Origin of the sequence: Cupriavidus sp. GA3-3 (assembly GCF_000389805.1) — a bacterium.
Taxonomy (GTDB): domain Bacteria; phylum Pseudomonadota; class Gammaproteobacteria; order Burkholderiales; family Burkholderiaceae; genus Cupriavidus; species Cupriavidus necator_D.
This window is the reverse complement of record NZ_KB944504.1, coordinates 1-56,446: the sequence shown is the minus strand read 5'-3', so window position 1 is coordinate 56,446 and position 56,446 is coordinate 1. Positions and strand designations below refer to the sequence as shown.

Annotated in this window: 55 protein-coding genes (1 of these 55 cut by a window edge); 38 read left to right on the top strand and 17 right to left on the bottom strand. The window is 67.2% G+C overall.

Annotated elements, in window-relative coordinates:
* The 15 genes from poxR to dmpG all read left to right on the top strand — a co-directional run.
* On the top strand, positions 1-1,351 hold the 3' portion of the coding sequence (gene poxR, locus C265_RS28765) for a phenol degradation transcriptional regulator PoxR (RefSeq protein WP_010810422.1). Its footprint begins 377 nt before the window's first position; 1,351 of the gene's 1,728 nt are visible here — the last part of the coding sequence; the start codon falls outside the window, past its left edge; the stop codon is at positions 1,349-1,351.
* A gap of 502 nt (positions 1,352-1,853) precedes the next feature.
* Positions 1,854-2,078, top strand: coding sequence for a phenol hydroxylase subunit (locus C265_RS28760; protein WP_010810421.1), 225 nt, complete (start codon positions 1,854-1,856; stop codon positions 2,076-2,078).
* A 50-nt stretch (positions 2,079-2,128) separates the two neighbouring features.
* Positions 2,129-3,124: an aromatic/alkene monooxygenase hydroxylase subunit beta gene (locus C265_RS28755; RefSeq protein ID WP_010810420.1), complete on the top strand. Its 996-nt coding sequence runs from the start codon at positions 2,129-2,131 to the stop codon at positions 3,122-3,124.
* 32 nt (positions 3,125-3,156) lie between these two features.
* Positions 3,157-3,438 (top strand): MmoB/DmpM family protein, encoded by a 282-nt coding sequence (locus C265_RS28750; RefSeq protein WP_010810419.1) that lies wholly within the window; start codon positions 3,157-3,159, stop codon positions 3,436-3,438.
* Positions 3,439-3,473: 35 nt separating this feature from the next.
* Positions 3,474-4,994, top strand: a complete 1,521-nt coding sequence (locus tag C265_RS28745) for an aromatic/alkene/methane monooxygenase hydroxylase/oxygenase subunit alpha (protein ID WP_010810418.1) — start codon at positions 3,474-3,476, stop codon at positions 4,992-4,994.
* Between the two features lie 32 nt (positions 4,995-5,026).
* On the top strand, positions 5,027-5,386 hold the full coding sequence (locus C265_RS28740; protein ID WP_010810417.1) for a phenol hydroxylase subunit P4: 360 nt from the start codon (positions 5,027-5,029) through the stop codon (positions 5,384-5,386).
* Between the two features lie 37 nt (positions 5,387-5,423).
* Positions 5,424-6,491 (top strand): NADH:ubiquinone reductase (Na(+)-transporting) subunit F, encoded by a 1,068-nt coding sequence (locus C265_RS28735; RefSeq protein WP_010810416.1) that lies wholly within the window; start codon positions 5,424-5,426, stop codon positions 6,489-6,491.
* Positions 6,492-6,502: 11 nt separating this feature from the next.
* Positions 6,503-6,826: a 2Fe-2S iron-sulfur cluster binding domain-containing protein gene (locus tag C265_RS28730; protein ID WP_010810415.1), complete on the top strand. Its 324-nt coding sequence runs from the start codon at positions 6,503-6,505 to the stop codon at positions 6,824-6,826.
* Between the two features lie 71 nt (positions 6,827-6,897).
* Positions 6,898-7,833, top strand: coding sequence for a catechol 2,3-dioxygenase (locus C265_RS28725; protein WP_010810414.1), 936 nt, complete (start codon positions 6,898-6,900; stop codon positions 7,831-7,833).
* A gap of 116 nt (positions 7,834-7,949) precedes the next feature.
* Positions 7,950-9,404: a 2-hydroxymuconic semialdehyde dehydrogenase gene (locus C265_RS28720; RefSeq protein ID WP_010810413.1), complete on the top strand. Its 1,455-nt coding sequence runs from the start codon at positions 7,950-7,952 to the stop codon at positions 9,402-9,404.
* A 9-nt stretch (positions 9,405-9,413) separates the two neighbouring features.
* Positions 9,414-10,196, top strand: coding sequence for a 2-oxopent-4-enoate hydratase (gene dmpE / locus C265_RS28715; RefSeq protein ID WP_010810412.1), 783 nt, complete (start codon positions 9,414-9,416; stop codon positions 10,194-10,196).
* Positions 10,197-10,232: 36 nt separating this feature from the next.
* Complete coding sequence (dmpH, locus tag C265_RS28710) at positions 10,233-11,021, top strand: 2-oxo-3-hexenedioate decarboxylase (RefSeq protein WP_010810411.1); 789 nt, start codon at positions 10,233-10,235, stop codon at positions 11,019-11,021.
* The gene (locus tag C265_RS28705) at positions 11,018-11,236 is read left to right on the top strand and encodes a 2-hydroxymuconate tautomerase (protein ID WP_255266301.1); all 219 of its coding nucleotides are present in this window, start codon (positions 11,018-11,020) and stop codon (positions 11,234-11,236) included. The genes dmpH and C265_RS28705 overlap by 4 nt, the downstream gene beginning before the upstream one ends.
* A 24-nt stretch (positions 11,237-11,260) precedes the next feature.
* Complete coding sequence (locus C265_RS28700; RefSeq protein WP_010810409.1) at positions 11,261-12,205, top strand: acetaldehyde dehydrogenase (acetylating); 945 nt, start codon at positions 11,261-11,263, stop codon at positions 12,203-12,205.
* Positions 12,206-12,222: 17 nt separating this feature from the next.
* Positions 12,223-13,287, top strand: a complete 1,065-nt coding sequence (gene dmpG, locus C265_RS28695; protein WP_010810408.1) for a 4-hydroxy-2-oxovalerate aldolase — start codon at positions 12,223-12,225, stop codon at positions 13,285-13,287.
* A 111-nt stretch (positions 13,288-13,398) separates the two neighbouring features.
* Here the strand turns inward: dmpG and C265_RS28690 are convergent, their stop codons facing one another.
* Positions 13,399-14,850: a serine hydrolase gene (locus C265_RS28690; protein ID WP_010810407.1), complete on the bottom strand. Its 1,452-nt coding sequence runs from the start codon at positions 14,848-14,850 to the stop codon at positions 13,399-13,401.
* Positions 14,851-15,186: 336 nt separating this feature from the next.
* Between C265_RS28690 and C265_RS28685 the strand changes: the two genes are divergently transcribed.
* Both C265_RS28685 and C265_RS28680 read left to right on the top strand, forming a co-directional pair.
* On the top strand, positions 15,187-16,152 hold the full coding sequence (locus tag C265_RS28685; RefSeq protein ID WP_010810406.1) for a threo-3-hydroxy-L-aspartate ammonia-lyase: 966 nt from the start codon (positions 15,187-15,189) through the stop codon (positions 16,150-16,152).
* Positions 16,153-16,227: 75 nt separating this feature from the next.
* The gene (locus C265_RS28680; protein ID WP_010810405.1) at positions 16,228-17,457 is read left to right on the top strand and encodes an RtcB family protein; all 1,230 of its coding nucleotides are present in this window, start codon (positions 16,228-16,230) and stop codon (positions 17,455-17,457) included.
* Positions 17,458-17,547: 90 nt separating this feature from the next.
* Here C265_RS28680 and C265_RS28675 read toward each other — a convergent pair whose 3' ends face one another.
* From C265_RS28675 to phnN, 3 genes are all read right to left on the bottom strand, one after another.
* Positions 17,548-18,273, bottom strand: coding sequence for a hypothetical protein (locus C265_RS28675; RefSeq protein WP_010810404.1), 726 nt, complete (start codon positions 18,271-18,273; stop codon positions 17,548-17,550).
* A 511-nt stretch (positions 18,274-18,784) separates the two neighbouring features.
* Positions 18,785-19,777 carry a tripartite tricarboxylate transporter substrate binding protein gene (locus C265_RS28670; protein ID WP_010810403.1) on the bottom strand — a complete coding sequence of 331 codons (993 nt, stop codon included), beginning with the start codon at positions 19,775-19,777 and terminating at the stop codon, positions 18,785-18,787.
* A gap of 43 nt (positions 19,778-19,820) precedes the next feature.
* Positions 19,821-21,626, bottom strand: coding sequence for a phosphonate metabolism protein/1,5-bisphosphokinase (PRPP-forming) PhnN (phnN, locus tag C265_RS28665; protein ID WP_010810402.1), 1,806 nt, complete (start codon positions 21,624-21,626; stop codon positions 19,821-19,823).
* Between the two features lie 354 nt (positions 21,627-21,980).
* Between phnN and C265_RS28660 the strand changes: the two genes are divergently transcribed.
* Positions 21,981-22,526, top strand: a complete 546-nt coding sequence (locus C265_RS28660) for a MarR family winged helix-turn-helix transcriptional regulator (RefSeq protein ID WP_010810401.1) — start codon at positions 21,981-21,983, stop codon at positions 22,524-22,526.
* Positions 22,527-22,627: 101 nt separating this feature from the next.
* On the opposite strand, the gene nadC is transcribed toward C265_RS28660, so the two are convergent.
* The 8 genes from nadC to fliL form a co-directional block, all read right to left on the bottom strand.
* Entirely contained in the window at positions 22,628-23,461 is an 834-nt protein-coding gene (gene nadC, locus C265_RS28655) for a carboxylating nicotinate-nucleotide diphosphorylase (RefSeq protein ID WP_010810400.1), read from the bottom strand.
* 123 nt (positions 23,462-23,584) lie between these two features.
* On the bottom strand, positions 23,585-24,370 hold the full coding sequence (fliR, locus tag C265_RS28650) for a flagellar biosynthetic protein FliR (protein ID WP_010810399.1): 786 nt from the start codon (positions 24,368-24,370) through the stop codon (positions 23,585-23,587).
* A 28-nt stretch (positions 24,371-24,398) separates the two neighbouring features.
* Positions 24,399-24,668, bottom strand: a complete 270-nt coding sequence (gene fliQ / locus C265_RS28645) for a flagellar biosynthesis protein FliQ (protein WP_010810398.1) — start codon at positions 24,666-24,668, stop codon at positions 24,399-24,401.
* A gap of 40 nt (positions 24,669-24,708) precedes the next feature.
* Positions 24,709-25,428: a flagellar type III secretion system pore protein FliP gene (gene fliP / locus C265_RS28640; protein ID WP_136227900.1), complete on the bottom strand. Its 720-nt coding sequence runs from the start codon at positions 25,426-25,428 to the stop codon at positions 24,709-24,711.
* A gap of 62 nt (positions 25,429-25,490) precedes the next feature.
* Positions 25,491-25,946 carry a flagellar biosynthetic protein FliO gene (gene fliO / locus C265_RS28635; protein WP_010810396.1) on the bottom strand — a complete coding sequence of 152 codons (456 nt, stop codon included), beginning with the start codon at positions 25,944-25,946 and terminating at the stop codon, positions 25,491-25,493.
* Positions 25,943-26,392 (bottom strand): flagellar motor switch protein FliN, encoded by a 450-nt coding sequence (gene fliN, locus C265_RS28630; RefSeq protein WP_010810395.1) that lies wholly within the window; start codon positions 26,390-26,392, stop codon positions 25,943-25,945. The genes fliO and fliN overlap by 4 nt, the downstream gene beginning before the upstream one ends.
* Complete coding sequence (gene fliM / locus C265_RS28625) at positions 26,385-27,404, bottom strand: flagellar motor switch protein FliM (protein WP_010810394.1); 1,020 nt, start codon at positions 27,402-27,404, stop codon at positions 26,385-26,387. The genes fliN and fliM overlap by 8 nt, the downstream gene beginning before the upstream one ends.
* Positions 27,405-27,463: 59 nt before the next feature.
* Positions 27,464-27,946 carry a flagellar basal body-associated protein FliL gene (gene fliL, locus C265_RS28620; protein ID WP_010810393.1) on the bottom strand — a complete coding sequence of 161 codons (483 nt, stop codon included), beginning with the start codon at positions 27,944-27,946 and terminating at the stop codon, positions 27,464-27,466.
* A gap of 442 nt (positions 27,947-28,388) precedes the next feature.
* Between fliL and acnB the strand changes: the two genes are divergently transcribed.
* Positions 28,389-30,980 carry a bifunctional aconitate hydratase 2/2-methylisocitrate dehydratase gene (gene acnB / locus C265_RS28615; protein ID WP_010810392.1) on the top strand — a complete coding sequence of 864 codons (2,592 nt, stop codon included), beginning with the start codon at positions 28,389-28,391 and terminating at the stop codon, positions 30,978-30,980.
* Positions 30,981-31,085: 105 nt separating this feature from the next.
* Here acnB and C265_RS28610 read toward each other — a convergent pair whose 3' ends face one another.
* A complete protein-coding gene (locus C265_RS28610; protein WP_010810391.1) occupies positions 31,086-31,745 on the bottom strand; it encodes a response regulator transcription factor in 660 nt (219 codons plus the stop codon).
* A 224-nt stretch (positions 31,746-31,969) separates the two neighbouring features.
* On the opposite strand from C265_RS28610, the gene C265_RS28605 reads away from it, so the two are divergent.
* The 6 genes from C265_RS28605 to C265_RS28580 all read left to right on the top strand — a co-directional run bounded on the left by C265_RS28605 (position 31,970) and on the right by C265_RS28580 (position 38,533).
* A complete protein-coding gene (locus C265_RS28605) occupies positions 31,970-33,775 on the top strand; it encodes a hybrid sensor histidine kinase/response regulator (RefSeq protein ID WP_052181697.1) in 1,806 nt (601 codons plus the stop codon).
* Between the two features lie 101 nt (positions 33,776-33,876).
* Entirely contained in the window at positions 33,877-34,581 is a 705-nt protein-coding gene (locus C265_RS28600; protein ID WP_010810389.1) for a glutathione S-transferase N-terminal domain-containing protein, read from the top strand.
* A 141-nt stretch (positions 34,582-34,722) separates the two neighbouring features.
* Positions 34,723-36,054: a sorbosone dehydrogenase family protein gene (locus tag C265_RS28595; protein ID WP_010810388.1), complete on the top strand. Its 1,332-nt coding sequence runs from the start codon at positions 34,723-34,725 to the stop codon at positions 36,052-36,054.
* Between the two features lie 77 nt (positions 36,055-36,131).
* Positions 36,132-36,971, top strand: coding sequence for an EamA family transporter (locus tag C265_RS28590; protein WP_010810387.1), 840 nt, complete (start codon positions 36,132-36,134; stop codon positions 36,969-36,971).
* A gap of 142 nt (positions 36,972-37,113) precedes the next feature.
* Positions 37,114-37,938 (top strand): class I SAM-dependent methyltransferase, encoded by an 825-nt coding sequence (locus C265_RS28585; RefSeq protein WP_010810386.1) that lies wholly within the window; start codon positions 37,114-37,116, stop codon positions 37,936-37,938.
* Positions 37,939-38,170: 232 nt separating this feature from the next.
* Positions 38,171-38,533, top strand: a complete 363-nt coding sequence (locus tag C265_RS28580; RefSeq protein ID WP_010810385.1) for a hypothetical protein — start codon at positions 38,171-38,173, stop codon at positions 38,531-38,533.
* A 127-nt stretch (positions 38,534-38,660) separates the two neighbouring features.
* On the opposite strand, the gene C265_RS28575 is transcribed toward C265_RS28580, so the two are convergent.
* A complete protein-coding gene (locus C265_RS28575; protein ID WP_010810384.1) occupies positions 38,661-39,071 on the bottom strand; it encodes a type II toxin-antitoxin system VapC family toxin in 411 nt (136 codons plus the stop codon).
* Positions 39,071-39,319 carry a type II toxin-antitoxin system VapB family antitoxin gene (gene vapB, locus C265_RS28570; RefSeq protein WP_011616683.1) on the bottom strand — a complete coding sequence of 83 codons (249 nt, stop codon included), beginning with the start codon at positions 39,317-39,319 and terminating at the stop codon, positions 39,071-39,073. Before vapB ends, C265_RS28575 begins: the two co-directional genes overlap by 1 nt.
* A 124-nt stretch (positions 39,320-39,443) precedes the next feature.
* On the opposite strand from vapB, the gene C265_RS28565 reads away from it, so the two are divergent.
* Positions 39,444-40,304, top strand: coding sequence for a LysR family transcriptional regulator (locus tag C265_RS28565; RefSeq protein ID WP_010810382.1), 861 nt, complete (start codon positions 39,444-39,446; stop codon positions 40,302-40,304).
* Between the two features lie 10 nt (positions 40,305-40,314).
* Here C265_RS28565 and C265_RS28560 read toward each other — a convergent pair whose 3' ends face one another.
* A complete protein-coding gene (locus C265_RS28560; protein WP_010810381.1) occupies positions 40,315-40,563 on the bottom strand; it encodes a hypothetical protein in 249 nt (82 codons plus the stop codon).
* Positions 40,564-40,796: 233 nt separating this feature from the next.
* On the opposite strand from C265_RS28560, the gene C265_RS28555 reads away from it, so the two are divergent.
* The 7 genes from C265_RS28555 (at position 40,797) to C265_RS28525 (ending at position 50,944) form a co-directional block, all read left to right on the top strand.
* Positions 40,797-41,954, top strand: coding sequence for an acyl-CoA dehydrogenase family protein (locus C265_RS28555; protein ID WP_010810380.1), 1,158 nt, complete (start codon positions 40,797-40,799; stop codon positions 41,952-41,954).
* A 325-nt stretch (positions 41,955-42,279) separates the two neighbouring features.
* Positions 42,280-43,662: a TolC family protein gene (locus tag C265_RS28550; RefSeq protein ID WP_052181696.1), complete on the top strand. Its 1,383-nt coding sequence runs from the start codon at positions 42,280-42,282 to the stop codon at positions 43,660-43,662.
* Positions 43,663-43,716: 54 nt separating this feature from the next.
* Positions 43,717-44,916 (top strand): efflux RND transporter periplasmic adaptor subunit, encoded by a 1,200-nt coding sequence (locus tag C265_RS28545; RefSeq protein WP_010810378.1) that lies wholly within the window; start codon positions 43,717-43,719, stop codon positions 44,914-44,916.
* A 13-nt stretch (positions 44,917-44,929) separates the two neighbouring features.
* On the top strand, positions 44,930-48,052 hold the full coding sequence (locus C265_RS28540) for an efflux RND transporter permease subunit (protein ID WP_010810377.1): 3,123 nt from the start codon (positions 44,930-44,932) through the stop codon (positions 48,050-48,052).
* 321 nt (positions 48,053-48,373) lie between these two features.
* Positions 48,374-48,982 carry a hypothetical protein gene (locus tag C265_RS28535; protein WP_010810376.1) on the top strand — a complete coding sequence of 203 codons (609 nt, stop codon included), beginning with the start codon at positions 48,374-48,376 and terminating at the stop codon, positions 48,980-48,982.
* Between the two features lie 101 nt (positions 48,983-49,083).
* Positions 49,084-49,287 (top strand): CsbD family protein, encoded by a 204-nt coding sequence (locus tag C265_RS28530; RefSeq protein ID WP_010810375.1) that lies wholly within the window; start codon positions 49,084-49,086, stop codon positions 49,285-49,287.
* 238 nt (positions 49,288-49,525) lie between these two features.
* On the top strand, positions 49,526-50,944 hold the full coding sequence (locus C265_RS28525) for a sensor histidine kinase (protein ID WP_010810374.1): 1,419 nt from the start codon (positions 49,526-49,528) through the stop codon (positions 50,942-50,944).
* A 53-nt stretch (positions 50,945-50,997) separates the two neighbouring features.
* Here the strand turns inward: C265_RS28525 and C265_RS28520 are convergent, their stop codons facing one another.
* Positions 50,998-51,495, bottom strand: a complete 498-nt coding sequence (locus C265_RS28520; RefSeq protein ID WP_010810373.1) for a thioesterase family protein — start codon at positions 51,493-51,495, stop codon at positions 50,998-51,000.
* Between the two features lie 328 nt (positions 51,496-51,823).
* Between C265_RS28520 and C265_RS28515 the strand changes: the two genes are divergently transcribed.
* The 5 genes from C265_RS28515 to C265_RS28495 form a co-directional block, all read left to right on the top strand.
* Positions 51,824-52,600, top strand: coding sequence for a GntR family transcriptional regulator (locus C265_RS28515; protein WP_010810372.1), 777 nt, complete (start codon positions 51,824-51,826; stop codon positions 52,598-52,600).
* Positions 52,601-52,676: 76 nt separating this feature from the next.
* Positions 52,677-54,221 carry an acetolactate synthase large subunit gene (locus C265_RS28510; protein WP_010810371.1) on the top strand — a complete coding sequence of 515 codons (1,545 nt, stop codon included), beginning with the start codon at positions 52,677-52,679 and terminating at the stop codon, positions 54,219-54,221.
* A gap of 131 nt (positions 54,222-54,352) precedes the next feature.
* Positions 54,353-54,745, top strand: a complete 393-nt coding sequence (locus C265_RS28505; protein WP_010810370.1) for a Zn-ribbon domain-containing OB-fold protein — start codon at positions 54,353-54,355, stop codon at positions 54,743-54,745.
* A 4-nt stretch (positions 54,746-54,749) separates the two neighbouring features.
* Positions 54,750-55,922, top strand: a complete 1,173-nt coding sequence (locus C265_RS28500) for a thiolase (protein WP_010810369.1) — start codon at positions 54,750-54,752, stop codon at positions 55,920-55,922.
* A gap of 92 nt (positions 55,923-56,014) precedes the next feature.
* On the top strand, positions 56,015-56,446 hold a 432-nt coding region (locus tag C265_RS28495; RefSeq protein ID WP_010810368.1), incomplete at its 3' end, for an IS256 family transposase.

Here is a 56,446-nt window from a genome sequence, read left to right as displayed (position 1 = left end):
CGAATTCCTGTGGGAAGACTCTTTCGAGGGCGACGTCCACCGCCAGCTGTTCGGCATCGTCGACGAGCCTGCCTGCTGGATGCAGATCGGCTACGCCACCGGCTACACCTCGGCGCTGATGGGGCGCACCATCCTGTACCGCGAGGTCGAGTGCATCGCCTGCGGCCATCCGCACTGCCGCATCATCGGCAAGCCGGTGGAAGCCTGGGAAGACGGCGCGCAGGCGCTGGCGCTGTACCAGCCCGATCCCGTGATCGAAACCATCATCGCCTTGCAGAGCGAGGTAGAGCACCTGCGCGCGCTGCAGGGCACCCCGGCCACGCCGGCCGACCTGGTCGGCACCTCGCCCGGCTTCCGTGCCGCCTGGGGCCTGCTGCAGCGGGCCGCGGCCAGCAACGTGACGGTGCTGCTGCTGGGCGAGACCGGCGTGGGGAAGGAGCGGTTCGCGCAGGCGCTGCACAGCGTGAGCGGGCGCGCCGACAAGCCCTTCATTGCCGTGAACTGCGCGGCGATTCCCGATGAGCTGATCGAGTCCGAGCTGTTCGGCGTGGAAAAGGGCGCCTTCACCGGCGCCAGCCAGTCGCGCCCCGGGCGCTTCGAGCGTGCGCATGGCGGCACGCTGTTCCTGGACGAACTGGGCGAGCTGTCGGCCTCTGCCCAGTCCAAGCTGCTGCGCGTGCTGCAGGAAGGCGAGGTCGAGCGCGTGGGCGGCACCGGCACGCGCAAGGTGGATGTGCGGCTGGTGGCCGCCACCAATGTCGACCTGGCCGAAGCCGTGAAGCAGGGCACCTTCCGCAAGGACCTGTACTACCGCCTCAACGTCTACCCGGTCACGATCCCGCCGCTGCGCGAGCGCCTGGACGACATCCGGCCGCTGGCCGAGCGCTTCGTGGCCCGCTACGGCGCGCGCCACGGCAAGCGCATCGTCGGCATCACGGACCGCGCGCTGGCCGAGCTGCGCCACTATGACTGGCCCGGCAATGTGCGCGAACTGGAGAACGTGATCGAGCGCGGCGTGATCCTGGCCAGCCAGGGCGGCCAGATCACCGCCGACCACCTGTTCCTGCCGGGCACCGTGGCACCGGTGGTGGATACCGCGCCGCGGCTGGGCGCGGGCGGCACCTTGCCAGACCTGCGCGAAGCCGCGGTCCATGCGCTGCTGGACCAGATGTCAGAGCAGCAACTGGCGCTGGGCGACGTCGAGACCGTGCTGATGGAGGCGGCCATGCAGCGCGCCGACGGCAACATGAGCCAGGCGGCGCGGTTGCTCGGCATTACGCGGCCGCAGCTGGCGTATCGGTGGAAGATGCGCGGTACGCGTGCCGGTAACGGGCACGGCAACGGTAACTGACGCCGTTTCCTCGCCTCAAGTGCCGAGGGTTTGCTCCCCTCTCCCGCTTGCGGGAGAGGGAGCGCGCCGGTGGTCATCAACATCGATCGCGTCTTCCACGCGCCTCGAATTCCAGCTTCTTCCCCACTTGATCATTTGATGCAGCCCCTCCGGGCCGCGCATCGGCCCGAAGTTGCCCGATGCTGCACCGCGCCAGCGATTTTTCCCTGCCAGATCAAGTCTTCTCACCCAGGTTGCCCACGCACGCTGCTGCGCCGCAGGGCAATCCCATCCGCATCTGCTCGCTGCCCGCAAACGCCCGCCCGGCGCGGCTTTTGATCATTTGATTAAGACCTGTGCGCAGCTTCATCAATTCATCGATGCGTTTCGCGCGGACCTTTCCGGGTTAACGCGCACGCTCGCCATCGCCAATTCCCCGTAACCCTTGTCCCACAACGCTTCGCGCTTGCTGGCACGGTCTTCGCAGTAAGGCCTGCGTCCAGCCAACGCAACGGAGCGCGCCATGAACACCCCGTCGGTTCCCCTGTTCGAAGCCACGCCGCGCTATGTGCGGGTCGAGGGCCGCACCCCCGAAGGGTTTGTGCAGTTCGCCTTCAGCGTGGCCGACCCGGAGCTCAACGTCGAACTGATCATGCCGGAACCGATGTTCGAAGCCTTCTGCTGCGTCAACCGCGTGCGCTTCCTGCCCCCGCTGGAAACCGCGCCGCAGCCGCAAGCCGACGACTGACGCCGCAGCCACCGCATCACAAAGAGAGAAGGGATACAGGAGACCAAGCGATGCAAGTCGATATCAAGACCCAGCAGATCCAGCCGCTGCGCCAGACCTACGGCCATGTCGCGCGCCGCTTCGGCGACAAGCCGGCGTCGCGCTACCAGGAGGCGACCTACGACGTGCAGTCTGAGGTGAACTTCCACTACCGCCCCACCTGGGACCCAGGCTTCGAGCTGTATGACAAGCGCCGCACGGCGATCGTGATGCAGGACTGGTACGCGCTGAAGGACCCGCGCCAGTTCTACTACGGCGCCTACGTGACCGCGCGTGGGCGCCAGCAGGATGCAACCGAAAAGAGCTTTGCTTTCGTCGAGAAGCGCGGGCTGCTGCAGGCGCTGCCGGCCGAATGGCAGGAACGCCTGGCCGTTGGCCTGCTGCCGCTGCGCCATGTGGAGTGGGGCGCCAACATGAACAACTTCTACTGCGCCGACTATGGCTGGGGCACGGCCATCACGCAGGCCTGCACCTATTGCGCGATGGACCGCCTGGGTATCGCCCAATACCTGTCGCGCATCGGCATGCTGCTGGACGGCAATACCGGCGTGGCGCTGGAGCGGGCCAGGGTGGCCTGGCTGGAGAGCGCCGCGTGGCAGCCGCTGCGCCGCTTTGTCGAGCACACCTTTGTCACCGGGGACTGGTTCGAGACCTTCGTCGCACAGAACCTGGTGCTCGACGGACTGCTCTACCCGCTGGTCTACCAGCATGCCGACGCGGTGATCGCGCGCGCCTGCGGCACCGGGCTGGCGGTGCTGACCGAATTCATGAACGACTGGCGCGACGAGCACGCACGCTGGGTCGATGCCGTGATCCAGGCCGCAGCGGCCGAGTCCGACGCCAACCGCGCGCTGCTGTCGGGCTGGGCGCGCGCCGCCTGCGCCGAGGTGGCGCAGGCGCTGGTGCCGGTGGCCGATGCGCTCACCGGCGAAGACGGCGCGCAGATGGTGGCGCTGTGCCGCGAGCAGTTCGAAGTCCGCCTGGGCAGGCTCGGCCTGGCTGCCTGATCCGCCCACGACGTACCCCACGGAGACACGCCATGTCAGCCACCGCTGCCAACGTCTATATCGCCCTGCAGAACAACGACGACACCCGACCCATCATCGACGCCATCACCGAGGCCAACCCGCATGCGGTGGTGTCGCAGTTTCCCGCCATGGTCAAGATCGACGCCCCCGGCCACCTGACCATCGTGCGCGAACTGGTGGCCGGCAAGCTCGGCCGCGACTGGGACCTGCAGGAGATCCACCTGAACCTGATCTCGCTGTGCGGAAACATCGACGAAGACGAAGACGCCTTCACGCTGCGCTGGAACGCCTGACCGGGCAGCGGCACACAGAACATCACGGAGACATCATGGACGCACGCAAGAAGCTCAACCTGCGCGAGAAGTACGCCTCGATGACGCGGGACCTGGCCTGGGAAACGACCTACGAGCCGATGGACAAGGTCTTCCCGTTCGACAAGTACGAGGGCATCCGCATCCACGACTGGGACAAATGGGAAGACCCGTTCCGCATGACCATGGATGCCTACTGGAAATACCAGTCGGAGAAGGAGCGCAAGCTGTACGCGATCATCGACTCGTTCGTGCAGAACAACGGCCACCTGAACGTATCCGACCCGCGCTACCTGAACGCGCTGCGGTTGTTCCTGACCGGCGTGACGCCGCTGGAATACGCCGCCCACCGCGGCTACGCGCACCTGGGCCGGCATTTCCGCGGCGCCGGCGCGCGCGTGGCGGCGCAGATGCAGTCGGTCGACGAGCTGCGCCACGCCCAGACCCAGCTGCACACGCTGTCGGTCTACAACAAGTACTTCCACGGCTTTGGCGAATGGCGCCATATGCACGACCGGGTCTGGTACCTGTCGGTGCCGAAGTCCTACTTCGAGGACGCGATGAGCGCGGGGCCGTTCGAGTTCATCACCGCGATCTCGTTCTCGTTCGAGTATGTGCTGACCAACCTGCTGTTCATGCCGTTCATGTCCGGCGCCGCCTACAACGGCGACATGGCCACGGTGACCTTCGGCTTCTCCGCGCAGTCCGACGAGTCGCGCCACATGACGCTGGGCCTGGAAGTGGTCAAGTTCCTGTGCGAGCAGGACCCCGGCAATATCCCGATCCTGCAGAAGTGGCTGGACAAGTGGTTCTGGCGCGGCTTCCGACTGCTCACGCTGGTCGGCATGATGATGGACTACATGCTGCCCAAGCGCGTGATGTCGTGGGCCGAGGCCTGGGAGATGTACTTCGAGCAGGCGGGCGGGGCCCTGTTCAAGGACCTGGAGCGCTACGGCCTGCGCATGCCCAAGTACCACGAAGTGGCCACCAGGACCAAGGACCGCATCACGCACGAGGCCTGGGCCACCTTCTATAACTACGCGGGCGCCGCCGGCTTCCACACCTGGGTGCCCAAGGCCGACGAGATGGCATGGCTGGCCGAGAAGTACCCCCAGACCTTCGAGCGCTACTACAAGCCGCGCCTGGACCACTGGCAGGAGCGCCAGCAGGCCGGCGAGCGCTTCTACAACACCACGCTGCCGATGCTGTGCCAGACCTGCCAGATCCCGATGGTGTTCTCGGAGCCGGACGACCCGACCCAGACCTGCTACCGCGAAAGCAGCTACCACGGCATGAAGTTCCATTTCTGCTCGGACGGCTGCAAGGACATCTTCGACGACGAGCCCGCCAAGTACGCGCAGGCCTGGCTGCCGGTGCACCAGATCTACCAGGGCAACTGCGGCGGCGCCACGCTGGAGGACGTGCTCAAGTGGTACCGGCTGAACCCGGGCGCTGACAACCTCGACTTCGAGGGCTCGCAGGACCAGCGCAACTGGAACGCGTGGAAGGGCATCGGGCCTGCCGCGGACGCCGCCTGAAGCGGCCCCCATCACAAGACAAGGAGACAACCATGCCCGTCGTATCCATCGGCGACTACGCCTTCGAGGCGGCCGACCGCGAGGCCGTGTTCCACGGCAACCGGCTGCTCTATATCGGCTGGGACGGCCACCTGCTGTTCTGCGCGCCGCATTGCTTCCCGTTCCCGCCGTCGATGCCGCTGCGCGACGTGGTCGACAAGGTGCTGCCCGGCGTCTACGGCTACCACCCCGACTTTGCCCGCATCGACTGGGGCCAGGTGCAGTGGCTGCGCGGCGGCCAGCCCTGGCAGCCCGACCTGGACCGCTCGCTGGAAGAGAACGGCCTGGGCCACAAGGACGTGATCCGCTTCCGCACGCCGGGGCTGGACGGCATCGGCGGCAGCCGCAGCTGAGGCGCATGGTCGAACGCACCACCGGAAGGAGACCAAGATGTATTCGCTGACCATTGAACCGATCGGGCAGACCATCCCCATCGCTCCCGGGCAGACCGTGCTGGACGCCTGCCTGCGCAACGGCGTGTGGCTGCCCCATGCCTGCTGCCACGGGCTGTGCGCCACCTGCAAGGTGCAGGTGGTGGACGGCGAGGTCGAGCAGGGCGAGGCCTCCAGCTTCGCGCTGATGGATTTCGAGCGCGACAACGGCCAGTGCCTGGCCTGCTGCGCGACCGCGCAGTCGGACCTGGTGATCGAGGCCGACATCGAGGAAGACGCCGATGCGCTGGGCCTGCCGCTGGCCGACTATCGCGCCGAAGTTGTCGAGACGCGCGCCCTGACGCCCACCATCCTGGGCATCTGGCTGCGTGTGAAGGATGGCGGACGCACGACCTTCCAGGCCGGTCAGTACGTCAACCTGAACGTGCCGGGCTGCGACCAGCCGCGTGCGTTCTCGCTGGCCAACGCGCCGGGCGACGAGCTGGTCGAGCTGCACGTGCGGCGCGTGCCGGACGGGCAGGCCACCGGCTACCTGCACGACCAGCTGGCGGTCGGCGACGAATTGTCGTTCTCAGCGCCCTATGGCCGCTTCTTCGTGCGCAAGTCGGCGCAGGTGCCGATGCTGTTCCTCGCGGGCGGCTCCGGCCTGTCCAGCCCGCGCGCGATGATCCTGGACCTGCTGGCCGCCGGCGAGACCCTGCCGATGACGCTGGTGCAGGGCGCGCGCAACCGCGGCGAGCTGTACTACGACGCCGAGTTCCAGGCACTGGCGCAGGCCCACCCCAACTTCCGCTACGTGCCCGCGCTGTCGGACGAACCCGCCGACAGCGGCTGGAGCGGCGCGCGCGGCTACGTGCATGACGTGCTGCACCAGCTCTACGCGCAGGACGGCAATGCCGACTTCGGCGGCCACAAGGCCTACCTGTGCGGGCCGCCGCCGATGATCGAGGCCTGCATCCGCACGCTGATGCAGGGCCGGCTGTTCGAGGCGGATATCCACACCGAGAAGTTCCTGTCCGCGGCCGATGCGCAGAACAGCGCGCGCAGTCCGCTGTTCAAGATCTGAGGAGGCCGGCCATGCATACCGTCGAGATCGCCGGCAGCGGGCTGCGCTACCCCTGCGCGGCGGAGCAGAACCTGCTGCGGGCCATGGAAGTGCTGGGCCAGCGCGGCATCCCCGCCGGCTGCCGCGGCGGCGGCTGCGGCGTGTGCAAGGTCCGCATCGAAGCCGGCGACTTTCACGCCGGCAAGATGAGCCGCGCCTGCCTGTCCGAAGCGGAGCAGCGCGACGGACTGGTGCTGGCCTGCAAGACCTACCCGGACAGCGATATCCGCCTGCGGCCGGTGGCCCTGCTGCAGCGCTGCCTGGAAAAGCAGCGGTGGCGCGAACAGGGCCGGTAGCACGCAAACGAAGCACAAGCAAGGAAGGTGGCACCCACACAACGCCACCCCACCACACCAGGAGACCCATCATGGCATTGACAGGCGTATTGCGACCGGGGCATGTAGCCCTGCGCGTGCTGGAGCTGGAACCGGCGCTGAAACACTACACCGAGGTACTCGGCTTGATCGAAACCGCGCGCGATGCGCAGGGCCGGGTGTTCCTGAAGGCATGGGACGAGCACGACCACCACAGCGTGGTGCTGCGCGAGGCCGACAGCCCGGGCATGGACTACATGGGTTTTCGCGTCGACAGCGGCCACACGCTGGAGCGGCTGGCGCAGGAGGTGGAGCAATCCGGCCTCGCCACCGACTGCCAGTGGATCGCCGCGGGCGAGCACCCGCATACCGGCGTGCGCTTTCGCTTCACCATACCGACAGGGCATGCGATCGAACTCTTTGCCGACAAGGACAAGCTTGGCTGCAAGACCGGCGACCTCAATCCCGACCCCTGGCCGGACGACCTGCGCGGCATGGCGCCCAGCCGCTTCGACCACTGCCTGCTGTATGGCGACGATGTCGACGGCACCGTCAAGTTGTTCCGCGACGTGCTGGGCTTCTCTCTGGCCGAGCAGGTCGTGGCCGGCCCCGACGGCGAGATGCTGATCGGCGCCTTCCTGACCTGCTCGAACAAGGCGCACGACATCGCCTTTATCCGGCACCCGGAGAAGAACCGCTTCCACCATGCCTCGTTCCTGCTTGATAACTGGAGCGAAGTGCTGAAGGCGGCCGACATCATCTCCAAGAAGGATGTGTCGCTCGACATCGGCCCGACCCGGCACGGCATCACGCGCGGCGCGACGATCTACTTCTTCGATCCCTCCGGCAACCGCAACGAGGTGTTCTCCGGCGGCTATATCCACTACCCGGACAAGCCCACCATCACCTGGACCGACAACGAGCTGGGGCGCGCGATCTTCTATCACGACAGGAAGCTGAACGAGGCGTTCTTGAATGTGCTGACCTGAGCGAGAACGCTCGCCTCCCGCTGGTTTGCTCCCCTCTCCCGCAAGCGGGAGAGGGGGCATCCAATCGATGAGCGGAGGATCGCAGTGCGCGATTGCTTCAACACCAGAGAACCAATATGAAAGACTTCAAGAACTTCATCAACGGCGAGTGGGTCGGCACCGCGCGGACCTTCGAGAACCGCAACCCGGCCGACAACAGCCTGATCGGCCACGTGCACGAGGCCGGCCAGGCCGAGGTCGACGCCGCGGTGCAGGCCGCGCGCCGTGCGCTGCAGGGGCCGTGGGGCCGCATGACGGTGGCGCAGCGGGTCGAGCTGCTGCACGCGGTGGCCGACGGCATCAACCGCCGCTTCGACGAATTCGTGCAGGCAGAGATCGCCGATACCGGCAAGCCCTTCGGGCTGGCCAGCCATATCGACATCCCGCGCGGCGCGGCCAACTTCAAGGTCTTTGCCGACCTGATCCGCAACGTGCCGACCGAAAGCTTTGCCATGGACACGCCCGACGGCGGCAAGGCCATCAACTACGCGTTGCGCAGCCCGCGCGGCGTGATCGGCGTGGTGTGCCCGTGGAACCTGCCACTGCTGCTGATGACATGGAAGGTCGGGCCGGCGCTGGCCTGCGGCAACACCGTGGTGGTCAAGCCCTCGGAGGAGACCCCCGCCACCGCGACGCTGCTGGGCGAGGTGATGAACGAGGCCGGCGTGCCGCCCGGCGTCTACAACGTGGTGCACGGCTTTGGCCCGGATTCGGCCGGCGCGTTCCTGACCGCGCACCCGCAGGTCAACGGCATCACCTTCACCGGCGAGACCCGCACCGGCGAGGCCATCATGAAGGCAGCGGCCAACGGCGTGCGGCCGGTGTCGTTCGAGCTGGGCGGCAAGAACGCGGGCATCGTGTTCGCCGATGCGGATTTCGACAAGGCCGTGGCCGGCATCACGCGCTCGGCGTTCGAGAACAGCGGCCAGGTGTGCCTGGGCACCGAGCGCGTCTACGTGCAGCGGCCGATCTTCGAGCGCTTTGTCGCCGCGCTGAAGGCGAAGGCCGAGGGCCTGAAGCTGGGCCGGCCCACCGAGCCCGGCGTGAACATGGGCCCGCTGGTGTCGCACGAGCACCGCGACAAGGTGCTGTCCTACTACCGCAAGGCCGCCGGGGCCGGCGCCACCGTGGTCACCGGCGGCGGCGTGCCGCAGATGCCGGGGGCGCTGGCCGAAGGCGCCTGGGTGCAGCCCACCATCTGGACCGGCCTGCCGGAAAGCGCCGCCGTGATCCGCGAGGAGATCTTCGGGCCGTGCTGCCATATCGCCCCGTTCGACACCGAAGAGGAAGTCATCACGCTGGCCAACGACAGCCCGTACGGCCTGGCCGCCACGGTCTGGACCGGCGACCTCGGCACCGCGCACCGCATGGGCAGCGCGCTGGACGTTGGCATCTGCTGGATCAATGCCTGGTTCCTGCGCGACCTGCGCACCGCCTTTGGCGGGGCCAGGCAGTCCGGCATCGGCCGCGAGGGCGGTGTCCATTCGCTCGAGTTCTACACCGAGCTGCGCAACGTCTGCGTCCGCCTGTGAGGTCCCGTCATGCATAACGAACTTATCCTTGAGATCGGCGCCGGCCTGCACCATGCGCTGGCCTCCCGTCGCCCGGTGGCGCCGCTGACCGAATCATGGCCGGAGCTGAGCATCGACGATGCCTACCGCATCCAGCTGGCGATGGTGCAGCATCGGCTCGACGCCGGCGAGCGCGTGGTCGGTAAGAAGATCGGTGTGACCAGCCGCGTGGTGATGGACATGCTCGACGTGCGCCAGCCCGACTTTGGCCACCTGCTGTCCGGCATGGTCTACCCCAACGGCGCGGCGATTCCCGCCGACACCCTGATCGCGCCCAAGGCCGAAGGCGAGATTGCCTTCGTGCTGAAGGAAGACCTGGAGGGGCCGGGCGTGACCAATGCCGACGTGCTGCGCGCCACCGCCTATGTGCTGCCTTGCTTCGAGATCGTCGACTCGCGCATCCGCGACTGGAAGATCCGCATCCAGGACACCGTGGCTGACAACGCATCGTCAGGCGTGTTCGTGCTGGGCGATGCCGCGGTGGACCCGCGCAGCGTGGACCTGGGCACGGTCGGCATGACGCTGGAGAAAAACGGCGAGATCGTCGCTACCGGCGCCGGCGCGGCCGCGCTCGGGCATCCCGTCAATGCGGTGGCGTGGCTGGCCAATACGCTTGGCCGGCTGGGCATTGGCCTGAAGCGGGGCGAGGTGATCCTGTCTGGCTCTCTTGCCGCGATGGTGCCCGTAACCGCCGGCGACCAGCTGCGCATCAGCCTGGGCGGCATCGGCTCGGCCGGCGTGCGCTTCGCCTGAACCCGACCCATTTTTCAATTCAGCGCAGGACATGCCATGAACCTGACACACGACACCATTGCCCGGCTCGCCGAGCACCTGGAGAACGCCGAGCTGCAGCGCGAGGCGGTGCGCAAGATCACCGACGAATACCCGGACATGGACTGGGACGACGCCTACGCCATCCAGGACGCCATCCGCGCGCGCAAGGAGGCGCGCGGCACCCGCATCGCCGGGCTCAAGATGGGCCTGACTTCGTTCGCCAAGATGCGCCAGATGGGCGTGAGCGACCCGGTGTACGGCTTCCTCACCGACTATGGCGCCTGCATGGACGGCGCCGCCATCGATACCGGCACGCTGATCCATCCCAAGGTGGAAGCCGAGATCGCCTTCGTGCTGAAGGCGCCGCTCAAGGGGCCTGGCTGCCATATCGGCGACGTGCTGGCCGCGACGGACTTCGTGGTGCCGGCGGTGGAGGTGATCGACTCGCGCTACGAGAACTTCCGCTTCGACCTGAAGAGCGTGATTGCCGACAACACCTCGTCGGCGCGCTTCGTCGTGGGCGGCACGCACCGCGGCGCCGAGGGGCTGGACCTGAAGAACCTGGGCGTGGTGCTGGAGAAGAACGGCGAGGTGGTGGCCACCGCGGCCGGCGCGGCGGTGCTCGGGCATCCGGCCAACAGCGTCGCCATGCTGGCCAATATGCTTGGGGCGCGCGGGCGCGAGCTGCCGGCGGGCACCTTCATCATGACCGGCGGCGTGACCGAGGCCATCGCGGTGGCGGCCGGCGACAACATCACCGTTCGCTACCAGCACCTGGGCACGGTATCGATGCGCTTCACCTGAACCGCGTAGCAAGGAGACACACCATGCCAATCATGCAGGTCTTCCTGATCGAAGGCCGTACCGACGAACAGAAGGCGCGCCTGATCCGCGCGCTCACCGATGCCGCGGTCGAAGCGGTGGGCGCACCGGTGGAAACCGTGCGCGTGATGATCACCGAGGTGCCGAAGGCGCAGTTCGGCATCGGCGGCAAGACCGCCACGGAACTGGGCCGCTGACGCCCACGCGATAAGGACAACGACATGGACATGAAAGCAAGCGGCCACCACAAGGTGGCCATCATCGGCTCCGGCAATATCGGCACCGACCTGATGATCAAGGTAATGCGCCACGGCCGGAGCCTGGAGATGGGCGCCATGGTGGGCATCGATGCCGCGTCGGACGGGCTGGCCCGCGCCGCGCGCCTGGGCGTGCCGACCACGGCCGAGGGCATCGACGGGCTGGTCGGCATGCCGGGCTTCGGCGATATCCGCATCGCCTTCGATGCCACCTCGGCCGGTGCTCATGCGCATCACAACCGCGTGCTGCAGCAGCACGGCGTGCGCGTGATCGACCTGACGCCGGCGTCGATCGGCCCGTACGTGGTGCCCGTGGTCAACCTGGACCAGCACCTGGATGCCCCCAACATCAATATGGTCACCTGCGGCGGCCAGGCCACCATCCCCATGGTGGCGGCGGTGTCGCGCGTGGCCAGAGTGCACTACGCCGAGATCGTGGCGTCGATCTCGAGCAGGTCGGCCGGGCCGGGCACGCGCGCCAATATCGACGAGTTCACCGAGACCACCAGCCAGGCGCTGTGCTCGGTGGGCGGCGCCGCGCGCGGCAAGGCCATCATCGTGCTCAACCCGGCGGAACCGCCGCTGATGATGCGCGACACGGTCTTCACCTTGTCGGAGGACGGCGATGAAGCGGAAATTGCGGCGAGCGTCGAAGCGATGGCGCAGGCAGTGCAGGGCTACGTACCGGGTTACCGGCTCAAGCAGCGCGTGCAGTTCGAGCGTATCGCCGCGTCGGCGCCATTGAATATCCCCGGCCTGGGACCGATGAGCGGGCTCAAGACCTCGATCTTCCTGGAAGTGGAGGGCGCCGCCCATTACCTGCCGGCCTATGCCGGCAACCTCGACATCATGACCAGCGCCGCACTGGCCTGCGCCGAGCGCCTGGCCGAGACCCGGCTGTCCGCATGAGCCGCAGGGAGACAAAGATGACCGCACAACCCACCAAGAAGCTCTACATCTCGGACGTGACGCTGCGCGACGGCAGCCACGCCATCCGCCACCAGTACAGCCTGGAGCACGTGCGCCGCATCGCGGCCGCGCTCGACGCCGCGCGCGTGGATTCGATCGAGGTCGCGCACGGCGACGGGCTGTCGGGCTCCAGCTTCAACTACGGCTTTGGCGCCCATACCGACCTGGAATGGATCGCCGCCGTGGCCGAGACCGTGCGCCATGCCCGCGTGGCCACGCTGCTGCTGCCGGGCGTGGGCACCGTGCACGACCTGCGCGCCGCCTATGATGCCGGCGCGCGCGTGGTGCGCGTGGCCACGCACTGCACCGAAGCCGATGTCTCGCGCCAGCACATCGAATATGCGCGCGAACTCGGCATGGACACCGTCGGCTTCCTGATGATGAGCCACATGACCACGCCCGCGGCGCTGGCGCAGCAGGCGAAGCTGATGGAAAGCTACGGCGCCCAGTGCGTGTATGTGGTCGATTCCGGCGGCGCGCTGGGCATGCAGGACGTGCGCGAGCGCTTCCGCGCCTTCAAGGATGTGCTCAGGCCGGAAACCCAGACCGGCATGCACGCCCATCACAACCTGAGCCTGGGCGTGGCCAATTCCATCGTCGCGGTGGAAGAGGGCTGCGACCGCGTCGACGCCAGCCTGGCCGGCATGGGTGCCGGCGCCGGCAACGCCCCGCTGGAAGTCTTTATCGCCGCCGCCGAACGCCTGGGCTGGCAGCACGGCTGCGACCTCTACACGCTGATGGATGCCGCCGACGACATCGTGCGCCCGCTGCAGGACCGCCCGGTGCGCGTCGACCGCGAGACCCTGGCGCTGGGCTACGCCGGGGTCTATTCAAGCTTCCTGCGCCATGCCGAGGCCGCCGCGGCGCGCTACGGCCTGGGCACGGTCGACATCCTGGTCGAGCTGGGCCGGCGGCGCATGGTGGGCGGGCAGGAAGACATGATCGTGGATGTGGCGCTGGATTTGCTGGCGCGGCGCAGTGCTCAGGCGGGGCAGGCAGTGCCGTCGGCGGCGGTGGCCTGACCGTCGGCAGGCGCGGTCAGGGCGACGCCGGCGCGGCGCGCGCCGCAACGATCGCCAGCATCGGGCCGCTCACGCTCAATGGCCAGGGCCGGCTGCGCGGCAACCTGCGCGTCAGTCGGTCCCCGCCGTGGTCGCGTCGCCGCTTGCCATGCGGTGGAAGACAATATCGTCGACCAGCGGTTCCAGCGGTGCCGCAATGCGGTCGATGGTGCCTTCCCGGTTGTAGAGGAAGGTGAGGGCCAGGTTGTCAGGATGGATTTCGGCGGGTTTTTCGGCGGTGGTGAACACATCGTAATGACGATGGGCGAGCTGGCCGGACATGCCGCGCCAGCGCCAGGAGAGTGCATCGCCATCGGTATCGATGGTGATCTGCCCGTAGGCGGGATGGGAGTAATCGCCGGCGTAGTCGTGCAGCGGATGGCTGGGAGCGGTGCCGGTGTGTTGCCGCGCCTGTCGTGCCGACTTGTCGACCCGCAGCTGCGCAAGCATTTCCTGGCGCCGGGCGCGCATGCGGCCGAGCCAGTCGATGGGCGCATGGCCGCGCAACTGGTCCAGGGCCGCATAGGTCAGCAGCGCGGTCACCGCGCTGGGTGCCCGGTTGGTCAGCACCGCAATGCCGATACGCCTGGATGGCATCAGCGTCATCAGCGCCGCCCAGCCCAGCCAGCTGCCGCTGTGCGAGACCGTGCGCTCGCCGCGGTATTGCTCGACCGTGAGGCCAAGGCCGTAATGCTGATCGCCGACCTCCGGGAACTCCGACATGCCGATATGCACGCCTGGCGTCATCATGTCGCGCACGATCGCCGGCGATAGCAGGGCACGCCCGCCAACCTTGCCTTCATCCAGCAGGCAGCGCATCCATTTCGCCAGGTCCTCCACCGAGGTGGCGAGGCCACCGGCCGGCTTCACAATGGAGGACCAGTTCGCACGCAAGCACTCGCTTGCAACCATCGTATGCGGGTGCGCGTGGTCGGGAGCGGCGGCCAGGGCCTCGGCGCAGAAACCGAAGCGTGAGAAGCCCAGCGGCCGCAGCAGGCGCTCCTCGGTGAAGTCCTCCCAGCGCTGGCCGCTGAGGCGCTCGGCCACATGGCCGGCGATCACGTAGCCAAGGTTCTGGTACTGCCAGCGTTCGCGCAGGTCACGGCTGGGCGCCAGGTGGCGCAGCCGTGCCAGCAGTTCGCCGGTGTCGAGGTCACCCGGGGTATGGAGCCAGTCGTGGCGCGGCATGCCGCTGTGGTGGCAGAGCAGGTCGCGCACCGTGATGCGCTCGGTGGTGACGGCATCGTGCAGCCGGAATCCCGGGATCAGGTCGCGCACGGGCGTGGCCCAGTCCAGCCTGCGCTCGTCCACCAGCAGGCCCAGGCCGGCCGCGGTGAAGGACTTGGTGATCGAGCACAGCATGAACTGCGTAGCCGTTGTCACCGGTGCTGATCCGGCGCTGTCGCGGACGCCGTAGCCCAGCATCAGGACGGGCTCGCCGTCGCGGATCACGGCCAGCGCAAGCCCGGGGATCTTCCAGTCCGCCATCGACTCTTCGACCAGTGCATCGAATCCGTTCAGCATGGGGCATTCCTGGGGGCATGGGCTCCGTATGCTGCCATGTCCTGGCGACGCAGTCATCGCCGGGTCGAAGTGACCGTGCCTTGCTTGCAACATCCCCAGCGTTGACAGCCATTCCTCCTGCTGGCCACGCCATGCCCCTCTCTCGTAGGGATCAGTTCGGCGCGTCGCGTCGTTAGCCAGCGCAACAGGAGCACGGACCGGGGTGCCGATACGCTGGCCACGCAGCGGCGCGCGGCGCACAGGCGGGCCGCGGCATAGCGCCACGCCGGGCCGGCCTGGCTGCAAGGTGGCCCCGGGGCGGGTAAACTGGCCGGTCCCAGCCTCCTTGCCACCGCCATGACCGCCCTGCCTATCTCCTTCGACGACGTCGCCGCCGCACACGAACGCATCCGCGCGGCGGCTCACCGCACCCCGGTGCTGACCTCCGCCACCGCGAACGTGGCCACCGGCGCGCAGCTGTTCTTCAAGGCCGAGAACTTCCAGCGCATCGGCGCCTTCAAGTTCCGCGGCGCCTACAACGCCATCGCCCAGTTCACGCCGCAGCAGAAGGCGGGCGGCGTGCTGGCGTTCTCTTCCGGCAACCATGCGCAGGCGATCGCGCTGTCGGCCCGGTTGCTGGGCGTGCAGGCGGTGATCGTGATGCCGCAGGACGCCCCCGCGATCAAGATCGAAGCCACGCGCGGCTATGGCGCCGAAGTGGTGCTGTACGACCGCTACCAGGATGATCGCGAAGCGCTGGGCCGGCGCATCGCCGCCGAGCGCGGCATGACGCTGATCCCGCCGTATGACCATCCGCACGTGATGGCGGGGCAGGGCACGGCGGCCAAGGAGCTGTTCGAGGAAACCGGGCCGCTGGACATGCTGGTGGTGTGCCTCGGCGGTGGCGGGCTGCTGTCGGGCTGCGCGGTGGCGGCCCGGGCGATGTCGCCCGGCTGTGCCGTGTACGGCGTCGAACCCGAGGCCGGCAACGATGGCCAGCGCAGCCTGCGCAGCGGCGAGATCGTCCGCATCGACACCCCGCGCACCATTGCCGACGGCGCGCAGACGCCGTTCCTGGGCAACCACACATTTGCCGTGATCCGCGAGCTGGTGACGGACATCGTCACGGTGTCGGATGCGGAACTGGTCGACACCATGAAGTTCTTCGCCGGGCGCATGAAGATCGTGGCTGAGCCCACCGGCTGCCTGGCCGCCGCCGCGGTGCTGCACGGCAAGCTGGATGTGAAGGGCAAGCGCGTGGGGATCATCATCTCGGGCGGCAATGTCGACCTGGGCGCCTTCGGCAGCTTCCTGCTGGGCTGAGTCGGGCGGCAGGGAATCCTGGACTGGCCCTGGCCGTCTAACCTGCAATCCGCGACGACAAAGCCAGGGGCGGCCATGACGGACAAGCGCCACTATGACGTGCTGGACACCGGCGCCGGCAAGCCGGTCAAGCTGTGGACGCGCGGCGTCCCGGTGGAAGGCGCTGCCCGCGAGCAACTGCTGAACACGGCGCGGATGCCGTTCATCTTCCGCCATCTTGCGGTGATGCCGGATGTACATCTGGGCAAGGGCTCGACCATCGGCTCGGTGATCCCGACCGTGGGCGCGGTGATTCCCGCCGCGGTGGGCGTGGATATCGGCTGCGGCATGATGGCCGTGAAGACCTCGCTCACCGCCGCTGACCTGCCCGACAACCTCGGGCCGCTGCGCAGCGCGATCGAGCACGCCGTTCCTCACGGTCGCACCGCGCAGGGCGGGCGGCGCGACCAGGGGGCCTGGGGCTCGGCGCCGGCGCCCGTTGACGCGGCATGGGCCGAAATGGCGCCGGGCTTTCGCCGCATCACCGACAAGTATCCGCACCTGGCGCGCACCAACCATCGCAATCACCTGGGCACGCTCGGCACCGGCAACCACTTTATCGAGGTGTGCCTGGTCGAGGCCCAGTCAGTCTGGTTCATGCTGCACAGCGGCTCGCGCGGCGTCGGCAATGCCATCGGCACGACCTTCATTTCGCTGGCGCAGCAGGACATGCGCAAGCACCTCGCCAACCTGCCGGACCGCGACCTGGCCTACCTGGTCGAAGGCTCCACGCACTACGAGGACTACATCTTCGCCGTGTCATGGGCCCAGGCCTACGCGCGCCGCAACCGCGAGCTGATGATGGAGGCGGTGCTGGCCGCTGCGCAGCACGTGCTGCGCAAGCCCTTCCAGGCGCAGCTGGAGGCGGTCAACTGCCACCACAACTACGTGCAGAAGGAGCATCACTTCGGCGCCGACGTGCTGGTAACGCGCAAGGGCGCGGTCAGTGCGCGCGTGGGCGAGCTGGGCATCATCCCGGGATCGATGGGCGCGCGCTCGTTCATCGTGCGCGGCAAGGGCAACCCGGAATCGTTCTGCTCATGCAGCCACGGCGCGGGGCGCACCATGAGCCGCAGCGAGGCCAAGCGCCGTTTCACCGTGGCCGACCAGGTGCATGCGACCGAGGGGGTCGAATGCCGCAAGGACGCCGCGGTGATCGACGAGATCCCGATGGCGTACAAGGACATCGACGCGGTGATGGCGGCGCAGGCTGACCTGGTGGAGATCGTGCACACGTTGCGGCAGGTGGTGTGCGTGAAAGGCTGAACGGCGGTTGCCCTCGCCGCCGAGCGGCCTCTGGCAGGGGCATCCGGCACTGAATCCGCCCTGCGCAGAGGCATTGCAGCCGGGGCCACTCTACTGGAAGATCAGCGTGCTCACCGGTTGTCCGTTTGCACCGAAGAAAGTGAACTTGGACGAGACAAAGCTGATGTTTCCGCTGGTGTCGATCCGGAACGTGGTTTCCTCCTCTCCGACCCGGGCATTGCTGTTATCGAACTCTGTGTTGAGGAATGTCACGAGGAGCGTGGTCCCAGAATCGGGTGCCACGGAAAAGGACTGGGTGAGCGAGCCCAGTTTCGCGGCTTGCGTGTTGTCCGAGAAAATCGTGGCGGTTGCCAGCGGGCCGGAGTCGCCAGCCTTTACAGTTGCCGGGAATGTGTAGTCGGCGAAAGCCGCATAACCATCCGCCCCCTGGTCGATAGCGACCACGGCAAAGGTTGCCGAGTTTCTGAAGATAAACCTGGTGCCCGAAAACGGCTCCGAGTTTCCGTTCGTGATGACTGTGCCTGTGACGGTTTCGGTGGTCTTCAGGACAACGGCGCTGTTCAGCGTGGCGGAATCGGCTGGCGCCGCGTTGAGCGTTCCTGAGCCTGAAACTGGCTTATTCTCGACTGAACCGGAGATGGAAAAATTCGCGGTTATGCCGTTGGCCGCCAGCGCCGCCATGGCGGTGGTGAGCGGCACTGTCAGCGTTTGCGCCGGCGGACTCGCTGCCTCGCTGCTGCCGCCGTCATCTCCGCCGCCGCCACAGCTGCCAAGTAAGAACGAAAATGCGAACAAAAATAAGAATCTCTTGGGCATCGCCGGCTCCTGACGGAAGTGCCCCGGATTCGAAATCTTTGTAAGGCGCGCCGCGGCAGGAAAGGAAGGCTCTGGCGTAAATCGCAGGCTTCTCGTTCCTGCCGATCCTCAAAATGCCAGGCTGCCGGGAAGGCTTGGCTTACGATGGCGTCGCGAAAATTCTCGCGCAACAAATATGCCATCCATGCCATCGCGTTTGATTCTTCTACGTTTTTTCAAGCGTGTATATTCGGCAAACATGCGAAACAACAAGATCGGTTCCGTTTTTGATACGCGCCGTCATCGGCGCCCCATCGCTGCAGGTGAACCTTGATGATGTCGGCGACGGTCGGATTCTGATCCGGCCTGATGGCCAGTTGGCATGCGCCCCCCCGGGGCCACCGGATTGTCGCGGCTGTCCCGCAGGCACGAACGCGCTCTCACGGGGGCTGGCTTGCGCCCGCGTGGCAACGATGTACTACGGGAAGTCGGGGGATCCGTCTGCTGTGGCCTGGCCGGTGCCCCAGCCGGGTCAGTCGACGAGCAGATTTATCTTCGTCGTGAATTTCTGCCAGCGATCGATGTCGGCGCTCACCAGCTTCTGGAATTCAGCGGGCGTACTTGTCGTCGTGGCAAAGCCGAGCTGCGTCAGCGATGCCTTGACCTCGGGCCTGGCGATGGCCCTGGCGATTTCCGTGTTGAGCCTTTGCACGATCTCGGGCGGCGTATTTGCCGGGGCGAGGATGCCGAACCACTGGTCGACGTCATAGCCGGCCACGCCAAGCTCGCTCACGGTGGGTACGTCGGGCAGGAACGGCGAGCGTGCCTTCGACGTGACGGCCAGCGCGCGCAGCTTGTTGCTTTTCAGGTAGGGGATGGTGTTGGTCAGCGTGTTGACGCTGACATCGGCCTGGTTGCCGAGCACGTCGGCGATGGCGGGGGCGCAACCCTTGTACGGCACGTGCAGCATGTCCATCCTTGCCGAGACCTTGAGCAGTTCGCCGGCCAGATGCTGCGGGGTGCCGTTGCCGCACGACGCATAGCTGGGGGGTGATGGGCTCTTGCCCGCCGCCAGCAGGTCGCTGAAGGTGCGGAGTTTCGAGTGCGATGGCACGGCGATCACCGATGGCACCGAAGCGAAGGTGATGACGGCGCTGAAATCGGACTTGGGATTGAACTGCAGCTTCTTGAAGACGCTCGGGTTGATGGCAAAGCTGCTGTTGACGATGAGCAGCGTATAGCCGTCGGCAGGACTCTTGGCGACGAACTCGGCGCCAATATTGCCGCTGGCGCCGGGCCGGTTGTCGATCACCACCGGCTGTCCCAGCGACTTGCTGATGTCGGCCCCGATCAGGCGCGCGAGAGAATCGGTCCCCCCTCCGGCCGGGAACGTCACCACCATGCGGATCGGCTTTTGCGGGAAGGTACTGGCGATATTGGCTTCGGCGCGCCCGGGCAGGGTGCCCAGGCTGCCTGCGACAAACAGGAGCGATGCCAGACTGCTGACGACGGATAGGGGTCTCATTGATATGCCTCGTCGGTTAGGGTGAAGGAAGCGGGAAAGCCGGTCAATCGGGGTCTATACGCACCGCCTGGCAGCACTCGCCGCCGGCGCGCACCAGTGCTGCAGCCGCCTCTAGCGCTTCAGCGGAGTCCGCGTGGATACGGTAGAGCGGTTGCCCTGGCGCCATCTTTGCACCGATCGCGCACAGCATGTCGACCCCGGCACCGCCATCGCGCGGCGCGCCGGCGGCGCGCGCCACGCCGGAAATCTGCAGGCCATCGACGCCCGCCACCCGGCCCCGCGTGGTGGCGGGAACGACCAGCGTATGCGTACCCGGCGCCACTGGATCGCAGCGAACGCCCTGCGCGGCGGCGATGCGATCGAACGCGGCCCTGGCCTTGCCTTCATGCAGCAGCGCCGCCGCAATTTGCATGCCGTGTTCGGGGGAGTCCACGCGGGGATCGAATGCGATGATTTCGCCGGCAAAGCGCAGGGCCTTGTCGCGCAGGTCGGCGGGCGCATCGGGAGCGTTGTCGAGCACGAGTCGGACGTCGCGCACTTCCAGTGCGGGGCCGATGCCGCGGCCGATCGGGCCGCTGCCGTCCGTGACCAGTGCGCGTACGTGCAGGCCCAGTCCCTTGCCGACGTGTTCGAACAGCGCGCCCAGCGCCTCGGCGTCGGCGCGTGTTGCCAGCTTGGTTTGCGGCCCGTAGGGCAGGTCGACGATGACGTGGGTGGCGCCGGCGGTGTACTTTTTCGACAGGATCGACGCCACCGACCAGCGCCGCGAATCGAGCCGCAGCGGTCGCGTGATGGCGTTCATCACATCGTCGACCACGGAATGGTTCAGCCGTCCGTTCCAGGCGATGCAGGCGCGTGCCTGGGCCACGCATCGGCGCACGTCTTCATGCGCCAGGTCGACCCGTGCGATGGTCTCCATGGCATCGGCGGTGCCGGCGGCAGAGGTGATCGCGCGTGACGATGTCTTGGGCATCGCCAGCCCGTAGGCCGCGACGATCGGCACCACGATCAGCGTGATGCGGCTGCCGGGAACGCCGCCCATCGAATGCTTGTCGACGACTACCGGTTCGTCCCAGTCGATGCGGGGTGTGAAGGCGGTACGCGCGCGCGCCAGAGCCACCACTTCCTCGTCCGTGAGCGTGCGGGTTGCGGCAACCAGGAACTGGGTCAGCTCGGCCTCGGTGTAGCGCCCGGCGATGGCGTCCTGCAGCACGGCAACGTAGGCCGCTTCGTCGAGCGGCTCGCCGCGCAGCTTGGCCATAAGGTTGGTGCGGCTGGCCGGCCGTTCGGCGGCGGATGTCCTGGTGCCGGTGCGCAAGGCTTCGACAAAGCGTGCCGTGCCTGCTTCCAGCGTGCTGTGGTTCGACACCGTGATACACGGGACGTGTGGCGGCACCGGAGCTCCCGCGCGTGCCACGCGGCTGGCAACCTGGTCGCCCGATTCCCGCCCGCGTGCGGCAATGCGCCGGGCAAGCACGTCATGCGGTGCCGTTACCAGGACCACCACGAAACGGGGCAAGCGCGCCGCGAGTTCCGCGATGACGCCGCGCGAGCCATTGGCCACGACGTTGCGGCCGCGTTCGAGCTCGCACATCAGGGACTTGGGCAATCCGTAGCGCAGGTCGTGCGCGTCCCAGGTCACCAGGAACTCTCCGCTTCGCTGGCGCCGCGCGAACTCGGCCTCCGTGACACCTTCGTGCTCTTCGCCAGCAGACCCGTCGGGACGCGTGATGACGCGCCGCGCAAAAACGTAGTCGCCGTCGAGCGCGGCACGTGCACCGTCGATCAGGGAGTCCTTGCCAGCGCCACTGGGCCCCACAACAAAGAAGAATGTGCCGGTCGCCTTCATGAGTATTACCTTAGATGTCGAAGTTATGTGGCTATGCTAGCACCGGCCAGGGGGGTGTCAAGATAAGTTCGATGTCTAAGGTAATGCAAACAACGGGCCAGCGCCCGCAAATCCAGTGTGTACGCGGGATTCGCGGACTTGTAGGGGAAAACACGGGGATACGGGTGCGCAGTGACGGTGCCTCATGCATGGGTTGCGGGCATCGTGCACTGATGGAGTGAACGCTACATGGAGAGGCATGGCCGATGAAGCGGTGATGTCGGCGTGCGAGCGCCGGAGGCGCTATCATGTGCGCTGTCGCTGGCACCGGGCCGTCCGCTGCCGCATGCATACGCTCTACTTTCCCTCACGACTATGGCCACAAAGAAACCGGATGCTCCGGTCCCGATCACGCCTGCGGATGAAGCCGATGAAGAACGGCTTGCCCACCTGGTGAAGGATGCCGCCCGGGCCTACATCCGGGCGCTGCAGCTGCGGCTGGCGGAACATTCGGTTTCGTATGGCCACTGGACCATCCTGCGTATCCTGTGGCGCCATGACGGCGTGTCGCAGCGAGAGCTGAGCGAACGCGCCGGGGTGACCGAGCCGACGACGTTTGCGGCAGTCAAGGCGCTGGAGGCGCTGGGCTACGTGGAACGCACGCATCTTCCTGGCAACAGGAAGAAGGTGCATGTGTTCCTGAGCAAGACCGGACGCGGGCTGCGCCGCAAGCTTGAACCGCTGGCGACCGAGGTGAATGAACTCAGCGTGGCAGGGCTGAGCGAAGAAGACGTGCTGACCACGCGCCGCGTGCTGATCACAATTGCGAAGCGGCTGGTCGCCGACGAAGCCGCGTCGGCGGAACATGGCCGGCGGGTCCCGTCCACCCAGGAGGTAGGGCGCCTGCTCTCGGACCTGTAGACGACCCGCAACGGAAAAGACCCTCGCCGGGCGAGACCGGCAAGGGTGAATGCCTTGGGTAGAAGGCGTGAATCGGTCAGGGGGCCTGAGCCCCGCGGGTGTCAGGCTTCGTCGAGCCCGATGTCCACGGCAGGGGCCGACTGGGTGATCTTGCTCGTGGAGATGTAGTCCACGCCCGTTTCCGCCACGGCCCGGATCGTTTCCAGGCGGATGCCGCCTGACGCCTCGACTTTGGTCCGGCCATTGACGATCTGCACGGCTTCCTTCATGTCGGGCACCGACATGTTGTCCAGCATGATCACGTCGACACCGGTTGCCAGTGCTTCGTGCACCTGTTCCAGCCGGTCGCATTCCACTTCCAGCTTGGTCAGCACGGGCAGCTTGCGGCGCACGCGTGCCACGGCGGCAGCGATGCTGCCGCACACGGCGATGTGGTTGTCCTTGATCATCACGCCGTTGTCCAGGCTCAGCCGGTGGTTCAGGCCGCCGCCGCAGGTCACCGCATGCTTTTCCAGCGCGCGCAGGCCCGGCGTGGTCTTGCGGCTGTCGATCAGGCGCGCCTTGGTATGGGCAATGGCCTGGGCATAGGTTGCCGTATGGTTGGCGATGCCGCACAGACGCTGCATGATGTTCAGCGCGGTGCGCTCGGCCGTCAGGACGCTGCGTGCATTGCCGCTCACGTTAAGCAGCACCGCGCCTTTTTCAACCTTGTCGCCGTCGGCGACGCGCACATCGACCGACAGCGTCGGATCGTAGCGCGCGAAGATGCGTGCCGCCACGTCGATGCCGGCGATAAGCATCGGCTCGCGGGCGTTCATGCAGAAGGTGCCGGTCTCTCCCGGTTCAATCATGGTCTGGACGGTCAAGTCGCAGATGCCGATGTCTTCGGTCAGCCAGAGGTCGATCAGCTTGTCGGTGGCGAAAATGTCGTACATGAAGGGCTCCTGAACGGTGGTTGCGGTACCTCATAAAGCTTAGAGATCGAAGTACATGGCGCAATACTAGCCCTTTCAGGCGCCATGTCAAGTAATATTCGAGATCTAAGATAAAGCGCAAACCTACCGCGCAAACTGCCCCAGCACCGTCCCGACCGCCTCCAGCCCCGCCTCGATCATATGCTGCATGTAGGTGCCCATCTGCGGCATTACCAGCATCAGCACCAGCAGGCCGCCGGACAGCGTGACCGGGAAGCCGACCGCAAAGATCGACAGTTGCGGCGAGGCGCGGTTGAGGATGCCCATCGCCAGGTTCAGCGTCAGCAGCGCCGCGATCATCGGCAGCGCCAGCAGCAGCCCGGACGAGAACACCATGCCGCCGGCGCGGGCCACGGCCATGGCGCCGCCGGCGGACAGCGGCGTGCCGCCGATGGGCAGGCCGCGGAAGCTGTCGACCAGCGCGCCCAGCATCAGCAGGTGGCCGTCCAGCGCCAGGAACAGCAGCATCGCGATCAGGTTCAGGAAGCGCGACAGCACCATGGTCTGGCCACCGGCGGCGCGGTCGAAGAACGAGGCAAAGGACAGGCCCATCTGCAGGCCGATGATTTCGCCGGCCTGCTGCACGGTGGCAAAGACCAGCCGCATGGCGAAGCCGGTGGCCAGGCCGATGCCGACTTCGTTGAGGATGATCATCAGCCCGCCGAAGGAGTACACCGGCACCACCGGCAGCTGCGCGATGGTGGGCGATACCACCACCGCGACCATCGCGGACAGCGCGATCTTGGCGCGGCGCGGGATGGTGGACTCACCGAACAGCGGCGCGGTGCCGATCAGGGCCAGGATGCGGAAGAAAGGCCACAGGAACGCCGCGAGCCAGCTGTAGAGCTGGGCTGAGGTGAATTCGACCACGGGCGGGAGGGCGGGGGGCTGGCCAGCGTCAGTGCGCCAGCGCGGGAATGCTCTGGAACACCTCGCGCATGTAGTCGACCATGGAATTGATCATCCACGGCCCCGCCAGCACCATGGTGGCGAACAGCGCGATCAGCTTGGGGATGAAGCTCAGCGTCATCTCGTTGATCTGCGTCGCGGCCTGGAACAGGCTCACCACCAGGCCGGCGGCCAGCGCCACCAGCAGCAGCGGGGCGGCCAGCAGCAGGGTCATCTTCATCGCCTGGGTGGCGATGGTCATTACGGTCTCGGGTGTCATGGCTCGGACTCTGCGGTGGGTGGCGGGCGTTGGGGCCGTGTCAGTTCATGAAGCTCTGCGCCAGCGAACCGAGCAGCAGCTGCCAGCCGTCGACCAGCACGAACAGCATCAGCTTGAACGGCAGCGAGATGGTGGCCGGCGGCACCATCATCATCCCCATCGCCATCAGCACGCTGGCGACGACCAGGTCGATGATCAGGAACGGGATGAAGATGGTGAAGCCGATCTGGAACGCGGTCTTCAACTCGCTGGTGACGAAGGCCGGCACCAGGATGCTGAGCGGCACTTCCTCGGGGCCCTGCATCTCAGGCGCCTTGGCCATCTGCGCGAACATGGCCAGGTCTTTCTCGCGGGTCTGGCGCAGCATGAAGGCCTTGAGCGGCTCCGCGGCCTTGGCCGCGGCGGCTTCCAGGCTGATCTTGTTTTCCGACAGCGGCTTGTAGGCGTCGTTGTAGACACGGTCGAACACCGGTGCCATCACGAAGAAGGTCAGGAACAGCGACAGGCCCACCAGCACCTGGTTGGGCGGCGAGGTGGCGGTGCCCAGTGCGCTGCGCAGCAGGCCCAGCACGATGATGATGCGGGTGAAGCCGGTCATCAGCAGCATCGCCGCAGGCAGGAACGACAGCGAGGTCAGCAGCACCAGCGTCTGCACCGGCAGCGACCAGATCTGGCCGCCGCCCGGGGCGGGCTTGCTGATGACGCCGGGCAGTGCCTGGGCCCAGGCCGGCGCGGGCGCCAGCGCGGCAATGGCCAGCATCAGCGCGAGCAGGGACAGCAGCGGGCCCGGCAGCGGGCGCCGCAGCGCGGCACGCGGGGAATTCATGACTTGAAGTGATTTTGCATCGAACGCAGCAGCTTTTCGGCAAAGGTGCCGCCACCCGGCTGTTGCGAAGGGCCTGCACCGCCGGTGGCGGCGAGGGGATTGGCTGCGGTGGTGCCCGCAGGCAGGGTATGCAGTGGCCGGATTTCGCCGGGGCTCACGCCCAGCACCAGCCAGGTATCGCCCACTTCCACCAGCACCAGGCGCTGGCGTGCGCCGAGCATGGTGCTGCCGACCACCTTCATCGCGCCGCCGGTGGCCTGACGGACCAGGCCGGCACGCCGGGCCACCCAGGCCATGCCCAGGATCAGCGCGACGATGGCGAACAGCCCCAGCCCGGCCTGCGCCAGGCTGGCCGCGCCGCTGATGGCGGGCGCGTGCGTGCCGTCGGCGGCCATGGCGGCCCCCGGCAGCGCCGCAAGCACGGCCAGGCTGGCGCGCGTGTGCATGATCATTTGTTCAGCTTCCGGATGCGTTCGGACGGCGTGATGATGTCCGTCAGGCGGATGCCGAACTTGTCGTTCACCACCACTACCTCGCCCTGCGCGATCAGGTAGCCGTTGACCAGCACGTCCATCGGTTCGCCGGCCAGGCCGTCCAGCTCCACCACCGAGCCCTGCGCCAGCTGCAGCAGGTTCTTGATGGGCACCTTGGTGCGGCCCAGTTCCACGGTCAGCTGCACCGGGATATCGAGAATCATCTCGATATCGTTGCGGAAGCCGCTCGGCGCTTCCTTCGCCAGCGGCTGGAACACGGTGGCGGCGGCCGGAGTGGCCGCGGGTTGGGCCGCCGGTGCGGCAGCTGCGGGGATCCCGGCGGATGTGGCGCTGGTCTGCTCGGCCAGCGCGCTGGCCCAGTCGTCCATCGGATCGACGGGCTTGTCCTCGATGCCGTCACTCATAATCGCTGTCCTCGGTGTCCAGGTGGGAATCGCCGTCCTGGTGATTGATCATTCGTTCTACCCGCAGCGCGTACTGGCCGTTCATCGTGCCGAAGCCGCATTGCATGACGGGCACGCCGTCCACCTTGCCGAACACCTTCTCCGGCAGCTCGATTGGCAGCACGTCGCCGGCGCGCATCGCCAGCACTTCGGCCACGGTGCTCTGCAGGTGCGCGAACTCGGCCACCAGCTCCACCTCGGCCGCGCGCAGCTGCGTGGACAGTTGCGTGACCCAGCCCTTGTCGACTTCCTTCTCGTCCTGCAGCGGATTCATCAGCAGGTCCTTGAGCGGCTCGATCATCGCGTACGGCAGGCACACGTGGAGCTGCCCGCCGACGGCGCCCAGTTCGATATGGAAGGCGGTGGTCACCACGGCCTCGTTGTGGGTGGCGACGTTGGCAAACTTGGGGTGCATCTCCGAGCGGATGTACTCGGTCTCGATCGGGTGCACGGTGCGCCAGGCGTTGCCGTAGCTGGCCAGCGTCAGCTCCAGCATGCGCTGGATGATGCGCTGCTCGGTCTGGGTGAAGTCGCGGCCTTCCACGCGGGTGTGGAAGCGGCCGTCGCCGCCGAACAGGTTGTCCACCACCAGAAACACCAGGTTCGGGTCGTAGACGAACAGCGCCGTGCCGCGCAGCGGCTTCAGGTGGACCAGGTTCAGGTTGGTCGGCATCGGCAGGTTGCGCGCGAAGTCGCCGAATTTCTCGATCCTGATGCTGCCCACGGTGATGTCCGCGCCGCGGCGGATGAAATTGAACAGCGCCGTGCGCATCGAGCGCGCAAAGCGCTCGTTGATGATTTCCAGCGTGTGCAGGCGGCCGCGGATGATGCGCTCCTGCGTGGCCAGGTTGTAGGGGCGCACACCGCCCTCGTCGAGCGCAGGCTCGCTGGCCTTGGGCGTATCGGCTTCGCCGGATACGCCCTTGAGCAGCTCGTCGACCTCGTCTTGCGAGAGGAACTTGTCGTAGGCCATCTAGTGTCCTGCCCCTTGTGCGGCGTTATGGATGAATCCGGTGCGGCCCTGGCTTGCGCTTACTGCACCACGAAAGAGGTGAAGAGCACGTCCAGCACCCGCTGCGCCGGCAGGCCGCTGGCAAACGGCTTGCTGATGGTGTCGCGGATGTCGTCGGCCAGCTTGCGCTTGCCTTCGACGGTGGCCAGGTCGGCCGGCTGCCTGGCCGACAGCAGCAGCAGGATGCGGCTGCGTGCCTCGGGCAGGTACTGGGCCAGGCGAGCCTGGGTCTCGGCATCGGCCACCTTCAGTGACAGGCCGGTGTGCAGGAAGCGGTCGCCGTCGTCGCTGCGCAGGTTGACGGTGAACGCGTCCAGCGGCACGAAGATCGGCGGCGGCACGACCGGGGCGGCAGGCGCCGCCGGCTGGCGGTTGCTCAGCACGCTGCCCAGCACGAAGCCTCCGGCGCCCAGTGCCACCACCAGCACGCCGGCGCCGATCAGCAGCAGCCGGCCGCGCTTGCCTGTGTTGCCAGTCCGGGGAGGGGAAGCCGTGTTCGCCATGAGAAGCCTGTATCGGAATGCCTGCCATTCTTCCGGAATCGCAGGCCAGCAAAGGGCCGAAAAAAAGGGGGAAACCCTTTCAGCTTGGCCATTTGAGCGGAAAGGGAGCAGGCACGGCTACGCGAGCGGGCGCCGTTTGTTGCGCGCCTGCAGGCTGGTTAACGCTTGATGTCGTGTGAACTTGAGTGCCGGTGCAAGCTGCCGCGATTCCTGGCCGGGCCGCCGGGCAGGTCGCGGGAGCGCCGCCATGCATTCCCTACTACGCCAGTCGGGTAGTGATTCATGTGGGTTTGCACGTCCTTCAATCTCCAATACGTTGATTTGCATGATATTTTTTGTCTTCACTCTTATATAAGATATAAGACATTTGACCAGGGAGCGGCTTCAGACTACAATCGCGACGTAACGAGATTTTCTAAACCTAATTACTCAGCAGGTTCCCATGCTTGAAAACTATCGCGCACATGTGGCCGAGCGCGCCGCGCTTGGCATCCCCCCTCTGCCCCTGACCGCCAAGCAGACGGCCGAGCTGGTCGAACTGCTGAAGAACCCGCCCGCCGGTGAAGAGCAGACCCTGGTGGAGCTGATCACCTACCGCGTGCCGGCCGGCGTGGATGACGCCGCCAAGGTCAAGGCCTCGTACCTGGCCGCCGTGGCGCTGGGCAAGGAAAAGTGCGCGCTGATCTCGCGCGCCAAGGCGACCGAGCTGCTGGGCACCATGCTGGGCGGCTACAACATCTCGCCGCTGATCGAGCTGCTGGACGATGCCGAAGTGGGCACCGTCGCCGCCGAGGCGCTGAAGAAGACCCTGCTGATGTTCGACGCCTTCCACGATGTGAAGGAAAAGGCCGACCAGGGCAATGCCAACGCCAAGGCCGTGCTGCAAAGCTGGGCCGACGCCGAGTGGTTCACCAGCCGTCCGGAAGTGCCGCAAAGCCTGACCATCACCGTGTTCAAGGTGCCGGGCGAAACCAACACCGACGACCTGTCGCCGGCCCCGGACGCCACCACCCGCCCGGACATCCCGATGCACGCGCTGGCCATGCTGAAGAACAAGCGCGAAGGCGCTGCGTTCCAGCCGGAAGAAGACGGCAAGCGCGGCCCGGTCAAGTTCATTGAATCGCTGAAGGAAAAGGGCCACCTGGTCGCCTACGTGGGCGACGTGGTCGGTACCGGCTCCAGCCGCAAGTCCGCCACCAACTCGGTGCTGTGGTTCACCGGCGAAGACATCCCGTTCATCCCGAACAAGCGCTTCGGCGGCGTGTGCCTGGGCAACAAGATCGCCCCGATCTTCTACAACACCATGGAAGACGCCGGCGCGCTGCCGATCGAGCTGGACGTGTCGAAGATGGAAATGGGCGACGTGGTCGAACTGCGCCCGTATGAAGGCAAGGCCCTGAAGGACGGCGCAGTGATCGCCGAGTTCAAGGTCAAGTCCGACGTGCTGTTCGATGAAGTCCGCGCCGGCGGCCGTATTCCCCTGATCGTCGGCCGTGGCCTGACCGCCAAGGCGCGCGAAGCGCTGGGCCTGGCCCCGTCGACGCTGTTCCGCCTGCCGCAGAACCCGGCCGATACCGGCCGCGGCTTCACGCTGGCGCAGAAGATGGTCGGCCGCGCCTGCGGCCTGCCTGAAGGCAAGGGCATCCGCCCGGGCACCTACTGCGAACCGAAGATGACCTCGGTGGGCTCGCAGGACACCACCGGCCCGATGACCCGCGACGAACTGAAGGACCTGGCCTGCCTGGGCTTCTCGGCCGACCTGGTGATGCAGTCGTTCTGCCACACCGCCGCCTATCCGAAGCCGGTCGACGTCAAGACCCACCACACGCTGCCCGAGTTCATCAGCACCCGCGGGGGCATCTCGCTGCGCCCGGGCGACGGCGTGATCCACTCGTGGCTGAACCGCATGCTGCTGCCCGACACCGTCGGCACCGGCGGCGATTCGCACACCCGCTTCCCGATCGGCATCAGCTTCCCCGCAGGTTCGGGCCTGGTGGCCTTTGCCGCCGCCACCGGCGTGATGCCGCTGGACATGCCGGAATCGGTGCTGGTCCGCTTCAAGGGCAAGATGCAGCCCGGCGTGACGCTGCGCGACCTGGTCAACGCGATTCCGCTGTACGCGATCAAGCAAGGCCTGCTGACCGTGGCCAAGCAAGGCAAGAAGAACATCTTCTCGGGCCGCGTCCTGGAAATCGAAGGCCTGCCCGACCTGAAGGTCGAGCAAGCGTTCGAGCTGTCGGATGCATCGGCTGAGCGCTCGGCCGCCGGTTGCACGGTGCGCCTGAACAAGGACCCGATCATCGAATACATCAACAGCAACATCACGCTGCTGAAGTGGATGATCGCCCAGGGCTACCAGGACCCGCGCAGCCTGCAGCGCCGCATCAAGGCCATGGAAGCGTGGCTGGCCGATCCCAAGCTGCTGGAGCCGGACGCCGACGCCGAATACGCCGCCGTGATCGAGATCGACCTGGCCGACGTGCATGAGCCGATCGTGGCCTGCCCGAACGACCCGGACGACGTCAAGACGCTGTCCGAGGTGGCCGGCGCCAAGATCGACGAAGTGTTTATCGGTTCGTGCATGACCAACATCGGCCACTTCCGCGCAGCCTCCAAGCTGCTGGAAGGCAAGCGCGACATCCCGGTCAAGCTGTGGGTGGCTCCGCCGACCAAGATGGACCAGAAGCAGCTGACCGAGGAAGGCCACTATGGCGTGTTCGGCACCGCCGGTGCCCGCACCGAAATGCCGGGCTGCTCGCTGTGCATGGGCAACCAGGCACAGGTGCGCGAAGGCGCCACGGTGATGTCGACCAGCACGCGTAACTTCCCGAACCGCCTGGGCAAGAACACCAACGTGTACCTGGGTTCCGCCGAACTGGCGGCGATCTGCTCGCGCCTGGGCCGTATCCCGACCAAGGAAGAGTACATGGCCGACATGGGCGTGCTCAACGCCAATGGCGACAAGATCTACAAGTACATGAACTTCGACCAGATCGAGGACTTCAAGGAAGTGGCCGACGGCGTGACGGTGTAAGCCGCGCAGTCAGGCTGGCATGAAGAAGGGGCCCCGCTTGCGGGGCCCTTTTGTATTTGGATTTCGCCGGCTTGACGGGTGGCATACGCAGGGAGAACACCTTGCTCAGGCTAGTTCGGGCGGTTTTGGAGCACCCAGCGGAATCCCCTGGTGCGCGGCGTACGCCACCACCTCCGCGGTATTGTGCAGGTCGAGCTTGCGCATCAGGTTCTCGCGGTGCTTGCGCGCAGTCAGCGGGCTGATGTCGAGTTGCGCGGCAATGTCGCCGGCGGTGGCGCCGCGCGCGATCAGCATCAGGATCTGCAGTTCGCGCCGGGTGAGCGTGGCAATTCCGTCCGGTGCCGCGGTGGCCGGTGCAGTGGCGCGCGCGGCCACGAAGTTGCGGCCCTCGCGCAGGGCCATGAGCGCGGGCACCAGTTCGCTGATATCGCCGCTCTTGACCAGGTAGCCATTGGCGCCCGCATCGATCGCCGCGTGGGCCATGCCCGCGCCCGCGCTGCCGGTCAGCACCAGGATGCGCAGCGCAGGATGCCTTGTGCGCAGGCGTTCCACGAAGGCCAGGCCATCGACGCCGGGCATGCCCAGGTCCATCACCAGCAGGTCGGTCGGTACCCGTTCCAGGAGCCCCAGCAGTTGCGCGCCATCTGCTGCCTCGCCCGCCAGCACCAGGTTGCCGACGCCGGACAGCACCTGCTTGAGGCCCTCCAGCACGATGGCATGGTCATCGGCGAGGGCCACGCGGGTCGGGACGGAAAAGCGGCTCATCGCGGCAGGTGCATCGGTGGCGAATGGGAAAGGGAAGGTGGTATAAAACGGCAGCCCGTCAGTCCGGCAGCTGCAGGTGGCCTGCTGAATGCCCCAATGAACCGGCGGCCGGCTGGATTATAGCGTTGCACGCCCAACCTGCCCCACGGCCTACCTAGCATGCGCAAGCTTCCGTTGTCCTGTTGCCGTACCGTTTCCTGCCGCCCGCAACGGGCGCTCGCATCATGACAGCCACAGGCACCGGATTGCCGCCGGCCTGGCAGCCCGGAGATGTGCCGGCGGCGATGGTGGACCTGCTCTACCGCCAGTCCAACGCGGTCCTGTTTGCCAACTTCGTCATTGCGCTGCCGGTGGTCTATGTGCTGCGTCCCAGCGCGCCGCTGCCCATGCTGGCCGGCTGGATGGCCGCGGTGTACCTGCTGACCACGCTGCGCATCGGCCTGTCGTGGCGCTACTTCCGGCGCGACGGCAGCACGCCGCCGCAGGTGTGGGCACGCCGCTTCATGGTGCTGTCCTGGCTGTCCAGCCTGCTGTGGGGCGCCGTGGGCTCTGCCATCCTGCTGCCGCCCGAGCCGCAGCTGGTGGCGTTCTGCTGCATCGTGCTGGCCGGCATGTCCAGTGGCGCGATCCCGTCGCTGTCGGCGCATCCGGCCACCTACCGCGGTTCAGTCGCGGCCATGCTGCTGCCGTTCACCATCTATTGCCTGGTGCAGCAGGGGCCGGTGTATGGCGTCTACGCGGGCTTTGCCGCGTGCCTGCTGTGCGTCAACATCTACTACAGCCAGGTCACCTATCGCGCGCTGCGCGATGGCGTGACACTGCGCTTCGAGAACGTCGCGCTGATCGGCGAGCTTGAGCGCGAGCGCGACCGCGCCACCGCCGCGGACCGGGCCAAGACGCGCTTCCTGGCGGCCGCCGGGCACGACCTGCGCCAGCCGGTGTATGCCATCGGCCTGCAGGCGGCATCGCTGCTGACTCTGGGCGAGCGCGGCGATGTGGCAGGCGGCCAGGCGCATGCCATCGGCCACCGGCTGCAAGCCACGCTGGCGCGCATGGACAACCTGCTCGACGGCCTGCTCGACGCCTCGCGCCTGGATGCCGGCGTGATGCCGGTGCGCCGCCAGCCGCTGCATCTGGCGCGGCTGCTGGCCGAGCTGCGCGACGAGTACGCCGAGCAGGCGTGCCAGCGCGGCAGCGTGCTGCGGGTGGTGCCGGCGCGCGCGTGGATCGACAGCGATCCGGACCTGCTCAAGCGCATCCTCGACAACCTGGTGGCCAATGCGCTGCGCCATGCGCCGCGTGCCAGCATCCTGGTGGGCGCGCGGCGCCGCGGCGATGCCATGGAGATCCAGGTGATCGACACCGGCCCGGGCATCGTCGCGGCCCAGCAGTCGCGCGTGTTCGACGAATACGCCCAGGTGCCGGGCCTTGCCACGGCAGGCGACGACCAGGCGGGCGCAAAGGGACTGGGCCTGGGCCTCGCGATCGTGCGGCGCCTGGCGGCGCTGCTTGGCCACCAGGTGGGCCTGCGTTCCGCACCGGGGCGCGGCTGCGTGTTCTCGGTGCGCGTGCCGCTGGCTGCCGCCGCGGCGCAGGTGCATCCAGCCACCCCCGCCATTCCCGCGGCCGCTGGCGAGCCGCTCTGCGTGATGCTGGTCGACGACGACGCGCAGGTGCTGGGCGCGCTCACCGAACTGCTGTCGCTCTGGGGCCATGTGGTCTACGGCGGGCGCACCGTTGCCGCAGTGCGCGCTGCGTACCGCGCCGCCAGCCAGGACGGGCCCGCCCCGGTCCACCTGATCCTGGCCGACTACCGGCTGGCCGAAGGCCTGACCGGCATCGCCGCGGTCGGCATGCTGCGCGCCAGCCTGGGCCGCGCGGTGCCGGCGCTGATCGTCACCGGCGACACCGCGCCAGACCGGCTGCAGGCGCTGCATGACAGCGGCTTCCCGGTGTTGCACAAGCCGATCCAGGGCGAGGCCTTGCGCGCGGCCCTGCATCGCGCGGTGCAACTGGCCGAGGCCGCCTGAGGCCCTGCGCTGCATGCATGGCAGGAGCGGTTTATGATCGGGCTTTTCCGTTGTCCGGCGCCTTCTTGCGCAGTGCGCAAGCGCCTGAACCAGGAGCCAGTGTGCCCGATCTGTCCGCTTTCCCCATCACCCGCAAATGGCCGGCGCAGCATCCCGACCGCATCCAGCTGTATTCCCTGCCCACGCCCAACGGGGTCAAGGTGTCGATCATGCTGGAGGAGACCGGCCTGCCGTATGAACCGCACCTGGTGCGCTTCGACGCCAACGACCAGATGTCGCCGGAGTTCCTGTCGCTGAGCCCGAACAACAAGATTCCCGCCATCCTCGATCCCAACGGTCCGGGCGGCAAGCCGCTGGCGCTGTTCGAATCGGGCGCGATCCTGCTCTACCTGGCCGACAAGTCGGGCCAGCTGATCCCGGCCGACCCCGCGCGCCGCTACGAAACCATCCAGTGGGTGATGTTCCAGATGGGCGGCATCGGGCCGATGTTCGGGCAGGTGGGCTTTTTCCACAAGTTCGCGGGCAAGGAGTACGAGGACAAGCGCCCGCGCGACCGCTACGTGGCCGAAAGCCGGCGCCTGCTGAATGTGCTGAACCAGCGGCTGGAAGGGCGCGACTGGATCATGGGCGACACCTACACCATTGCCGATATCGCCACCTTCCCGTGGGTGCGCAACCTGCTTGGCTTCTATGAGGCGGGCGAACTGGTCGGCATCCAGGACTTCCCGCATGTCAGGCGCGTGCTGGAGGCCTTCGTGAAGCGCCCGGCGGTGGTGAAGGGGCTCGATACGCCGCACCGCGGCTGAGGCAGCCTGCGGCGTGCGCGCCGCGGGCGTGGGCATCGTCCTACACGGCGGCCTCCCCGGCGCCTACAGAGGGGCGGGCGGCACGCATCCTATAGTCCAGGAACAGGCGCATCGCCCTGCGTTGCCTGAGGAGCCCGGACCATGCCGATGCCCATCACCTTTTCCCTGTTGCGTGTCGTTCTTTTGGCGGGCGCCACCGCTGCGCTCGCCGCCTGCGGTGAAACGGCCAAGCTGCCTTCCGAAGCGGGCTTTGGCCCCACGCCGCAGCTGCCGCCACCCAACCAGACCGCGATCCCCACCGTCAAGATCGCGCCGGCCATCGGCTGGGCCGCGGGCCAGCGCCCGGTGCCGGCCGCAGGCATGGCGGTGACGGCCTTCGCCGACAAGCTGGACCATCCGCGCTGGGTCTATGTGCTGCCCAACGGCGACGTGCTGGTGGCCGAGAGCAATGCCCCGCCCAAGCCCGACGACGGCAAGGGCTTCCGCGGCTGGATCATGAAGAAGGTGATGAAGCGCGCGGGCGCCGGCACCCCCAGCGCCAACCGCATCACGCTGCTGCGCGACACCAACGGCGACGGCGTCGCCGACCAGCGCTCGGTGTTCCTAAAGGACCTGAACTCGCCGTTCGGCATGGCCCTGGTCGGCAACGACTTCTACGTAGCCGCCACCGACGCGGTGCTGCGCTTCCCGTACCAGCCCGGACAGACCCGGATTACGGCCGCGCCCCAGAAGGTGGTGGACCTGCCCGGCGGGCCGCTCAACCATCACTGGACCAAGAGCCTGATCGCCAGCCGCGACGGCAGCAAGCTGTACGTGACGGTGGGCTCCAACAGCAACGTGGGCGAGCACGGCATGGACAAGGAGGTCGGCCGCGCCGCCATCTGGGAGGTCGACCCGCAGGCCGGCACGCACCGGATCTTTGCCAGCGGCCTGCGCAATCCCAACGGCATGGCGTGGGAACCGGTCACCGGCATGCTCTGGACCGCCGTCAACGAGCGCGATGAAATCGGCAGCGACCTGGTGCCGGACTACATCACCTCGGTGCGCGACGGCGGCTTCTATGGCTGGCCCTACAGCTACTACGGCCAGCATGTCGACGCACGCGTGAAGCCGCCGGCGCCGGACCTGGTGGCCAGGGCCATCGTGCCGGACTATGCCGTGGGGGCGCACACCGCATCGCTCGGGCTGGCCGCCGCCGGCGGCAACAACCTGCCGGCGCGCTTCAGCGAAGGCATGTTCGTGGGCCTGCACGGTTCGTGGAACCGCAGGCCGCTGGCGGGCTACAAGGTGATCTTCGTGCCGTTCAGCAAGGGCCGGCCCAACGGCGCGCCGTTCGACGTGCTGACCGGCTTTCTCGATGAGGACGGCAACGCGCGCGGGCGGCCGGTGGGCGTGGCGATCGACAAGCAAGGCGGTTTGCTGGTGGCCGACGATGTCGGCAATACCGTGTGGCGGGTCAGCGGCGCGAAGTAGGCGGACCAGGGCGCGGCAGCGGCGGCACCGCACCGCTAGAATGACGGCGTCCCCACACGCCGAGCCCGCTGCCGTCCATGTCTCTCACGGTCTTCGCTGTCGTCCTGCTCGCCGCGTTCCTGCATGCCGCCTGGAACGCGGTGGTCAAGGGCGGCGGCGACAAGATGCTGTCGACGGTGATGGTGGCGGTGAGCGCCGGACTGACGGGCGCCGTGGCGCTGCCGGCGTTGCCGCAGCCGGCGCCGGCGAGCTGGCCGTTCATCGCCGCGTCAGTGGGCGTGCACGTGGTGTATTTCGCGCTGGTGGCACGCATCTACCACACCGCGGACATGAGCCAGACCTACCCCCTGATGCGCGGCACCGCGCCGCTGCTGGTGGCGGTGGCCAGCGTGGGCTGGCTGGGCGAGCACCTGTCGGCGCTGGCGTGGAGCGGCATCGCCGTGATCAGCCTGGGCATCCTGGCCATGGCGGGTGGCGCCCGCGGTGCCCCTGGCAGCCGTGAGGGCATGTGGCTGGCGCTGCTGAACGCAGTGGTGATCGCCGCCTATACGCTGATCGACGGCACCGGCGTGCGCCGCTCCGGCGCACCTGTGGCGTATGCATTCTGGATCTTCGTGCTGACCGCGGTGCCGCTGGCGGCGTGGGCGCTGGTGGCGCGCCGGCCGGCACTGGGCGGCTATGTGCGGCGCAACCTGGTGTTCGCGCTGGTGGGCGGCGGCGGCACGCTGGCGTCCTATGGGCTGTCGCTGTGGGCGATGACACGCGCGCCGGTGGCCCCGGTAGCGGCCCTGCGTGAGTCCTCGATCCTGTTCGGCGCACTGATCTCCGGGCTGCTGCTCAAGGAGCGCGTGGGCGCCGCCCGCCTGGGCGCGGCCTGCCTGATTGCCGCCGGCGTGGCCACGCTGCGCTTTGCCTGAGGGCACGTCCGGGTGCCGCTCTGAACGCCCGGCCGCTGCGCGCCGCCAGCGCTGTCTATACTTGGTTTTACCGGGGTCAGACGGGGGAGGGGCACTGCGTCCGCGCAAACCGGCAGCCTGGCGTCGACGCCGAGGAGAGGGCATGGACCACACCGCAGATTCGTTTCGGGCTTTTGAGCTGGCTGGCTGGGAAGATCCCGAGGTCGTCAGCCAGTACCAGGAGCATCTGTCGCACGTGACCCGGCAATCGGTCGAGTCCCTGCTGGACGAGGCCCATGTGACCAGCGGGCTGCGCGTGCTGGATGTGGCCACCGGCTCCGGCCATGTCGCGGCGGGGGCGGTGCGGCGCGGCGCAGAGTCCGTCGGCATCGATTTCTCGCTGGCGCAGGTGCAGCTGGCGCGCAAGCTCCATCCGGATGTCCATTACGAGCAGGCCGATGCGCAGGCGCTGCCGTTCGGCGATGCCAGCTTCGATGCCGTGGTCAATGGCTTCGGCATGTGCCACCTGTCCGACCCCGATGCCGCGCTGGCCGAGGCCTTCCGCGTGCTGCGCCCGGGCGGGCGCATCGCCTTCACCGTGTGGGACACGCCCGAGCGCGCGGTCGGTTTCGGCGCGGTCTATGCCGCGATCCGCGCCTACGGCTCGATGGAGGTCGATATCCCCGTGGGGCCGAACTTCTTCCTGTTCAGCGATCCGGGCCATTGCCGCACCGCGTTGCAGCAGGCCGGCTTTGTCTCGCCCACCTGCCGCAACGTGCCGCAGGTATGGCGCTTCTCCACGCCCGACCAGCTGTTCGATGCGCTGGCCCAGGGCACCGTGCGCGCCGCCGCCACACTGCGCGCGCAGACTCCCAAGGCCCGCGACGAGATCCGCGCCGTGCTGCGCGGCACCGTCGCCGCCTATATGCGCGGCAGCGGCTTCGAGGTGCCGATGCCGGCAGTGCTGGCGGCGGCGGTCAAGCCCTGAGGGCGGGGCTTACGCACCTGTGGCGGCGCGGACGCCGCCGAGGGTGTTGGAGATCGACCGACATCCCTGCCGCCAGCGTCGGCCTGGCCCCACCATCCCATTCCCGGAAAGTGCCGTAATCCACGCCGCAACCAGCCTTGTGGCGGTGGCACGGTCATTGCGCAATGGACAGCGAGCGCGGCGCCGCGGCTCGTTGTGCCACCAGCCAGCAATGGCTTCCCGGAGAACCCCGATGTACACCCGACCCCAATGCCAGACAGGGCAGGCCGCGCCGCGCCCGCCCGCAATCCTGCACCGCTCGCGCCAGGCCATGGCGCTGCTGCGTGTGCTGGGCTTATGCATCAACAGTGTCGCCTGCGCCCAGTCCGAAGCGCCGCAGGCTGCAGCGCCTGCCGTGCAGGCCGTGACGCCGGAACAGAAGTTTGCGCCCGGATACCTGGAGGCCGTTGCCACCGGTTATGACAATGGGTTGGCCTTGCGGGAGCCGGAAGGCCTCGCGCCGCTGAGGCTGCCGCGCGAGGCGCGCAGCGCGCCGGCGCCAGGCGCCGTGCCGGTTGCCATGCCAGCGGCGGTGCGGCCGCAGCCGGCGCGCTGACCTGGCGGGGCTCCCGGGAGCAGGGTGGCGAAACAAGTGGCGCAGTGCGGCCTTTAGCGCCTGACCTGTTCCTGTTCGTCCCGCCCTGCCGACATGAAGTCGTTCGGGAAGGCTGGGGTATTTGAGTTCAGGCCTGGGGTGACGCGGTCCAGTCTTCGATGCGCAGGCCCGGATACGTCGCAAAGTCGCGCACGTTGCGCGTGACCACTGTCAGATCCTCCGCAATGGCATGGGCGGCAATCAGCTTGTCCATGACATCTGCCTTGCGTTCGCGCCTGGCGGCACGAATCGGGCCGTAGGCGCGCGCGGCTTCGGCGTTCAGCGGCAGCACTGGGACCCGCGCGACCAGCCCGTGCAACGCGCGCCGCGCAGCCTCCGGATTGCCCGAGGCGGTTACACCGTATTCGAGTTCGGCCAGGGTGATCGCAGACAGCACCACATCGCCCTCGAAGCATTGTGCAAAGCGTTCGGCCACCTGGGGCGGCTGGTGCTTCATCAGGTAGATGCACATGTTGGTGTCGAACATATACCTGGCCATCAGAATCCCTCCCGCTCAGCCTGCTCCTGGTCGCCGCGGCCTTGTGCCATGAAGTCGGCCGGGAACGCGGCGAAGGCGTCGAGCAGGCCCGTCAGGCGCTGTCGCACGGGGCGGATCCGCAACTCATCGCCGATCCGCTCGATTTCCAGCTGCATATCGGTGTCGGGGTAGGCCAGTTCCGCGGGAATGCGCACCGCTTGGGAGTTTCCGTTACGGAAGATCCGGGTGAAAGGCATTGTGGTTTCCATGTACATCCTTGCAGGTACGAGCATAGCACCATCCAATCAGAAGTACATCTGCGTGTGTACGTCCATAATTCTCAATCTCGTCTGTCATTACCTACAATTCGTCACACTGGTAATTCCCCGCCCAATGGACATCGATCTCGCCCGCACCTTCCTGCAAGTCGTCCGCACCGGCAGCCTGCTGGCCGCGGCTGACAAGCTGCATGTCACCCAGACCGCCGTGACCGCGCGCATCAAGAGCCTGGAATCGCAGCTCAACTGCCGCCTGTTCGAGCGCAACAAGGCGGGCGCACGGCTGACGCCCGATGGTCAGCGCTTTCTCGGCTACGCCAGCCAGCTGGTGCAGACCTGGGAGGCGGCCTGCCGCGAGCTGCCGTTGCCGGCCGGGCTGGCCAGCCTGTTTCGTTTCGGTACGGAAATCAGCCTGGGCAACCCGCTGGTGCTGCTGTGGACCACGCGCCTGCGCCAGCTGATGCCGGCGCAGGCGGTGCGGGCGGAAGTGGGGGAAGGGGCGGAGCTGCAGCGCAAGCTGCAGTCAGGCACGCTGGATGCGGCGCTGGTCTACCAGCCGGAGTACGCGCCCGGCATGCATGTCGAGGCGCTGATGGAAGAGAAGCTGATCCTGATCCGCTCGACGCAGCGCGACGGCGGCTATGTCTATATCGACTGGGGACCGGAATTCCGCTGCCAGCATGACAGCGCGCTGCCGGAGCATGCGCGCGCCTCGCTGTACTTCAACCTGGGGCCGCTGGCGCTGCAGTACATCCTGCAGTTCGGTGGCAGTGGGTATTTCCGGACACGCGTGGTGCAGAGCTACCTGGACAGCGGGGTGCTGGCGCGCGTGGAAGGCGCGTCAGAGTTCTCTTATCCGGTATTCCTCGTCTGCGCCAGGACCCCCGCAGGGGCGTCGCAGGATGCCGTGCGCATCCTGCGTGACATCGTGCGCGAAGAATCCGACTGGTCGCAGCGCTGGGATTTCCCGCAATAGCGCAAAGCGGTCAGATCCGGACCGGCACCAGTTGGCCCATCGGGCCGGGCACGGCCACCAGGCGCCATTGCCGCACGCGCCCCACCCGGCGGCCGCGCCCGCCGCCGCGCGGCGGGCGCGGTTCCAGCCCGGCAAAGCGGCCATGCCGCTGCGCGCGTTCGAACACCGGCTCGGGCACCCGGGTCCCGATCAGCCAGGTGACGGTGCCTCCCAGCGCCACCAGTGCCAGCGCCAGGGCGATCCAGAGGACGGCTTCCATGTTCCCCGCTCCATCGAATAGGTATCTGTGCTTCCAGTATTGTGCAAAGCGTTCCGGCGGGTAAATGAAAGTTATTTCCACTTCATATCAATAAAATTGCATTCAAGCTGGCTTCTCCTTCAAACCTGGGCCGTTCGGCTGCGGGAGGAAAAATCATCCTTTCCGACGAATCTCATAGACGCTGCACGGCAGACACTCAGCCGGTCACTCTCAAAAACACCAGGAGACCCCGCATGCAACGCCTGATCTTCGAAGCCGAACACGACGCCTTCCGCGAATCCGCCCGCCGCTTCTACCAGCGCGAGGTGGGGCCGCACGGCGAGCGCTGGCGCGAACAGGGCTGCGTGGACCGCGAAGTGTTCCGCAAGGCCGGCGAGCAGGGCTACTTGCTGATGTGGGCCGACGAGAAATACGGCGGCGCCGGCGTGGAGGATTTCCGCTATGAGCAGATCCTGATCGAAGAGAACGCGCGCCACGGCGACTCGGGCTTTTTCGGCACGCTGCACTCGCGGCTGGTGGCGCCGTATATCGGTCGCATCGGCAACGAGGAACAACGCCAGCGCCTGCTGCCGGCGGCCGCGCGCGGCGAGTCGATCTTTGCCATTGCCATGACCGAGCCGCAGGCGGGATCCGACCTGGCCGGCATGCGCACGCGTGCCGAGGACCACGGCGACCACTGGGTGCTGAACGGCGCCAAGACCTATATCTCGAACGGCCAGCTGGCCGACTACGTGGTGGTGGTCGCGCGCACTGATCCGGAGCGCAGCCATGGCCTTGGCCTCTTTATCGTCGAGCGCGGCATGCCCGGCTTCGAGCGCGGGCGCAAGCTGCGCAAGATGGGCCTGCACTCGCAGGACACCTCGGAGCTGTTCTTCGACAACGTCAAGGTGCCCAAGGCCAACGTGCTGGGCGAGCCCGGCCAGGGCTTCCGCTACCTGACGCGCCACCTGGCCGAAGAGCGGCTGATTGGCGCCTGCGGCTACATGGCGTCGGCGCAGGTGGCGTTCGACCTCACGCTGGACTATGTCAAGGAGCGCAAGGCCTTCGGCCGGGCCATCGGCACGTTCCAGAACTCGCGCTTCAAGCTTGCCGAACTGCGGGCGCAGCTGGATGCGCTGCAGACCTTCGTCGACCAGTGCGTGCTGCAGCACAACGCAGGCACGCTGACCGTGGAGACGGCGGCGTCGGCCAAGCTGCTCACGTCGGAACTCCAGGGGCGCATGGTCGACGAGGGCGTGCAGCTGCACGGTGGCGCCGGCTATATGGAGGAGTACCGCATCTGCCGCATGTACACCGACGCGCGCATCTCGCGCATCTACGCCGGCAGCAGCGAGATCATGAAGGAGATCATCGGCCGCAGCCTGGGGCTGGATGACCGCATGAAGGGGTAAGCCGCCTGGCAGTACAGACGGCACGGCCGGCAACGGCCGTGCCGTTTTTCATGGTTTTCCGATTGGCTAGGGTTTTCGCGCAGTTAAAGGCTTTTGTCAGCTTTATGAAAGCCGTTTGTAATGCGATTCGGTTTGAATGCGTGCGGGAGATCGTGTCCGGTGGCGTCTGATGCACCAGGACAGCGGGCGAGGGCGCACCAGGACAGCCACGCTTCGCGGCCGCATTGGCGGGATCAGGGTCGGATGAATATTTGCCGCCCTGGTGCACCGTTCGGCGAGCACGGTCGTTTACCGCAGACCGTTGTCGAACCGAGCCTGACTGACCGTGCCTTTTGTCTTTTCCCGTATTGCCGTAGGTGCCCTGCTGCTACTGGGGGTTCTGGCCCGGCCCGCGGCAATCCTTGCCGCCGAAGGCCCCGCCGATCCGCTTCCTTCCGCTGATTCCGCAGATGCTGCCGGTCCTTGCGTGCCGCCGCCGGCGGGCGCGACGCTGACCCTGGCGCAGGCGCGCCTGGACGCACTGCGCTGCAACCGCGACATCATCGCCGCCCGCCGCGGCGTCGAAGCCAGCCAGGCGGACATACAGATCGCTTCGCAGCGGCCCAATCCGGTGCTGAGCCTGGGCGTGACCAATATCAACCCGCATGCCGGCATCGGCTCGGGCAACCTGCGCAGCAAGACCGTGGATTCCACCCTGCGCGTGGACCAGCTGATCGAGACCGCCAACAAGGGCGGCCTGCGCGTGGACGCCGCGCGCAAGGCCAGCGCGGCCGCCGGCGAAGTGGCGCAGGCGGTGGTGGCGCAGCAGAGCGCCGCCGCGGAGCAGGCTTTTTATGACGCGGTGGTCAGTCAGGAGCGCGTGGTGGTGTTCAAGGAGATGCTGGCGCTCTACGACCGCACGCGCCAGGCCAGCGAAACCCGCCTGAAGGCCGGCGACGTCTCGCGCGCCGACGTGACCAAGCTGCAGCTAGACGCGCTGCGCGCGCAGAGCGACATGCGCCAGGCCATGACCGACCACGCGCGCGACAAGGCCCAGCTGGCGCAGGCCATGGGCGTGCCCGGCACGCTTGCCGGCAACCGGCTGGTGCCGGACTGGCCGCCGCTGGATACGCCCGTGCCGCAGGTCGATCCCGACACATTGCAGCGCCGCCCCGACGTAACAGCGGCCGAGGCCCGCCTGGCCGCGGCCGCCGCCGCGCGCGACCTGGCGCGCGCCGGCCGCGTGCCCGACGTGACCGTCGGCGCGCAGGCTGAGCACTATCCGGTTTCCGCCACCAATACCAACGGCAGCGGCAACAGCTACGGCGTGTTCCTGACGATCCCGCTGTACGTGCGCCACAGCAACGGCGGCGAGGCCCGCCGCGCCGAGGTGGACTACTACGCCGCGCTGGACGACCGCAACCGCGTGCTGCTGGAAGCCGGCAATGAGATGGAACGGCTGCGCAGCCAGCTCGAAGCCGCGCGCCAGTCACTGCGGCAGATGCGCGACGACGTGCTGCCCGCCGCCGAAAGCGTGGCCGGCAGCGCCGAGTTTGCCTACGGCAAGGGCGCCACCGGCGTGCTCGACCTGCTCGATGCCCGCCGCGCGCTGCGCCAGACCCGGCTCGATTCCGTCAGCGCCCAGGGCGATTACGCCAAGGCCCTGTCGGCCTACCGCGCCGCGCTGCAGACCTCCACGACCGGCACTGCGACAAGCTCGCGTCCCTGAACCGCAGTCCCAGCGAATCCAATGCACTCCCTCCTGTCACGCATGTCCCGCCGCATGTCTTCCGTCCATTTCCCCGCCGGCCTGCCCGCACGGTTTGCTGCCCTGTCCCTGTGCGCGCTGGCGCTGGCCGCCTGCGGCAAGTCTGAAGCGCCCAAGGCCGATGACGATCCCAAGGTCAGCGGCAATACCATCCAGTTCCCGGCCAGCGTGAAGACGCTGCCGGGCATCGCCGGCGAGGCCGCCAGGACCGGCGGCGAGCGCATGCTGAGCCTGCCCGGCCGGCTGGTGTGGAACGAGGACAAGACCGTGCGCGTGTCGACGCCGTTTGCCGGCCGCGTCACCGAGATCCTGGTGCAGCCCGGCACCACCGTGACAGCGGGCCAGCCGCTGGCCAGCCTGACCTCGCCCGATTTCGGCGTGGCCCAGGCCGATGCGCGCAAGGCCGCCGCCGACAGCGCGGTCGCGGCCAAGGCGCTGGCACGGCAGCGCGAGCTGTACGGCGCCGGCATCATCGCGCAGAAGGAGCTGGAGCAGGCGCAGGCCGACGCCGCGCGCGCCGCGGCGGACCTGCAGCGCACCCAGGCGGCGCTGGCCCAGTACGGCGCGGCCGCGGGCGGCGCGGGCGCCTCAGGCATCGTAAACCAGCGCTTTCCGCTGCGCAGCCCGATCGACGGCCTGGTGGTCGAACGCAACATCAACCTCGGCATGGAGCTGCGCCCCGACCAGCCGCCCGCCGCGCCGTTGTTCCTGGTGACCGATCCGACCACGCTGTGGGCGCAGGTCGATGCGGGCGAGGCCGACCTGAGCCTGTTCAAGCCGGGCGTGGACGTGCAGCTCACCACCGCTGCCTGGCCCGGCGAGACCTTCTCCGGCACCGTGGTCAAGATTGCCGACTATGTCGATCCCACCGCGCGCAGTATCAAGGTGCGGCTGAACGTGCCCAACCCGGAGCGGCGCCTGAAGGCAGAGATGTTCGTCACCGCGAAGCTGCCGGCCGCGTCGTTCAAGGGCATCGCCGTGCCGTCCAAGGCCGTGTTCCTGGCCGACAACCGCAACTATGTGTTCGTGCGCACCGCCGCCAATACCTTCGAGCGCCGCCTGGTGCGCGTGGGCGTGACGCTGCCCGGCACCACCGAGCTGCTTGAAGGCGTGAAGGACGGCGAGACCGTGATCACCGACGGCAACCTCTACCTGCAGGACATCCTGCGCGATGCCACTGCCGTGAACGCGGCGCGTGCGTCCGAGAAGAAGTGAGGACGGCCGCCACATGATTTCGCGCATCGTCAGCTTTGCCCTGCACCAGAAGCTCTTTGTCTGGCTGGGCCTGCTTATCTTCGTCGGGGGCGGCCTGGCTGCATTCAAGAACCTGCCGATCGAAGCTTTCCCGGATGTCTCCGACATCCAGGTCAACGTCATCACGCTGTACCCGGGCCGCGCCGCCGAAGAGGTGGAGCGCCAGGTGACCATCCCCATTGAAACCGCGCTGGCCGGAACGCCCAACGCGGTGCGGGTGTTCTCGCATACGCAGTTCGGCCTGTCGTTCATGATGGTGACCTTCAACGACCGCGCCACCGACGTGACCGCGCGCCAGCAGATCCTGGAGCGCCTGCGCAGCGTGGACCTGCCCGACGGCGTGCATCCGGACCTGGCGCCGCTGTCCACCGCGATCGGCGAGATCTACCGCTTCCGCCTGGCCGGCAAGGGCTATACCGCGCAAGAGCTGCGCACGCTGCAGGACTGGGTGGTGGAGAAAAACCTGCGCCAGGTGCCGGGCGTGGCCGACCTGGTCACCATCGGCGGAACCATCAAGCAGTACGAGGTCAATCCCAACCTGGCGCGCATGCGCGATGCCAAGATCTCGCTGTCGCAGCTGTTCACCGCGCTGCAGCGCGCCAACGCCAATGCCGGCGGCGGCGCCGTGGCGCACGGCCGGCAACAGTTCCTGCTGCGCTCGCTGGGCAGTTTCCGCACCTCGGCCGATATCGCCAACGTGGTGGTGGCCGAGAACCAGGGCACCCCGATCCTGGTCAAGGACATCGCCGACGTGAGGGTCGGCAGCGCGCCGCCGCAGGGCCTGATGGGCCAGGACGACGAGGACGACATCGTCTCGGGCATCGTGGTGATGCGCAAGGGCGAGAACCCGTCGCTGGTGCTGGAGGCGCTGAAGAAGAGGATCGACCTGCTGGACGACCAGATCCTGCCCAAGGGCGTGAAGATCGTGCCGTACTACGATCGCTCCACGCTGATCGACAAGACCCTGCACACCGTGTTCGGCAACCTGGTGGAAGGCGCGCTGCTGGTGATGGCGGTGCTGTACCTGTTCCTGGCCAACGTGCGCGCCGCGGCGATCGTGGCGCTGATCATCCCGCTGGCGCTGCTGTCGACCTTCATCGGGCTGACCTGGGTGGGTATTCCAGCCAACCTGCTGTCTCTTGGCGCGATGGACTTCGGTATCATCGTCGACGGCGCGGTGATCGTGGTTGAGAATATCTTCAAGCGGCTGGGCGAGCTCAAGGCGCAGCAGATCAAGGACAGCAAGGCGCGCCTGCATGCCATCCTGCAGGCCACCACGGAAGTGGGCCGTCCGACCGTGTTCTCGATGGTCATCATCATTGCGGCGCACATCCCGATCTTCACGCTGCAGCGGCACGAGGGCAAGATCTTCGCGCCGATGGCCTACACGGTCACGGGCGCGCTGATCGGCTCCCTGATCCTCTCGCTGACGCTGGTGCCGCTGCTGTGCCACCTGCTGCTCACCAGGAACATCGCGCACGACGACAACTTCATCGTGCGCCACTGCAAGCGGCTCTATGAGCCGATGCTGGCCTGGGCGCTGGACCATAAGAAGCTGGTGGTGGGTTCGGCGCTGGGCCTGCTGGTGGTGACCGTGGGCGTGGGCAAGTTCCTCGGCAGCGAGTTCCTGCCCGAGCTGGACGAAGGCTCGATGTGGGTCAGCTTCGACCTGCCGGCATCGGTCTCGATCGACGAGGCGCGCGACCAGGCGCGGCTGCTGCGCAGCGTGATCCGCAAGACCCCGGAGGTCAATACCACCATCTCCAAGGTGGGCCGCCCCGACGACGGCACCGATCCCAAGCTGATCAACACCGTCGAGATCCTGGTGGACCTGAAGCCCGAGAAGCAATGGCGCGACGGCTTCAACAAGCGCGCCATCATCGGCGAGATCGACAAGAACCTGCGCCAGCTCCCCGGCATCGAGCCCAATTTCTCGCAGCCGGTGCGCGACAACATCCTGGAGAGCATCTCGCAGATCAAGGGCCAGATCGTGATCAAGGTGCAGAGCGACAGCCTGGAGCAGAACAAGAAGGTGGCCGACCAGATCCTGGCCAACGTGCAGACGGTCAAGGGCGTGATGCGCGCCTTTATCGACCGTGACGGCGAACTGCCGCAGTACGTGCTGGAGTTCGACCGGGCCCAGGCCGCGCGCTACGGCATCAATGTCGCCGACGTGCAGGACCTGATGGAAACCGCGCTGGCCGGCAAGGCCGCGACCGAGCTGTGGGAGGGCGAGAAGCACTTCAGCGTGGCCGTGCGCCTGAAGCCGTCGGAGCGCGCGCTGCCGAACCTGCCCAATATCTTCATGCAGACCGCGGACGGCGCGCAGGTGCCGCTGTCGCAACTGGTGACGTTCCGCGCGGCATCCGGCGCGATGAACATCAGCCGCGAGAACGGCCAGCGCACCACCTCGATCGGCATCTTTATCCGCGACCGCGACATGGGCAGCGTGGTCAAGGACATGCAGAAGCTGGTGGCGAAGAACGTCAAGGCCGACGACGTCAAGATCAGCTGGTCGGGCGAGTTCGAGAACCAGGAGCGCGCCATGGCGCGGCTCTCGATCGTGGTGCCGCTGTCGGTGCTGGTGATCTTCCTGCTGCTGTTCAATGCGTTCAAGTCGTTCAAGAGCGCCACGCTGATCATCTCGAACATCCCGTTCGCGCTGATCGGGGGCGTGTTCGCGCTGTTCCTGACCGGCATCCCGCTGTCGGTGTCGGCGGCGATCGGCTTTATCGCGCTGTTCGGCCAGGCGGTGCTCAATGGCGTGGTCATGGTCACCTACTTCAACCAGCTGCGCGATGAAGGCATGCCGGTGCGCCAGGCGGTGCTGACCGGCTCGATGGACCGGCTGCGCACGGTGCTGATGACCGCGCTGCTGGCCATGCTGGGTTTGTTCCCGATGGCGATCTCTCGCGCCATCGGCTCGGAGACGCAGCGCCCGCTGGCCATCGTCATCATCGGCGGGCTGATCACCGCCACCATGCTGACGCTGATCGTGCTGCCCACCTTGTATGAATGGATGGTGGGGCGCAACTGGCCGGACGAAGAGGGCGAAGCGCCTGACGAGAACCGGTTGACGCCGTCGATTCTGGGCTGACGACCGCCCTGACTTCACTGGCAATTTGCGCCCCTCTCCCGCTGCGCGGGAGAGGGGCGCCTTGTTCTGCGGCACGCATGCTCGCCCGCCGTCGCGCACATGACGCGCTGACCGCACCATCCCCCCTCCAGCAACCAGGTGCATGCCCCGCCGCGTGCCTCGCCCGCATTGCAATGTCGGAATAGTCTGACGCGCCTTTCGGAACCGGACGCCTGCTTCCCATACCCCCCCGGGCCTACTCTGTACTTACGGCATGGCCAGCAGCATAGCCGCCGGCCTCTCATGCGTACCTTTACGCAATCACCCGGAAAGGAGATCGACATGTTGAAGAAATGGCTGACCGCAGCAGTGTGTTCGATGATGGTTGCCGCACCGGCGGGATTTGCGCTGGCGCAGATGACCGCACCAACAACCGCGTCCGGAACGACTGCAACCGGGGCAAGGGCAGACTATGACGCCGCGGTGAAGCAGGCTGATGCGGACTACAAGGCTGCCTCCGCCAAGTGCAATGGCATGAAGGACAACGCCAAGGACGTCTGCAAGGCCGAGGCCAAGCGCGACCGCGATGTGGCCAAGGCCCAGGCCGAAGCCCGCCGCGACGGCACGCAGAAGGCGACCGCCAAGGCCGAGAAGACCAAGGCTGACCGCGACTATGACGTAGCCAAGGAAATGTGCGACGACAAGAAGGGCAACGACAAGGACGTCTGCAAGAAGGACGCCAAGGCCGCCCATGAAAAGGCACTGATGGCTGCCAAGGTCGACAAGGCCGCGGCGACCGGTTCGCGTGCCGACGTGGCGGAAGCCCGCGCCGACGCGAAGAAGGACGCCACCGACGCCGCCTACAAGGCCGACAAGGAACGCTGCGACGCGATGTCGGGCGATGCCAAGGACAAGTGCCAGGCCGATGTGAAGGCCAAGTACGGCAAGTAAGCCTTCGCGGCATCCCGCCAGCATTGGCGGGCCACGCACCGCACCACCCGCAAGGGGACGCCTCCAATGCGCCCCCTTGCCACCGGATGAAGGAGCATGAGATGAACTGGGACCAGATCGAAGGCAAGTGGGAACAAGCGAAGGGCAAGATCAAGGAGAAGTGGGGCAAGCTGACCGACGACGACATCGCGCAGATCAACGGCAAGCGTGACCAGCTTGCCGGCCGCATCCAGGAGCGCTACGGCTACACCAAGGAGCGCGCCGAGGAAGAAATGAAGGATTGGGAACGGGACACGCGCTGGTAAGCAATGCGTGGCAGCTAGGCAAGGCGGGACGCCAGCGGGCGTCCCGCCTTGCTTTTTGCGTGCGGCGCGTGCTCGGAACCTGGCACCCCCGGAACGAGGGGTATGCCGGCGCGTATCGCACAGCATTAAGCGCGGATTAGCTCTGAATGCAACCGAACGATGCACGCGCCACCCGCGCAGGGCATAACATGTCGCGTCGCCGACCCTGCCATCCGCCCGGCTTGCCTTCGCGCTCCGCATGTACGCAGCCTTGCCCGCCTTCGTCTCGTCGATCTTCCTCGGTTACGGCCTCTATGTGCTGGTGACCAAGGGCGTGACGCGCGTCTCCACTTCGTTCTTCCTGCTGTGCGTGACCACCTTCGCCTGGCAGGGCACGTGGGTGTTCCTGTTCCAGGCCTCGCATCCCGATGTGTCGCTGATGCTGGCCCGGCTCGGCTACCTCTTCATCCTGTTCCTGCCGACCACCTTCTACCACTTCATCGCCGAAGTCACCGAGTGCCGCCGCGAGCGGCCGTTGCTGCTGGCCTCGTACGGCCTGAGCCTGGTGCTGGCGGTGCTGCTGCTGACCACCGACCAGATGGTCTCCGGCTACTACAGCTATTTCTTTGGCGACTATCCCAGGGCCGGCCCGCTGCATCCGCTGCACCTGGTGCAGACGGTGCTGGTGGCGCTGCGCAGCGCCTGGCTGCTGGTGGCGGCGCGGCGCAATGCAACCGCCGAACGCCGCAAGCGCTACAAGCTGTGCCTGGTGGCGGTGGCGCTCTATTCGCTGGCGGCGGTGGACTACGCCGTCAACTATGGCGCGGCCTTCTATCCGCCGGGCGTGGTGTTCGTGGCGGCAAGCCTGGGCATCCTGGCGGTCAGCGTGGTGCGCTACGACCTGATGCATCCGTATTCGCTGGCCGCCACCGTGGCGCACGAGGTGCGCACGCCGCTGGCGACCATCCGCATGCAGGCGCAGGAGCTGGCGCGCACCTGGCCGCAGGTGCTGCACGGCTACCGGCTGGCGGTCCAGCAGGGGCTGTGCGAGGACCGCATGCGGCCCGGGCAGCTTGAGCGCGTGTCGAGCCTGGTCGGCGCCATCACGCGGGAAGTCGATGGCACCAGCACCGTGATCGACATGGCGCTGGCCTCGGTCACGCTGGAGCGGCTGGACCGCAGCAGCTTTGCCCCGCACGGCATTGCCGACTGCGTGCATGCGGCGCTGGAGCGCTACCCGTTCCAGGGCGAGGAGCGCGGCTGCGTGCAGGTGCGCGGCATCGACCAGGGCTGGCGCTTTGTCGGCTCCGACACGCTGCTGGTCTACGTGCTGTTCAATCTGCTGAAGAACGCGCTGCATGCGATCCGCACGGCCGGCGGCGGCCGCATCGACATCACCGGCGCGACCGAGGGCCAGTACCACGTGATCCGCTTTCGCGACACCGGCCCGGGCATTGCGGCCGACGTCATGCCGCGCATCTTCGATCCGTTCTTCTCCACCAAGGCGCATGGCACCGGTGCCGGCCTCGGCCTGGCCTTCTGCCGGCGCGTGATCGAGACCTTCGGCGGGCGCATTGAGTGCGAGTCGGTGCCGGCCGTGCATACCACCTTTACCCTCAGCCTGCCGCGCTTCACCGCCATGGCCGACAGCCGGCTGCGCACCAGCACCGCCGGCTGAGCCACGGCCGGCGGTGCCGGATTCAGACCCGCGCGGGGTCAGCCGCGCCTGGCTCAGCTGGCCAGTGCCGGCAGCGCCAGTTCATATTCCCTGACCCGTTCGATGATGCCCGCCGGAAAGCGCGTGATGCGCTTCTGCCGGTCGGCGAAGACGATCTGCTGGTAGCCCAGCGACACCGGCTTGCCCCCCACGCAGAAGCGGAACAGCAGGTAGGCCGAGCACTGCCGGACCTGGAAGGTGTTCAGGTAGCAATCCACGCGCTGGAACGGGAACGTCTCCTCGACATACTCCTGGTGCGCGCGCTTGGTCACGAAGACGCCGCCCGCGGCCAGCAGGTTGTCGTGGATGCATTCATGGAACCAGCGCTCCCGGCAAATACCCTGCCACTCGAAATAGCGGGCGAAGTAGGTGTTCATAAAGGCATTGGAATCCTTGAGGTAGATGTCGATCGCATGGTGGAAGGTCTTGTGCGAAGCGGTCTCGAACGCGTCGGGCGCCAGTTGGGCCGCGCCGCGGTTCAGGATTTGGGGGATCACGTCTCGCATCAACATAAGTTGACTCCTTGAGATGGCTGCAAGCGGCAGCCACGCCTGCCCCCGGGAAGGTTGGGGCATGGTGGCATTCTGTCCGCTTGGGCAGTGTCAAGGTGTGCGCTGAAGTGGGGGTTGCGGCACGTTCCGGCGCGTGACGCACGGGCGACAAAAGTCCCGGAATGCACGCCCGGGCCTGGCAATACCGGAGCGGCATGGATCGGCGTTAACCCGAGTAGTCTAGGTTTATAGACTTTTATATAGTCGTCCGGCCAGGCTGCCTCCGGGCGGCCCACGCCTCGCCCCTTTTCCCCGACGTTCACCGGCGTTTCCCAACCTCCCTTGCCGCATGGCAGACACCACGTCCAGCGAACTCCTCGCGCGCAGCCGCCAGCCGGTCTACCTGCAGCTGGCCACCATCTTCCGCCGCCAGATCGAAAGCGGCGCCTGGCGCGAGGGTGAGCGCATCCCGTCGCTGGAAGAGCTGTGCCGCCAGTACGGCGTGGCGCGCATGACCATGCACCATGCCTTGTCGATGCTCGATGAAGAAGGGCTGGTGGCGCGCTCGCGCGGGCGCGGCACCTTCGTCAAGGCGCCGTGCCAGTCGCGGCGGCAGGTGTCGCTGTCGACCAGCTGGGACGAGGCGGTGGCGGTGGGCGCTCAGCTGGACACCGAAGCGATGGTCGAATCCGCCGGCAACGTGCCGCTGCCCGCCGATCTCGGCATGCCGTGCCCCGGTGAGCGCGCCGCCGAATACCACTTCCTGCGCCGGTTGCACCGGCTGGAAGGACGGCCGTTCGCGGTGGGCGAGGTCTATATCGAGGCCGGCGTCTTTGCGCGCGAGCCCGAGGCCTTCCGCCAGGGCGCCTCGGTGCCGGTGCTGGACCGCTTCCCCGGACTGTCGGTCAGCACCGCGCGCCAGCGCCTGTCGATCGTCGCGGCCGGGGCCGAATCCGCCGCCGCGCTGGCGCTTGCCGTGGGCGCGCCGGTGGCTGAGCTGCGCCGTTTTGCCTGTGTCCCGGGCGAGCGCGGCGAGCTGATCGTCTACTACGCACGCATCGAATTCCCGACCGACTTTGTCTGCCTGGATTTCGACCTGCTGGCGGCGCGGCCGTGCCCGGCCTGACGCCTCCCGTGCAACCAATGCCAACCTGCTGACCCAGAACCTGAGCGGAACCCGAGACATGGAAACTACCCAACCGATGAACGGCGCCGAGAGCCTGGTCAAGACCCTGCTCGCCAACGGCGTGGACACCTGCTTTGCCAACCCGGGCACCAGCGAGATGCACTTCGTCGCGGCGCTGGACCGCATCCCGGGCATGCGCTGCGTGCTGGGCCTGTTCGAAGGCGTGGTCACCGGCGCGGCCGATGGCTATGCGCGCATGGCCGGCAAGCCCGCCGCCACGCTGCTGCATTGCGGCCCGGGGCTGGCCAACGGCCTGGCCAACCTGCACAACGCGCGCCGCGCGCAGACGCCGGTGGTCAACATCATCGGCGACCAGGCCACCTACCACCGGCCGCTGGACGCACCGCTGACCGCGGATACCGAAGGCTGGGCCCGTCCGGTCTCGGTGTGGACGCGCACGGCCACGCAGGCTGCGTCCGTCGGCGCCGATGCCTCGTCCGCGGTGCAGGCCGCATGCGCCGCGCCGGGCGGGGTCGCCAGCCTGATCCTGCCTTCCGATGTGTGCTGGGATGCGGGCGGCGTGGTGGCCGCGCCGCTGCCGCCGCTGGCGGTGCCCAAGGTCTCGCCCGACGCCGTGCAGCAGGCCGCGCGCGTGCTGCGCTCGGGCCAGCCCACGCTGGTAGTGCTGGGGGGCAGCGCGCTGCGCGAGGCGCCGCTGGCCGATGCGCACCGCATTGCCGCGGCCACCGGCGCCCGCCTGATCTCGCCCATGTCCAATGCGCGCGTGTCGCGCGGCAGCGGCCGCCTGGCGGTGGACCGCGTGCCATATTCGGGCGACGTCGCGCGCGACAAGCTGGCCGGCATCCGCAACGTGATCCTGGTCGGCGCACCGGCGCCGGTGACGTTCTTTGCCTACCCGGGCAAGTCGCCGCGCCCGTATCCGGAAGATGCCGTGATCCACGTGCTGGCACGCCCGGAGGAAGACCTTGCCGAAGCGCTGGCCCGCCTGGCCGACGAGGTGGGTGCACGCAATGCACCGCTGCCGGCTGCCGTAGCGCCCGCATCCGTTGAGCCCGCCCGCGGCGCGGTCACGTCCGAGGCGGTGGCACGTACGCTGACCGCCTTGCTGCCCGAACAGGCGATCGTGGTGGAAGAGAGCATCAGCTTCGGCCGCGCCTTCTATCCGGGCACGGTCCATGCGGCCCCGCACGACTGGCTGCAACTGACCGGCGGCGCCATCGGCGAAGGCCTGCCGCTGGCCGTGGGCGCGGCGGTGGCGGCGCCGGACCGGCGCGTGGTGGCACTGCAGGCCGATGGCTCGGCCATGTACACGCTGCAGTCGCTGTGGACCATGGCGCGCGAGCAGCTCGACGTCACCGTGGTGCTGCTGGCCAATCGCAAGTACGCCATCCTGCTGGGCGAGCTCGCGGGCGTAGGCGCCAACCCGGGCAAGACCGCGCTGGACATGCTGGATATCGGCAATCCCGACCTGGACTGGGTCAAGCTGGCCAACGGCATGGGCGTGGAGGGCGCGCAGGCCAGGGACATGGAAAGTTTTGCCGACCTGTTCCGCATGGCCAATGCGCGCAGGGGGCCGTTTGTGATCGAACTGGTGATCTGAGCGCAGCGCTTTCCGGATTCAAAAATCCAGCCTTCGGCAGATGTGAATTGTTGCAATGCACAGACTGCGGCAAGCTGATTGCTGTGCCATGGCAGGTCCATGGCGGCACCATCAAAAGTGAAGGAGACTCCATGCCCCAACAACAAGCGGCGGTGGGTCCGGACAAGGCTTACGCGGACCAGCTCGCCGCTGGCCAGTTCCGCATCCAGCATTGCCAGGACTGCAAGCGCCACGTGTTTTTCCCGCGCAATATCTGCCCGCACTGCGGCGGCGACACGCTCGCCTGGGTCGAGCCCAAGGGGACCGGCACGGTCTACTCCACCAGCGTGATCCGCCGCAAGCCGGATGCCGGCGGCGACTACAACGTGGTGCTGGTCGACCTGGATGAGGGCGTGCGCATGATGAGCCGCGTGGAAGGCATTGCGCCCGCCAGCGTGCGCATCGGCATGCGTGTGCAGGCACGCGTGGCGCAGGGCAAGGAAGGCGAGGCCGCTCTCGTCGTGTTCGATCCGGTGGAGGGCTGAGGCCATGAGTTTGTCGAATTTGCGTGGCAGCGTCGCCATCGTCGGGGTCGGCCAGGCGGGCCTGGGCGAGGCCCACGGCAAGACTGAAATGGAAATCCTGGTGGAGGCCGCCAAGGCCGCCGTCAGGGATGCGGGGCTGTCGATGCGCGACATCGACGGCATCGCCACCGCCAGCGTCGGCGCCAGCATGTGGGTGATGCCGGTGGCCGAGTACCTTGGCATCAAGCCCAAGTTTGTCGACAGCACCATGATCGGAGGCTCCAGCTTTGTCTCGCACATGCTGCCGGCGATGATGGCGCTGGAATCGGGGCAGTGCGATGCGGTGCTGGTCTGCTACGGCAGCAACCAGCGCACCTCCACGGTTGGCCGCGCCGGCATCTCCAAGGTGCGCGCGGTGCTGGACCCGCAGCCGTATGAGCACCCATACAGCCCGCTGCAGCCGATCACGTCATATGCTCTCGCCGCGGCGCGCCATATGCACCAGTACGGCACCACGCGCGAGCACCTGGCCGAGGTCGCCGTGGCCGCGCGCAAGTGGGCGCAGCTGAATCCGGAAGCGATGATGCGAGACCCGCTCAGCATCGATGATGTGCTCAATGCGCGCATGGTGTCGGACCCGCTGTCCGTGCGTGACTGCTGCCTGGTCACCGATGGCGCCGGCGCCTATGTGATGGTGCGCGCGGACCGCGCCAGGGACCTGGCCAAGCCGCCGGTCTATGTGCTGGGCAATGCCACTGCCACGTGGCACCGGCAGATCTCGTGCATGCCGGACCTGACCGTAACGGCTGCCAAGGAATCCGGCGAGCGCGCCTTTGCCATGGCGGGGCTCAAGCCGTCGGATGTCGATGTGGCCGAGCTCTATGATGCTTTCACCATCAACACGCTGCTGTTCCTGGAAGACCTGGGTTTCTGCGCCAAGGGTGAGGGCGGCCAGTTTGTCAGCGGTGGCGGCATTGCGCCGGGCGGGCGGCTGCCGGTGAATACCAATGGCGGTGGCTTGTCATGCGTGCATCCTGGGATGTATGGGATGTTCATCACCATTGAGGCGGTGCGGCAGTTGCGTGGGGAATGTGGGGAGCGGCAGGTACGGGATGCCGAGGTTGCCGTGGTGCATGGGAATGGGGGGACGTTGTCGAGTCAGGCTACGGCGATTCTGGGGACTGGGGCGACGGTTTAAGGCGGGAGCGGGGGGGGCTATTGGCTTGGCGCCATGCGGGGACCTGTCAGAAATTTTGTGTTTAGGGCATAACATGTCGCCAAGGAGCATGTATGCCACGCAAGACGAAGACCAGCCAAGCCGCAGGCCGTGAACTGCCGGCTATTCCCGAGGACCTGATCGCTCATTTCGTTAAGGGTCCGATGACCGCCGAAGCGGTTCAGGACGCCTCGATGGCATTCAAGAAGGCCCTGATCGAGCGGGCCCTAGGCGCCGAGCTAGGCCATCACTTGGGCTACCAGCCGGGCGCGGAGCGCCCGGCTGGCACAGCCAACCAGCGCAACGGCAAGAGCGCCAAGACCGTTCTAACCGAGGATGGCCCGCTGCGGGTCGACATCCCGCGCGACCGCGACGGCAGCTTCGATCCGATCCTGATTCCCAAGCACGAACGGCGCTTCACTGGGTTCGATGACAAGATCATCGCCATGTACGCCCGTGGCATGACCGTGCGCGAGATCCAGGCGTTTCTGGCCGAACAGTACGGC

Coding starts and splice junctions, on each gene's coding strand:
- nadC (WP_010810400.1), bottom strand. CDS start 23,461: ATGTACGACATTTTCGCCACCGACAAGCTGATCGACCTCTGGCTGACC.
- fliL (WP_010810393.1), bottom strand. CDS start 27,946: ATGGCGAACACGGCTTCCCCTCCCCGGACTGGCAACACAGGCAAGCGC.
- C265_RS28675 (WP_010810404.1), bottom strand. CDS start 18,273: ATGCCCAAGAGATTCTTATTTTTGTTCGCATTTTCGTTCTTACTTGGC.
- C265_RS28685 (WP_010810406.1), top strand. CDS start 15,187: ATGACCGCCCTGCCTATCTCCTTCGACGACGTCGCCGCCGCACACGAA.
- C265_RS28555 (WP_010810380.1), top strand. CDS start 40,797: ATGCAACGCCTGATCTTCGAAGCCGAACACGACGCCTTCCGCGAATCC.
- C265_RS28530 (WP_010810375.1), top strand. CDS start 49,084: ATGAACTGGGACCAGATCGAAGGCAAGTGGGAACAAGCGAAGGGCAAG.
- C265_RS28515 (WP_010810372.1), top strand. CDS start 51,824: ATGGCAGACACCACGTCCAGCGAACTCCTCGCGCGCAGCCGCCAGCCG.
- C265_RS28595 (WP_010810388.1), top strand. CDS start 34,723: ATGCCGATGCCCATCACCTTTTCCCTGTTGCGTGTCGTTCTTTTGGCG.
- C265_RS28520 (WP_010810373.1), bottom strand. CDS start 51,495: ATGTTGATGCGAGACGTGATCCCCCAAATCCTGAACCGCGGCGCGGCC.
- dmpE (WP_010810412.1), top strand. CDS start 9,414: ATGCATAACGAACTTATCCTTGAGATCGGCGCCGGCCTGCACCATGCG.
- dmpH (WP_010810411.1), top strand. CDS start 10,233: ATGAACCTGACACACGACACCATTGCCCGGCTCGCCGAGCACCTGGAG.
- C265_RS28610 (WP_010810391.1), bottom strand. CDS start 31,745: ATGAGCCGCTTTTCCGTCCCGACCCGCGTGGCCCTCGCCGATGACCAT.
- C265_RS28725 (WP_010810414.1), top strand. CDS start 6,898: ATGGCATTGACAGGCGTATTGCGACCGGGGCATGTAGCCCTGCGCGTG.
- C265_RS28660 (WP_010810401.1), top strand. CDS start 21,981: ATGGCCACAAAGAAACCGGATGCTCCGGTCCCGATCACGCCTGCGGAT.
- C265_RS28720 (WP_010810413.1), top strand. CDS start 7,950: ATGAAAGACTTCAAGAACTTCATCAACGGCGAGTGGGTCGGCACCGCG.
- dmpG (WP_010810408.1), top strand. CDS start 12,223: ATGACCGCACAACCCACCAAGAAGCTCTACATCTCGGACGTGACGCTG.
- C265_RS28540 (WP_010810377.1), top strand. CDS start 44,930: ATGATTTCGCGCATCGTCAGCTTTGCCCTGCACCAGAAGCTCTTTGTC.
- C265_RS28670 (WP_010810403.1), bottom strand. CDS start 19,777: ATGAGACCCCTATCCGTCGTCAGCAGTCTGGCATCGCTCCTGTTTGTC.
- fliM (WP_010810394.1), bottom strand. CDS start 27,404: ATGGCCTACGACAAGTTCCTCTCGCAAGACGAGGTCGACGAGCTGCTC.
- fliP (WP_136227900.1), bottom strand. CDS start 25,428: ATGCTGGCCATTGCCGCGCTGGCGCCCGCGCCGGCCTGGGCCCAGGCA.
- C265_RS28740 (WP_010810417.1), top strand. CDS start 5,027: ATGCCCGTCGTATCCATCGGCGACTACGCCTTCGAGGCGGCCGACCGC.
- C265_RS28605 (WP_052181697.1), top strand. CDS start 31,970: ATGACAGCCACAGGCACCGGATTGCCGCCGGCCTGGCAGCCCGGAGAT.
- vapB (WP_011616683.1), bottom strand. CDS start 39,319: ATGGAAACCACAATGCCTTTCACCCGGATCTTCCGTAACGGAAACTCC.
- C265_RS28500 (WP_010810369.1), top strand. CDS start 54,750: ATGAGTTTGTCGAATTTGCGTGGCAGCGTCGCCATCGTCGGGGTCGGC.
- fliN (WP_010810395.1), bottom strand. CDS start 26,392: ATGAGTGACGGCATCGAGGACAAGCCCGTCGATCCGATGGACGACTGG.
- C265_RS28730 (WP_010810415.1), top strand. CDS start 6,503: ATGCATACCGTCGAGATCGCCGGCAGCGGGCTGCGCTACCCCTGCGCG.
- C265_RS28505 (WP_010810370.1), top strand. CDS start 54,353: ATGCCCCAACAACAAGCGGCGGTGGGTCCGGACAAGGCTTACGCGGAC.
- C265_RS28585 (WP_010810386.1), top strand. CDS start 37,114: ATGGACCACACCGCAGATTCGTTTCGGGCTTTTGAGCTGGCTGGCTGG.
- C265_RS28575 (WP_010810384.1), bottom strand. CDS start 39,071: ATGGCCAGGTATATGTTCGACACCAACATGTGCATCTACCTGATGAAG.
- C265_RS28680 (WP_010810405.1), top strand. CDS start 16,228: ATGACGGACAAGCGCCACTATGACGTGCTGGACACCGGCGCCGGCAAG.
- C265_RS28580 (WP_010810385.1), top strand. CDS start 38,171: ATGTACACCCGACCCCAATGCCAGACAGGGCAGGCCGCGCCGCGCCCG.
- acnB (WP_010810392.1), top strand. CDS start 28,389: ATGCTTGAAAACTATCGCGCACATGTGGCCGAGCGCGCCGCGCTTGGC.
- fliO (WP_010810396.1), bottom strand. CDS start 25,946: ATGATCATGCACACGCGCGCCAGCCTGGCCGTGCTTGCGGCGCTGCCG.
- C265_RS28560 (WP_010810381.1), bottom strand. CDS start 40,563: ATGGAAGCCGTCCTCTGGATCGCCCTGGCGCTGGCACTGGTGGCGCTG.
- C265_RS28750 (WP_010810419.1), top strand. CDS start 3,157: ATGTCAGCCACCGCTGCCAACGTCTATATCGCCCTGCAGAACAACGAC.
- C265_RS28590 (WP_010810387.1), top strand. CDS start 36,132: ATGTCTCTCACGGTCTTCGCTGTCGTCCTGCTCGCCGCGTTCCTGCAT.
- C265_RS28690 (WP_010810407.1), bottom strand. CDS start 14,850: ATGCTGAACGGATTCGATGCACTGGTCGAAGAGTCGATGGCGGACTGG.
- C265_RS28525 (WP_010810374.1), top strand. CDS start 49,526: ATGTACGCAGCCTTGCCCGCCTTCGTCTCGTCGATCTTCCTCGGTTAC.
- C265_RS28565 (WP_010810382.1), top strand. CDS start 39,444: ATGGACATCGATCTCGCCCGCACCTTCCTGCAAGTCGTCCGCACCGGC.
- C265_RS28745 (WP_010810418.1), top strand. CDS start 3,474: ATGGACGCACGCAAGAAGCTCAACCTGCGCGAGAAGTACGCCTCGATG.
- C265_RS28760 (WP_010810421.1), top strand. CDS start 1,854: ATGAACACCCCGTCGGTTCCCCTGTTCGAAGCCACGCCGCGCTATGTG.
- C265_RS28755 (WP_010810420.1), top strand. CDS start 2,129: ATGCAAGTCGATATCAAGACCCAGCAGATCCAGCCGCTGCGCCAGACC.
- fliQ (WP_010810398.1), bottom strand. CDS start 24,668: ATGACACCCGAGACCGTAATGACCATCGCCACCCAGGCGATGAAGATG.
- C265_RS28535 (WP_010810376.1), top strand. CDS start 48,374: ATGTTGAAGAAATGGCTGACCGCAGCAGTGTGTTCGATGATGGTTGCC.
- C265_RS28510 (WP_010810371.1), top strand. CDS start 52,677: ATGAACGGCGCCGAGAGCCTGGTCAAGACCCTGCTCGCCAACGGCGTG.
- phnN (WP_010810402.1), bottom strand. CDS start 21,626: ATGAAGGCGACCGGCACATTCTTCTTTGTTGTGGGGCCCAGTGGCGCT.
- C265_RS28545 (WP_010810378.1), top strand. CDS start 43,717: ATGTCTTCCGTCCATTTCCCCGCCGGCCTGCCCGCACGGTTTGCTGCC.
- C265_RS28700 (WP_010810409.1), top strand. CDS start 11,261: ATGGACATGAAAGCAAGCGGCCACCACAAGGTGGCCATCATCGGCTCC.
- C265_RS28735 (WP_010810416.1), top strand. CDS start 5,424: ATGTATTCGCTGACCATTGAACCGATCGGGCAGACCATCCCCATCGCT.